The following is a 46129-nucleotide window of genomic DNA, read 5'->3' on the forward strand; positions in this document are numbered from 1 at the left end:
TTCACCGTCTGCGGGGAGAGCGCGCCTGCCTTGCGGCCATTGACTTGATCATACAACGCAGTCTTCTCCGTCAGCTTCGCCTTCTGCTTCTCCTGGCTTGGGGAGATGACCCAGGCCTTGCCCTTGTAAGTGTGAAGCTGATACCAGACGAACCCGGAGTCGTCGACATCTTCATTGATTACGTTTACGGTCTGGCGGCTGAGCACTCCAAGCCGCTCGCCGTTAACTTTATCGTAGAAAACCGTTTTGTCGGGCAGGTCGATCGTCTTGTAGGAAGCGTTCGGATCCTTGAAGTAGCCGTATCCGATCCAGGTCAATGCTCTGTGCCAGGTCCGGTTGTCTTTATCCACGACCGATTCTTCAATATTGACGATCTGGGGCCCCAGTGCCCCCATCCGCTTCCCGCCCGGAAACGTGTAGAACGGGACGGACTCATCGAGATCGACTTGCTTCGTCGGCTTCCCGACCGTCCCTTGAACCGCGTGTCCCTCAGAATCCGCGGCCCATGCCGCTGTCGCCGAGAAGGCACTTAGGGCTGAGGCCAATGCCAATATTGCCGATAATTTCTTCATCATTGAATTCTCCTCTCTCATGGTTATACAATGGTATGGTTTACAGCGATGAGATATACGGGCCGCCGTCTATCTCACACTTGCTTGTACACTATGTAACCGTGGGCAATTCGATTTGAAACAGGGCCTTCCCGCTGGTTAAATAGTAGGAGAGGGAGGAGATTGCATGAAAAAAAGATGGAAATGGCTGGGGAGAACGATTGCCTTCCTGATCTTATTCGTGATTATCGCAAGCGTTGCTGTCATATTCTATATTCGGCCGGCAGACAAGATTGGGTGGCCTGGCCACGTCGAGGTATCGATCCTCGGCAAGCTGGAGCAGATGGTGAAGAACCGTTCCTTGTCCTTGGAGCTGAATGAGGACGAGATCAATGCGCTGGCGGTTCAAGGGATGCAGAAGACAGAGCCGTACCGATCGTATATGAAATTGTGGAAGCTGGACGGCATGCGGATTCATCTGCAGCCGGGCGGCCTCGAGGCGCAGGTGCAGATGGAGCCGTTCCCGGGCATCCGGGCCGAAGCGAACATTCTCTATGATATGGAATGGAACCCGGAGCAGCAGACCGTGCGTGCGATTCCGCAGTCGGTGCGCATGAAGGGCTGGGAGATTCCGGAGTCGTGGCTGAACCTGAAGCCGATGGAATTCCCGATCGCGACAGAACTGCCGGATTGGGTGAAGGTCAAGAAGTTCGACTTCTACGCCGACGGCTGGGTAATGAAGCTGGGGCTGTCCTTGACCAGGTAGACATACCCGCGCGCCATCCAATGAAGGCGTCCTCGAATGCATCACTTGCCTGCACTGGATAACTGTTCCCGAATTGGGCAGTAATAAAAACGCAGGGGACCGGCAAACGGCTGCTCCAGCGATTTGAACCAGGACAGAGGAGTGATGTAGATGACAGTCGGATGGTGGGTAGCTCTTCACGCCATCGTTATGCTCGGCCTGGTGGCGCTGCTGTACCGCATGCAGCGCAAGCATGTCTCTTTTACGAAGCGGGTATTCGCGGGTCTTGGTCTCGGAATTGTATACGGGGCAGTGCTGCAGTCGCTTCATGGCCCGAACAGCGCCATTGTGGAGCAGGCGGCCGACTGGTTCGAGATCGTCGGTGTCGGCTATGTGCGGCTGCTGCAAATGGTCATCATGCCGCTCATTATCGTATCGATCATCTCCGCCATCATTCATGTGAAGGCCAAGGCGGGGGTAGGCAAGATGAGCGCCTCCATCATCGGCATCTTGATCGGCACGACAGCCGTGGCCGCCGTTGTCGGCATCGTCACGGCCCTCGTCTTTCAGTTGTCCTCGTTCGAGATTGAAGCGGGCAAGGAGGAGATTGAGCGCGGCAATTATTTGGACAGCAAGCTGGGGGAAGTCAGCGAGATGACGCTGCCGCAGCAAATTATTGAATTCATTCCGGCCAATCCGTTCCTTGATATGACGGGAGAGCGGCGGACCTCGACGATCGCCGTCGTCATCTTCGCGGCCTTCGTCGGCGTCGCCGCGCTTGGCGTGATGCGCAAGAAGCCGGACACAGGGGCCGCTTTCATGACCATCATCGACGCGCTGCATGCCGTCGTCATGCGGATGGTAACGTTAGTGCTGAGGCTGACCCCTTATGGCGTGCTGACGCTGATGGCCGTCGTGGTCGCCACGACGGCGCCCTCGGAAATATGGAAGCTGGGGAAATTCGTCATCGCTTCATATGTGGCGATCGTCATCATGTTCTGTCTGCATCTGCTGCTCATGGCGCTGTCCGGCATCTCGCCGATCCGGTATGTGACCGGGGCGCTGCCGGCGCTCGTCTTCGCGTTCACCTCCCGCACCAGCGCAGGCTCGATTCCGATCAACGTCGAGATGCAGGTCAATCGGCTCGGTGTGCCGGAGAGCTTCGCCAACTTCAGCGCCTCGTTCGGCGCCTCGATGGGGCAGAACGGCTGCGCCGGCATCTATCCGGCGATGCTGGCCGTCATGATCGCCCCGAGCGCCGGCATCGATCCGTACAACCTTGGATTTCTGCTGCAATTGGTTGCGGTCGTGGCCATCAGCTCATTCGGCGTCGCCGGGGTCGGGGGAGGAGCGACCTTCGCCGCGCTGATCGTGCTGTCCTCGATGAACTTGCCGGTCGCGCTGGCGGGACTCCTGATTAGCGTCGAGCCGCTGATTGACATGGGGCGGACGGCCTTGAACGTGAACGGCTCGATGACCGCGGGCGTCCTGTCCTCCCGCTGGCTCGGCCAATGGAACCGGAAGCGGTTCAATGAGGAGCGCCAGCCGCATCGCGAGGACATATAGCGGATGATCCCCATGGAAAATATGAACAAGCTTTCACACCTTTTTGCCCGCAAATGCGATACAATACAAAGGACGCCTTCTTCGTCGGAAGGCGTCCTTTGTTGCATTGCAGGGCAGATGCGGACTGCATGCTGCAAGGGCTATGGCGTTCTTCGTCCCGTGAACAGGGAGATGATGAACAGAATCAGGAACAGGAAGAACAGGATTTTGGCAATGGATGCCGCGGCCTCCACAATGCCGAAAAACCCGAATATCCCGGCTATGATCGCGATAATTAAAAAGATGACGGACCATCTTAACATCGGTTTCCACTCCTTTGGCTGGTTAATGGGTCTGATGAATGCATGGATGCTCACCGGCCGGTGGATCCAGTGTGAAGTTAAGGATGAATAACCGGTCTCCACTTGGAATGAAACAACTAAAGATAACTGTTTCAGAAGCGGGGCAGACGGGTACTAAATGGATGATTTCATGGCAACATGCACATCCGTTTTGCAAATAGATGATTGGGTTCACATTTATACAGAGAGAGAAAGGCGGAGATGTTATGCTCGTTGAAATCAGCGCGCTGATCGCGGCGCTGGCCTTTGCCGTATTGGTCGTCTTCCTGATTCAGACGCTGCGGTCGGCCAAGCAGTCGCTCGACAAGGCGTCAAGAACGCTGGAGGATGTGCAGCAGACCGTACATATGCTGAGCGGGGATCTGCAGGCGATCGCGCGGAATGCCAATCACATGACCGAGGAATTGCAGGGACAATTGAAGAAGATTGAGCCTGTGGCCGATTCGGTCCAGAATGCCGGAGAAGCCTTGAATGAATTGACGCTGGCCGCGAAGCAAATCTCGGTCGGCTTCGTCAGCGGCGTCCGCAAAGCGGCGAGCCGCTTCGAGAAGAAGCGCCAGGACGGGCCGGCACCGGGAAGCCAGCCGGCGAACACGGTCGGCTCTTATGCGGACAGCCCGGCTCCAGGCGGACAAGCCGCTTCTCCGGTGCAGGACGGAGCGACCGGAGCAAGCGCCGCTTCCGCGCTGCCGCTCGCGCCCGCAGCCGCAGAGCACCCGCAACCGGGAGCGCCGGCGAAGCAGGGCGGGGACGATTGGAAGGCCTGGGTCGATCTCGGGATTCGCGCATGGCAGCTGTGGAGACAACGAAGCTAGTTATCCAGCCGGACTAACGGTTACGTTAGCCGGCTTTTCCGATCTGAACGGGAACGCGACTGGATCCTGTACCATAAAAAGGGGTGCGAAAGCAGCATCGTTTCCGTTATATTGGAAGGTAGAGATTTGTAAGTGTTCGGGCAGTGGAATGCTGTCGATTGAGGGGAGGAGAAGGATGTTGAACGTACTTGTTGTCGACGATAATCCGACCAATGTCATGCTGATTCGGGAGATCCTTCGCAAGGCGGGCTATACGGGGGTGCAGTCTGCCGCTTCCGCGCGGGAAATGTACGAGGTGCTAGGCCTGGAAGGACCGGTAGGTCCGCTCTATGTGCCGGACATTGATCTCATTTTGCTGGATATGATGATGCCCGAGATTGACGGGCTGGAAGCGTGCCGGACCATTCAGCAGTATTCCGAGCTGCGGGATATTCCGATCATTATCGTGACGGCGATCGGAGATTCGCATATGCTGGCCGAGGCGCTGGACGCGGGAGCGGCCGACTACGTGACGAAGCCGATTAACCGCATCGAGCTGCTCGCCCGTATCCGGCTGGCCCTCCGCTTGAAGCAGGAGAAGGACTGGCATAAGGAACGCGACCGCCATATCCGGGAGGAGCTGCGGCTCGCCGCCCGGGTGCAGACCTCGGTGCTGACGGAGCCGCTCTCCGATGAGCGGATTACGATAGATGCCCTCTATCAGCCGTCCGAGGAGCTGGCTGGAGACCTGTACGCCTGGTTCAAGCTGGGAGAAGGCCGGTACGGCATCATGATTATCGACATGATGGGGCATGGCGTCTCCTCCGCGCTGCTGTGCATGTTCATCGCCTCGGTCCTGAGGGACGCGGTGGTGCAGACCGAGCAGCCGGACATGGTGCTGAAGCGGTTGAACACGAAGTTCCACCAGCTTCATATGAACGGGAATCTGATGCTGTATTATATGACGGCGCTCTATGTCGTCGTGGATACGAATGAACGCACGATCCAATATGCCAATGCGGGCCACCCGCCGGGAATCGTCATGATGGAGGACGGCCGGATGGTGACGCTGGAGTCGACAGGCTATCCTGTCGGCATGTTCCCCGATCTGGAAGTGGATACCCATGCGCTGAGATTCGACTCGCGGGCGAGAATCGCGCTGTATACCGATGGGCTGCTGGAATCGGCAGGGGCAACCGTGGAGAGCGCGATGGAGCGGATAGGAACGCTGCTGACGCAGGAGCAGTCCTTGAAGAGCCGAGCCTGGGACGAACTGCTCCACCCGCCGGGAGAAGAGAGCGAGGACGACAAATGCCTCGTATGGGTCGATATTCATTAGACAGAGGGGGAGCAGGCGTTGAAGCTGCGAACGAAGCTCATCATCGGCTATGTCATGTTCATGATCATCATACTCGCATTGGGCTGGTATTCGTTTGCCCGGATGGGCGGCCTGAAGCAAGACCTGGATCATTTCTACCGGGACAGCTTCCAGAAGGTTGAACTGGCGCTGTCGACGCGGGATGATGCCAATGCGATTGCCCGTGACCTGGTGACCGAACTGCTCAATCCGGACAAAGCGGATCAGAGCGGCAGAGAAGTGCTGGATAAGGTCGACGGCTACAAGGAGCGGATTAACCGCTCCCTGGAAGAGCTGACCCGGAAAGCGGCCAAGGCCGAGGAGAAGCAGATGGTGGAGGCGGCGCTTCACGATTGGGGCCGCTATGACCAATTCGTGACCGATGCGATTCGGTTGAGCATGGAGAACGAGTATGAGCAGGCGAACCAGATGCGCAATGAATACGGGCTTGATTATCAGAACTATTTGCTGAACAGCCTGGGCGATCTCGCCCGCTACCATGAAGCGATGATGGATGATCAGGTGACGGCCGCAACCGATACGTATGAAGCTGCCCTCACTTGGACGGCGGCCATTATGCTGCTCGGCATTCTCGTCACCGCTGCGGTCACGCTGTGGGTCATTCCGAGCGTCACGCGCAATCTGAACACGATGTCGGTCATGATGCGGAGCCTGGCCCGCGGACGGATGCGCGTCATTCAGAAGCTGGAGCCGCATACGAATGATGAGATCGGGGAAGTCATCCACGTCTTCAAGCAGATGGCCGAGGACATCGAGAGACGGAAGCGGAGCGAGGAGCAGTTCCGCTTGGTACAGGAGGAACAAGCCTGGATGGACGCCAATATCGCTCGCGTGACGGAGCTGTTGAACGGCGCGGCGACCTTGAATCAGGTCGGGGAGACGTTCGTGAGCGAATTCGTGCCGACGCTTGGCGCGCAATACGGGGCGCTGTATATCCGGGATGACCTGAAGAACCCGGACTGGCTTCATCTGTGCGGCGCCTATGCGGCCAACGGCAGTCTTCAGGCCGAGACGGGCTTCCGCGTCGGCGAAGGCTTGGTCGGGCAGTGCGCGCATGACGAGAAGCCGATCTATATTCATGATGTGAAAAACAGCTCGCTGCGCATCCAGAGCGGGATATGCGACACGGCGCCGGTAGAGCTCGTTGTCTATCCGATCATTTTCGAATCTACGGTTATCGCCGTGCTGGAGCTGGCATCTGTGTCGCCGCTGGCGAAGAAGGAGCAGCAACTGCTCGAGCAGCTGGCGGACCAACTGGGCGTCATTATCCACTCGATATCCGGACGGCTGCGGGTCGAGGAATTGCTGCGCGAGTCACAGACGCTGACGGAGGAGCTGCAGTGCCAATCCGAGGAGCTGCTGACGCAGCAAGAAGAGATGCGGCGCTCGAACGAGCATCTGGAAGCCCAGACCGAGGCGTTGAAGCGGTCGGAGGAGATGCTGCAGCGCCAGCAGGAGGAGCTGGAACACTACAATACGGAACTGATCGCGAAGACGCGCGCGCTGGAAGAGCAGATGCTGGCCACGCAGGAAAAGAACGAGGAACTGGAGGCGGCCCGCAAGGAGATGGAGCGTCAGGCGCTGCAGCTAGCGCTCGCTTCCAAGTACAAATCGGAATTCCTGGCGAACATGTCGCATGAATTGCGGACGCCGCTGAACAGTCTGCTCGTCCTGTCCCAGCTGCTCTCCGAGAACAAGGAGGGCAATCTGCAGCAGAAGCAGATCGAGTATGCGCGCACGATTCATATGTCCGGATCGGATCTGTTGAAAATGATTGACGAGATTTTGGACTTGTCCAAAGTCGATGCGGGCAAAATGCACCTGAACTATGAAAAGGTGCATTTGTCGGAGCTGACAGCCTATATCCGCGACAGCTTCTCCGAGATCGCTTCGCAAAAAGGCCTCCGGCTTGAAGTCCATATGGATGAGAATGTGCCGGACAGCCTGGTGACCGACGGGCACCGGGTGATGCAGATCATCCGCAACCTGATGTCCAATGCGGTCAAATTCACGAACCGCGGAAGCGTCGCCTTCCATATCGGAATGGCGGCGGAGGAAGAGATACCGGCCCATATCCGCAAGGAGGGAATGCCTTACTTCGCGATGCGGGTGAAGGATACCGGAATCGGAATTCCGGAGGAGAAGCAGGATCTGATCTTCGAAGCGTTCCAGCAGCTGGACGGCACGACAAGCCGGAAGTACGGCGGTGCCGGGCTGGGGTTGTCCATCAGCCGGGAACTGGCCCGTCTGCTGGGCGGAACGCTTTCGGTGGAGAGCAAGGAGGACGAGGGCAGCACCTTCACCTTCTATTTGCCGGTTCAAGCGACCAGGCAGCCGGAAGCAATGGAGGGCAGCGCCCGCCTCATCGAACAATGGAATGAGAAGGCGATGGCGTCTGCGGCGGCGGAGCCATCCGCAGCGGAGCCGGGAGAGGAGCCGCGTGACGATGAGCCGGCGGCTTCGCCCGATCGCACGTGGAAGAAGTCCCATCTGGAGTGGGACAACGCGGTGATGCATGAGGTCGCCGCAGCCGCGGAGCAGAAGCGGGAACGGGTATGCCCGCTGGAACGGAAGAAGCTGCTCATTGTGGAAGACGACGGCCCGCAGATGCAGTCGCTGATCGCGCTCATCGAGGGCGCCGATGTGGAAGTGCATGCCGTCTCGACCGGCACGGAGGCGCTGAAGTCGCTGGCAGACACGAAGTACGACGGCATGGTGCTGGATCTGCTGCTGCCTGACATGAACGGATTCGAGCTGCTGGACAGCATGGGCGCTCATGCGGAGTTGAGCAAGGTTCCAGTCATTGTATATACGGGCAAGCTGCTGGATAAGAAGGAAGAGCTGGAGCTGAAGAAGCGCGCGCGGAGCATCATCATCAAGGATGTGAAGTCGCCGGAGCGGCTGCTTCAGGAGACGATGCTGCTGCTGAACCGGTCCGGAGAAGAGGAAGCGGGGGCGCGCGCGAGCGGGCATGCCTCGAATGATCAGCTCCTTGCAGGCAAGCGCATCCTGCTCGTCGATGACGATGTGCGCAACGTGTTCGCTCTGTCCAGCGTGCTGGAGCAGTACGATATGGACATCGTCTATGCGGAGAATGGCAGAGAAGCCATCGAGGCGTTGACTGGGGATCCGGAGCATTTTGACCTGGTCCTGATGGATATGATGATGCCGGAAATGGACGGCTACGAGGCGATGCGCCTCATTCGGGAGATGCCTGCGTTCGAGAAGCTCCCGATCATTGCCCTGACCGCCAAGGCGATGAAGGAAGACCGCAACAAATGCATTGAAGCCGGGGCTTCCGACTATGTGAGCAAGCCGTTCCAGACCGAACAGCTGCTCTCGCTAATGCGGGTCTGGCTGTACAAGTAGACGGGATTACCTTCTCAAGATGACACAGACATGAAGGAGTATGGGATGGAGATGACAGGCAGACCAACCGAACGGAACCGCGAGGAACAGCGTCCGCAGGATTCGGATCGGGAGAGAGTAGAAATCGAGCTGCTCCTGGAAGGAATTTATCGGGTCTATGGTTACGATTTTCGGGACTATGCCTTTCCTTCTCTTCAACGGCGAATCTGGCATCAAGTATATGCCGAGCAGGTGGAGACGATCTCCGAATTGCAAAGCCGCGTGCTCCATAACCGGGACAGCCTGCAGCGGCTCGTGCACAGCCTGTCCATTCCGGTGACGGAAATGTTCCGCGATCCCCAGATGTTCGGCGCCTTCCGCCGCACCGTGGTCCCTTTGCTCCGAACCTATCCGTACATCCGCATCTGGCATGCCGGCTGCTCGACGGGGGAGGAGGTCTACTCGATGGCCATCCTTCTTCACGAGGAAGGGCTGTACGAGAAGACGAGACTGTATGCGACCGACATGAATTCGCGTTCGCTGGGCATTGCCAAGGAAGGCATCTGCCCCTTGGACAAAATGAAATTGTACACCAAAAACTATATGGAAGCGGGCGGCACCCGTTCCTTCTCCGAATATTACACGGCTTCCGGAGAAGGGGTCGTCATTCATCCCTACTTGCGCAAAAACATTATTTTTGCCGAGCATAATCTGGCGACGGACCGTTCCTTCAACGAGTTCAATGTCATTCTCTGCCGCAATGTCATGATCTATTTCAACGACCCGCTGCGCAACCGGGTGCATGAGCTGTTCTACGAGAGTCTCGCCCCGCTGGGCGTGCTCATTGTCGGCGCCAAGGAATCGCTGCATTTCACGGTGCATGAATCACGCTATGAGGAGATGGACCGGAACGAGAAGATTTATCGCAAAATACGGTAGGAGGTACTACGGATGACTACCTTGGAACCGATAAATATACTGATGGTCGATGACAGACCTGAAAATCTGCTGGCGCTGGAGGCGGTCCTGTCCGAAGAAAGCTACCGGCTCGTCAAGGCGACGTCGGGCGAGGAGGCCTTGCGCCATCTGATGAAGAGCGAATTCGCGGTCATCGTCCTCGACGTTCAAATGCCCGGCATGGACGGCATCGAGACCGCCAAGTGGATTAAAGCGCGGGAAAAGACGAAAAACATCCCGATCATCTTCGTATCCGCCAACTACAAAGAGACCGAGCATCTCTTCGCCGGCTATTCGGCAGGCGGGATAGATTACATGATCAAGCCGTTCGTCCCCCATATTCTCAAATCCAAAATTCACAGCTTCGTCGGCATGTTCCTGGCGCAGAAGCGGTTGCAAGCGCAGAAGATGCTCCTTCACCAGAAGACGCAGGAGCTGGAGCGGATGAACCGCGAGCTGGCTGCGGCGAAGGAAGCCGCCGAACGCGCCGCTCTCGCCCGGACGCAGTTCCTGGCGATGATGAGCCATGAGATCCGCACCCCGATGAACGGAGTGCTCGGCATGGTCGATCTGCTGATGGATACCGAACTCACTCCCGAGCAGGGGAATTATGCCGAGATGATCCGGAAGAGCGCGGATGCGCTTATTCGGACGATCAACAACATTCTCGACTTCACGAAGATGGAGTCGGGCAAGCTGGAGCTGGACGAATTCCCGTTCAACTGCAACGCGCTCGTCTCGGAAGTGTATGAGCTGTTCACGCCCGAAGCGAGCAAGCGCGATCTGAAGCTGACATACACCATTGCGCCCGATGTGCCGAATTGTCTCTACGGCGACATGTTCCGGCTGCGGCAGATTCTCGTCAACCTGGTCGGGAACGCCGTCAAGTTCACGGACAGCGGTGAGGTCGAGATCCGCATCTCCCTTCTGCCGGAACGGCAGCGAGAAGAGGACCAGGAACGGATGAAGGTCCAATTTGAAGTGAAGGATTCGGGCGTCGGCATTCCCGAAAATAAAATGGACGGGCTGTTCCAGCCGTTCTCCCAACTGGATTCCTCGATGAACCGCAAGTACGGCGGAAGCGGGCTCGGACTGGCGATCTGCAAATCGCTCGTCCACATGATGCAGGGAGATATCCGTACCGTTCCCGTAGAGGAAGGCGCATTGTTCGTCTTCCATGTATGGCTGGGGACATGCGAGGAGCCGTAGGATTCGATTCGATGTTTCGGGCCCTCGCATTTCGGTTATTTACGTTACAGTGAGGGATTAGGTCAGAACCTAGAAGTCGTGAGTTAGGAGAGGAAGCTATGAACGGCAATAAATTCAAAGTAACGACGCAGCAAGATGAACATCAAGTGACAGTGCATTTGCAAGGGGATCTGGACTTGGCGGCCGCAGGGGAGTTCCGCAGCCTGCTGGAGCCGATTGTCAATGACCCGGCACTGGATTTGACCTTGGATCTGCAGGAGCTTACCTATATCGACAGCACCGGGATCGGGATTCTCATCTCCGTGCTGAAGCTTCGGAAGGAGCAGCAAGCGCAGTTCCGCATCGTTCATGTTCCGCAGCAGATTCAGAAGCTGTTCGATATGACGGGGATTTCGAAGTTTTTGACACCGAACGCATAAATTTAAGGGATGATGAAAGGGAATGACTTATGGCAAATGACAGAGAGCGGAAGCAAATCAAATTAATTCTGCCTGCGCAAGCGGCATATGTCGATCTGGCCCGTCTGACGCTGTACGGCATTGCAAGCCGCATCGGGTTCTCTTACGAGGATATCGAGGATATGAAGGTCGCCATCTCCGAGGCCTGTAACAACGCGGTATTATACGCTTACCGAACGACGCAGGGGATGGTCGAAATTATTTTCGAGGAGGGACCTGACGAGATCGGCATCATGGTCAAGGACGAGGGCGGCAGCTTCGATGCGGACAGCAAGACGAGCGGCTTATGCGGGTGGCATGAGAAGAGCCTGGACGAGGTAGAAGCCGGGGGGCTCGGGTTCTACCTGATGCAGGCGCTGATGGATGATGTGGAAGTGATGAGCACGGAGGGGCGAGGCACTGTTGTCAAAATGCGCAAGCGACTTTTGAAAAGCGGAGAACTGATATGAGCGCAGCCTCCCGGCATGGAACAGCCGAAGATGCGATTCAGCTCATCAGTGATTATCAGAAGACGCAGGACAACGATATCGCCACGCTCCTCATCCACAAGTATGAGCCCATGGTCAAGATGGCCGCTGGCAAAATTTCGCGCAACCGTCCCGATTTGTACGAAGACCTGATGCAGGTCGGCAATATGGCATTGATTCGTCTGCTGCAGCAATTCGACAGCTCCTTGGGCGTACCCTTCGAAGCTTATGCGATGAAGAGCATGATCGGTCATATGAAAAATTTCCTTCGGGACAAGTCGTGGTATATTCAAGTGCCGCGCCGAATCAAGGAGAAGGGAGCCCTCATTCAGCAGACGATCGACGAATTGACCGTTCAGCTGGAACGTTCGCCGAACGTGGAGGAGATTGCGGAGCGGCTCGAATTATCCGTTGAGGAGACTGTCGAAGTATTGGCCGGCCGGGAATGCTATCATTATGTGTCGCTGGACACGCCATTGTCGCAGGAAGAGAGCGCGGCGACGCTGGGGGAGCTGATCAGCTCGGACAGCGACGATTACGAAGCCGTCGAGCGCCGGATGGATCTGAGCGATGCGATGGCAGCGCTCAAAGCGGAAGAGCGGCAGGTGCTTGCCCTCGTATTCGAGGAAGGGCTGTCCCAGCGCGCGGCCGCCGAACGGCTCGGGGTATCCCAGATGAGCGTCTCGCGGATTCAACGCAGAGCAACGGACAAGCTCCGGCATATTCTATCCTCCCGCTATGACGGATAGCTGTCCTGCGCCTTATGCCGCGGACAGAACGAAGCACGCCTCCAGGGCGTGCTTCGATGGTTGCTCTTCTCGATCATTCGGGTCATCCCCATAACACTCAGTCCGTCATGGCTTGAACCTGTCTCAGCTCCGCTTCGCACGGAGCGATGGCATGGAGCAGATCCGCATCGGAAGCGGGGGGCTCCACGCCGGGAACGCTGAGCTTGCGCTCGAGCTGGGCGCACAGCTTCGACAGGATCGTCCACGCTCTTGCCTGTATCGCTTCCGGCACAGGCGCGTTGCTCGAGAAGCCCGCCAAGCCGGCTTCGACCTGCAACGCTCCGTTCGCCAGCTTGACAGCCGGAACGGTGAACATATGGCTTGCCCTTGCTGTATCAAGCGCCTCGTTCACCAGCCCCAGCACGAAGACTTCCTGCTCGCTGCACTGAATGCCGGTGAAGCCGTGCCGCAAAAATAATTTGCGCACGGCTTCGGCCTGAGCAGAGACGGGAGGTATCGGCGTCATTCCCATTCCTCCCGTCAGTTCGAGTTCAGCTGACTCGCCACTTCATCCGCCACATCGGAAGAAGCTTCCTTCAACTGCGCCGTCGCTTCGGATGCGGCGTCCTTCACGGTAGCCGCCACCTGCTGGGACGCATCCTTCATGCTGTGCACGACCGCTTCGGCCTTGCTGCCGACCGACTTGACGGCATCGGCGGTCTTCGTGCCGAGATCACAGGCGATATCCTTCGTCTTCTCGCCCACCTTCTGCGCCGTGTCGCACAGATCGGAACGCAATTCGCGGCCCGACTTCGGTGCCAGCAGCAGGGCAGCCGCCGCGCCGATAATGCCGCCGACGATGGCGCCTTTCAAAAATCCGTTGGAATTGTTATTATTTTCACTCACTATCATCATCTCCTTGTACGTCATTCGTTGCTATCTACCATACGATTACACCGATTTACCGCTTTTGAAACAGGCTGTGCCGAAATTTGATCCCCCAATTACGCACGGCGCTTGCGGCGGATCCATTGCAGCGCGTAAATGCAGGTGGTAAGCCAGACGCCTCCTGCGCAGAAGCCGGCGATCACATCCGTAGCATAATGCACGCCCAGATAAATCCGGCTCAAGCCGATGGCCAGGATGAGCAGCCCGGTCAGGACGAGAATATAGGCGGCAGGCCGCCCCCGTTCCTTGCGATGCAGCCAGAGGAGATAGCCAAGCATGCCATAGAACGCGATCGAAGCCATGGAATGGCCGCTCGGGAAGCTGTATCCGGATTCGACCACCCAGTGCTCCCATGACGGTCTGGCGCGCTGAATCAGGTTTTTGATGATCAGGTTCAGCGTGTAGCTGCCGCCAAGCGCGGCCAGCAAGCCGAGCGCATCCCAGCGCCGCTTGAATCCCCAGGCGCAAATGCCTGCGCACAGCAGCGAGATGGGGATAATGCCGTGGCTGGAAGCGAGATCGGTGAACAAGGCTACGGCCTTGGTCAGCCCCGGCGATGCGGCGAGCCGCACCGTGTCCGTGACGGCGGCGTCAAATTGTTGAAAGTTGTCCGCGAGGACTCCCCGAATCAACACAAAAAGCAGTACGATCAGAATCAGAACGGCAAGGCCGCCCCATAATAGGCTTAATGTGAACATCGCCGTTTCTTTCGGGGAGGGGGCGGCCGGTTTGTTGCTGGATTGATGATTCATCGCTGTCATGATTTCTCCTTAAGCGGCACACAGGCGGGTGAACACATGCTCTCGCCTGAGGCTGTGTGAATATAAATAGACCGAATACAGGAAAGAGCCCCATTATATGAATATCACAAAGCTTCTATCGAATGCAAATAGACCGATAGGCAGCGGCTTCGGAAAGGGATATAATTTAGGAAGTGGCTACGAGGAAAGGAAGACCGATGATGAATGAACGACTGATAGAAGAAACGCGCAACGGCTGGCTGGAATGCGAGCATCGGGGCGCGATATGCGGCATGGACGAACATGGCCGCATCCGTTATGCTGTAGGGGACACGGCCCGGCCGATGTTTCTCCGTTCGGCAGCCAAGCCGCTGCAGGCGATTCCGGTCGTGCGAAGCGGAATGCTGGATCATTTCCAGCTTGAGGATCGGGACTTGGCGCTAATGACTGCCTCGCACCGGGGAGAAGCGGCCCATGTCGATACGTTGGAGCATGTGATGGAGCATTGCGAGCTTCGCGACGAGGAGCTGATCTGCAGTCCTTCTCTGCCGCTCCATGAGGAATCAAGAGAAGCGCTGCTTCGCCAGGGCGGAGACCGGCGGCGCATGTACCACAATTGCGCGGGCAAGCATTTCGGCGTGTTGGCCTGGAGCAAGATGGCCGGCATGGACATGGCATCGTATGCCGATCCCGCGCATCCGGCCCAGCGCCAGATGAGAGACATGATCAGCTACATGTCGGAAGTGCCGCAGGAGGCGATGATTCAAGGGACGGACGGATGCGGATTCCCGGTATACGGCATTCCGCTGACCGGTCTGGCGACCGCCTACCTTAAGCTGGCCTGTCCTGATCTGATCGGAGACGCGTCCACGAGGGAAGCCGCGGCGCGCGTTCGCCGCGCGATGCAGCGCTATCCGTTCCTGGTCGGGGGCACGGACCGGGTCGACTCGCTGCTGATGGAGGATGACAACATCATCGCCAAGGGCGGGTTCAAAGGGATCTTCGCCTTCGCGCTGACCAAGGAGCGGCTCGGCTTCGCCTTCAAGATAGCCGACGGATCAGATGAAGAGTGGGCGTTGGTGACTGCCTCCATTCTGGAGCAGATCGGGTACGAGCGCCGGGAGACGGTAGAGCGTCTTCGCAGCCGGATACCGGCGGTGATTCTCAATGACAACGGCCGGCAGGTCGGGGAACGACGGACCGTCTTCGTGCTGAAGCCGGGAACGTAAGCGGCTGCAACCGAAGGCGGGAACGCAACATGGAGAGAGGCAGGGTGATGGAGATGAAGCAAGTGCTGCTGGAAGTGATAGGGACGACACGGGAAGAGGTGGTGACAGCGGCCCGGAACGGGGCGGATCGAATCGAGCTGATTACCGCCATTACCGAAGGCGGGCTGACGCCGAGCCTCGGACTTGTGTATGAGGCGGTGGAGGCGGTGGACATTCCGGTCAACGTCATGATCCGGCCGCACAGCCGATCTTTTATGTATGATGCGGATGATATGCGAACGATTGTGGCCGATGTGCGGCTCATCCGTTCTACCGGAGCGAACGCGATCGTATTCGGCGCCTTGACGCCGGAAGGAACGATAGACAAGGCAGCTCTCGAGCAGGTGCTTGAGGCCGCCGACGGCCTGCCGATGACCTTCCATCGGGCCGTGGACGAGACGAGGGACATCTATGAAGCGCTCGATGTGCTGCTCGGGTATCCTCAGATTACGAGCGTACTGACCTCGGGAGGACAGCCGAGCGCCTTGCAGGCGACCGATGTAATCGCCGAGATGGTCCGGCGCGCGGAAGGCTCCTTGCTGTCGATTCTGGCCGGCAGCGGGCTTACGGTGGAGTCGGTCGGCGGATTCATTCAGGAGACGGGCGTCCGCCATGTCCATTTCGGATCGAACGTAAGGCAGGGAACGCGGTCACTGTCGCCGATCGATCCCGAGCGGTTGTCAGGTCTGGCCGCGCTGCTTCGCACAGTATAGACGTCCAATCCCGCCCTTGACCGGCTGCCGGCTCTGCCGGCCCGGTCAAGAGCAGGAACTCAGCCCTGGCGCAGGCGGCCGAGCTCGGAGACGAGCGCTTCCATTTCGCTAATGCTGTACGATGATTTGCTCATGACGATGTCGTATACATCCTTAATATCGTCATATTGCTCCACGGAGAAGGCGGAGGGCTGCATCGCGGCTGCCGTCGCCATCTTCAGGCGCCCCTTGATCGCCTCAATCATCAATTCCACGTTCTGCTGCGTTTTTTCATTGGTAATCATGCTATTCCTCCTCGAACGGTTGTGAACAACCTGCTCGTATTGTATCACGAATGCGGTGGAAACTGAACGAACTCCCGGGATGCGCTCCCGCCAGCTGGCCTGCGGGACAGGCTTGGCATGGCAGGAAATGTGAAGTACAATAAGGCATCATGAAGATGAAAAGGAGTACGCAACCGATGCAGCTCAATTTATTTCCGCCCCTGGATCCCCGGTCCGCGGAGAGGCGGCAGAAGATGGCGGGAGCGCAGCTGTCCGGTTTTTTGCAATCGGTGGCCGCGTCGCATCCGTCCGAGCCGGTCACGTTCATCTGTATCGGAACCGACCGTTCCACGGGGGACGCGCTTGGCCCGCTGGTGGGAACCAGGCTGCGTGAGAGCGGATGGACGAATGTGATCGGCTGCCTGGACGAGCCTTGCGATTCGTCCAATCTGGAGGCGAGGCTCGCCGGATTGCCGGATAATCTCCTCACCATTGCGATCGACGCCTGCCTTGGCCATCCTTCGACGGTAGGCTATTATCTGGTCGGCAATCAGCCGCTGCTTCCCGCGGAATCGGTTGGCATGGCGCTCCCTCCCGTAGGCCGTTACAGCATCGCCGCGGTCGTCAATACGATCGGGCCGAAGCCGTACTGGACCCTGCAGACAACTTCTCTCCGCTTCGTGATGAAGATGGCGCATGAAGTGGCGGATGCCATTATGCAATCTTTTCCAGGTAATCGTAAGGAATAAAAAAGGTATTTTCCCCATATGAATGATGTCGTGGGCCTGGGGAGGCATCCCGTTCGACAGGTTCGGATACAGAATAAAGAGCCGGACCCGACATCCGACTCTTTGGCACTGATCGCGTCAACCCCTATGTTGATCCGTTCCTGGCATGAACGGATCATTTTTTATCCTGCCGGTCCGTCAGCTTAATGATGAGCTGAACGAGGCCGAGCACAAACGCACTCGTGGCGAAGAACATTTCGAACCCTTCCATGATGATCACCTCCTTTCGCGGCCGGACAACAAATACTGGAGCAGATACTGCGCCATAGAAGGTGCTGATTCAGCGGTATTCATTTTGTGTAATATTATTCTATATCTATGTAGAAAAGTCGTTTCATAGAATCCATCTGTAGGAAATTTTGAATTTTTTTTGCACTTTGTGACAAGCATTCATAATATACAACCCGCGCGCATACGATGCGCGGCGCTTACAGAAAAGAGGAGATAGCTATGCCAACGATCGCGGTTCATCCACAATTCAGCATACATATGGAGGAGCAAGGCCAGGGGCCGGCCGTCGTACTGCTGCACGGGTTCTGCGGCAGCTCGCGGTACTGGGCGGATCTGGCGCCGCTGCTGGCAGGAAGCTGCCGCGTCATTACGCCGGATCTGAGAGGCCATGGCAAATCGGATGCGCCTGTCGGTCCCTACACGATCGAACAGATGGCGGACGATGTGCTCCACTTGGCCGATACGCTCGGCCTGGACCAATTCGTGCTGCTGGGCCATTCGTTGGGAGGATATATTACGCTGTCATTCGCGCAGCGGCATGCGCACCGCTTGAAGGGATTCGGGCTGATCCACTCGACCGGGAAGCCGGACACGGAGGAGGGCAAGCAGAAGCGGCTTGCTACCGTAGAAGCGCTCCAGCGGCACGGCATCGTTCCGGTCGTGGACGATCTCGTGCCGAAGCTGTTCGCCGAGGATAGCGGCCCTGGGGAGGCTATCGACAAGGCGAAGGAGATTGGCTATTCTACGCCGCCTCAAGGGGCGATCGGCGCGGTGCTCGCGATGCGCGAACGGCCCGACCGCACGGCGGTCCTGCAGGCGACCGCGCTCCCGGTGCTGCTCGTGGCCGGGGAGAAAGATCGGATTGTCCCGCCGGACAATGTATTCACTGCGGCTGGAGACCATATCGAGCGCGTTACCCTCGAAGGGGTCGGACATATGGGCATGATGGAGGCGCCGGAGAAGCTGGCGGCCGAGATTCGTTCCTTCGCGGGCAAAGTATACGCATGACAGGCGGCCGAATGATAGACGGGCCCTTGTGAGAACGGGAGTGCTGCACCCTTGTGGACAGCACTCTTTGTGCGTTATACTGGATGTAATTTTGAGTAAATTAGACAGTTGTTAAAACGAATTCTTCTGCTACCCGATCATGATTATCACCGTATTTCTATAGGTTAGGAGCTGCACCTTATCGTCTTCGGCAGGGAGGTGGATTCATGTATAGAAAGGATTATTTGCTGCGGCTGGTGCAGGAGATGACCGACCTGATCGGCAAAGCGATGAACCTGCGGCAGCAGAAAAAACGAACCGAGCTGCTGTTCGAATGGGACGAGCTAATGCGGGAACGGTTCCGCATCAATGGCGATCTGGCCGATCGGCTGACCGGAGAGGACTTGATTCACCTGTTCCGGACCAATGGGCGGCTGCATGCCGACGAGCTTCAGGCTTTCGCGATCCTGCTCAATGAGCGGGCGAAGCTTGATCGGGAGAAAGAGCTGGCCGAACGCCATGAGATGCCCGTCAATGACGCTTCCCGATCTGGACCGGATGATGTCACCTTCGAGGACCTGTATATCCGGCGTTCCATCAAAAGCTTGCATCTGCTGCTCGAGGCCATGCTGCATGGCAGCGACCGGCGGCTGCTTCCCGTCGTGGAGACGACGGATCGCCTGCTGCGGGAGCTGAAGGGCTACCGGATGCCGGACGAGCTGCTTGAGCGCCTGTGTGGTTGGCTCGAACGGGAAGGCCGCTACGCCGAGGCCGAGGATGCGCTGTTCCGCTGGGTGCGGCAGGCCGCCGGCCACCCGGAGGAAGCGGAGCGGCGCAAGCGCCAGGGCGAACGATTCTATGAACGCCTCGCGGAATGCCCGGATGAAGCGCTGGAGCAGGGCGGCCTGCCTCGCGAAGAGCTGGCCGACGGCCGCGCTGATCTGGAGGCGATTCCATGAACCCGGCCTTGGCCGGCCTGTGCTTCAGCCGATGGTTGACCCATTCAAGCCCGTCTTCAAGACCCAATATAAGACCTAAATATGACGAGAACCTTGCCGGCCCGCAGGGTTCTTTTTCGATCCGCGCGATCGGTTCCCATGCTCACAATCATAGTTCCTAGGTCCTCTGATATAAGAAGCTCTTCACATTTACGGCTGATCCGTCGATAAAGTATAGTAGGTAATTCGGACTATGCATATTTTTGAATCTCTGGATACAGGAATTGCCGGATGCCGGCGAGGCGGCCAACGGGGCTGCCTGCGACACGGCAAGCGGACCGATATAACACCCTGGCGCGAGAGACATGAGGAGGTTTTTTTACATGGGGAATCAGGCATACACGATGGACAGCCCGGGTTTATTATCGGGAGCTTTGTTGAACTGCAGAACTGTGATCGAAGGCAGTGGCTGCGTGGCAACGGGTATGTTATCTTATATGGAAGGCGATTTGATCGAGGTTGAATTGCCTCAATTCGAACACTTCGAATTAGGGGAGCAAGTCAAAGTTACGATCTATTCCGGAATGGGCATCGTCAATTTTTTCACCAAAATCATCGCCCGGAACGAGGGCTCCCTGCTGCTCATCCATCCGCCTCAGCAGCAGCAGCGGTTTACGGATAAGCGCGAGTCCCCGCGGGTCATTATCCGCAAGCATGGCTTCATCCATTCCGAAGCCGCATCACAGGAGAACCGGAGCGCCGTTCAGAGCGGAACCCCGATACACCTGGTCGATATCAGCCTGACCGGCGTGGGCTTCACGATGAGCGAAGGAGAGCCGCTGCGCGAGGGCATGCGGGTCGAAGCGGAGCTTCAATTGGGCTTCACCTTGCCCTGCCGCCTCAAGATTATGCACCGCTCCCGCCATTCCGAAGGGATGCTGTACGGAGCCAGCCTGGAAGGCCTCGACGAAGCCTCCATCCGTTCCCTGCGCGCCTTCATCCTGCGCGAACAGATCACGGCTTATGTGGATAAGAAGCAGAATATATAGATAACATGTCGGCACTATATCCCTTTTCGAAGAAAGGAGAAGCAATTTTGAAAATATCATCCTTACGGTATTTCCTAACTTGCTGCGGACTAGCTGTATTCGGCGTCATGTTATTTCTTCTTCCAGGAACTGCAGAAGCCGGAACGGTATTTCCGCAGAAGCAGATCGATTCCTACGATGTAGAATTGAAGGAGGATCCGACATATGTTCCGACTCCGCTGAGCGTCACGGAAGCAACCTACACCCAGACCGTCAACCTCGACCCGGCGGTGGCGGAAGTCACGGTGGATCCGGTTCTGGGCCAATATGCGATTACAGGCAAAACCTACGGCACGACCACCGTCGAATACAAATGGACCACCGCCCAAAATGTCGAGCTCGTACATAAGTTCACGGTTACGGTCGATTCCGGCGGGATAGCGCCGCGTGTGAACATTAACGCTCAAGACGATATTTATTTTCCCTTATCCAGGAGCACTACACATGATATAAAATTAAATAGTATTTTCTCAGGGAATATTAACTGGGTTTTAAATTCATTTGAGTATACGGATACAAATAATCTGTTTCGTCGTGGCTACAACTTTAATGATCCCAACAATTGTTCTTATACGTTAATATACGATGACCGTACAGGTGACACGAGAATAGAGCTCAAAGTGAAGGATCTGAATGGTTATTATGCTTCCTACTTCTTCGACGTCTCAACCAACTGGGATCCCGTCTTTCAGCCGCAGCCGGACCGGACCCTAGTTCAGGGCAAGGAGTACACCTTCAATCTGAACGAAATGAAGGTCTTTACGGATGCGGATGATGACAAACTGAACTACACTATAGATCCGGTTACTGGAGTGACGGCATCCATTAATGAGGATACGTTGACGGTTACGTCAAATATCGAGCAAGAGTTCGCGCTGACGATCCGGGCCGATGACGGCCGGAACGGGAAGGCTGCCGGCGTGTTACATTTCAAGGCTTGGCGCTCCGAGGAGGTTGGCATTGCAGGGACCTATCCGGAGACGCACAACACGATCCGCTTTACCCAGGTCGCCCAAGGGAAGTATGTGCTCGCTCCTCTCAAAAAAACTACGATGCCTGGAGAGACGGAGCTGCTGGGGTGGGTAGATGAAGGTGAAGCGCGGGCTGCGGATTCAGACGGGGATCTTGAATTTGCTATCGATGAAGTCAATGAGCCGAACCAAAAGCTTCCAGCCTTGCAAGCAGGCACTTACGGACTTTATTATTTATATGACTCTTCCAATATTACGCTCGACAGAGTCGTGCATCTTATCGGCATCGATGTGGTGCGGAGCCAGTTGGAGGAAATCGACCGTGACCATGAAAATAACGGGCTGGATATTATGGATGCGCATCGATGGTTAATGATGTACAATAACACGTATTTTAATGCGAAAGTCGTCCTGTCGCTGCTTCCATCTTAACGGCAGACAAGCACGTCAGAATCATACAGGCTAACCTTAGGGTTGGCCTTTTGCTATTAAGAGAACAATATTAAAGATATATAGAGTGATAGGTGGAGAAGAAGGCATGAATGAGAAAAGCGAACGAAACGGAGGATGGACCGCGGCGGCTGCCGGGGTGGCGGCAGGCATCCTGCTGCTCACGCTGTGGTTGAACGGCCTGTTCTACAACGGAGATACGGTTGTGCTCTCCGTTCTGATGTGTGCGGCGGCTATCGCGCTCCTTCTGATCAGGCGCGCAGTTCTATCCCCTGCCATTCTGCTGCCGCTCGTTCTCCTGGCCGCCTATGGCATCGTCCGCTTCCTCGATCCGGCGAGCGTGCACGGCACCCACATGCAGATAATCCGCTATGCGATGTACACCGGGTGGACGGTGGCGATATCCGCGTTTTTTTGCGGGCGCAGCTCTGACTCGGCGTGGAAAAAAGGACTGCAAGCGCTCCTCGTCGTTGGCGCCATCAACAGCCTGAGCGCGCTCCTGATGCTGGGCGGATGGCTTCCTTATGAAGCCGGTGTCATGACAAGCGAGAACGTCGAAATCTCCGCCTGGGGATTCCGCCTGGGCGGCTTCCTGCAATATCCGAACACCCTCGGAGCGGTAACGGGCGCTTTTCTGCTCCTTCAGCTTTATCTTGTCCAGACCGCTTCCGGCTTCCGGGCGCGTATGGCAGCGATGCTGCCCGTCCTTCCTCACATGGCCGTCCTGATGCTGACGGAGTCCCGGGGCTCGTGGCTGGTCGTCGCGTTTGTATGGACTGTCGGGCTGTTGTTTTTGCATAAAAAACGGCGCGCTTATATCTTGTTAACCGCCCGCTCGGCAGCCTGGGGATTCGTCGGGGCCGCGAGCGCCGCTTCCTTGTGGCCGGAGCATCGCGATATGATTCCGTTAGCCGTGGCGGCGGCCTGGGCCGGATCAATAGGGGGAGAAGCGCTGCTTCACCGTCTGCGGCATTCCCGCCGGCTCGGAATCGTATGCTCGTTCTTGATTGCGGCGGCACCTGCTGTGCTTGGTCTGCTGCTGATGCCGCAGGGGGCATCCGAGCGCCTAACGGATCATTATGCGACCGCAGGCGCGCGGACGCAGTTCTACCGCGATGCGCTGATCTTGTGGCGGGAGCATCCGTGGTTCGGCGCTGGCGGAGATGCTTGGCGGCAGCAGTTCGCGCGCATTCAGAGCGAGCCCTATGTCGGCAAAGAAGTCCACAGCAGCTTCTTCGATCTGCTCCTCGACGTCGGCGTCATCGGAACGGCGCCCGCGCTCATGCTGGCCGCGGCGGCGCTTTATACTGCTTGGCGCCGTCACCAAGGGCTGGCCATGGCCGCGGCCGTGCTCCTGCTGCATAGCGCAGTCGACTTCGACATGGCCTTCGGCTTCTTCGCGCTGCTGCTCCTTGCCTTGCTGGCGCTTGCAGCAGGCGCCGGCGAGCCGGGCCATGGAAGGCCGCTCCTGCGCATCGGCCGCACGGCGTCGCTTCTGCTGGCGCTGCCGCTGGGCGCCGCAGGCTTGCTGGCGGCTGTGCACGCCGCAGCCCAGCCGCTCGCGGACGCCGACGGCATGCTGGCGCTGAAGCTGACGCCAGCCGACACCGGGCTTCGCATCGCGGTGTCGCGGGCCTTGCCGCCGGAAGAGGCCGTCGCCCTGCTCGCGGAAGGCGGCCGCTATGAACGGAGCGGCTTCGCGCTCTACCGCGAGCTTGCCTTGGCCAGCAGCGGCCTCGGCCGGGCGGCGGAGGAGGCCGGCTATTGGCGGGAGGCCATCGCCTGCGCCCCGTTCGACCGCGACCTGCGAACGGAAGCGATTGAGCGGCTGGCCGAGCAGGCCCGCCACGCCGCAATTGCCGGCGCCCGCGACAAGGCCAAAATATTGGCGGCGGCTGCCGAAGACATGTACCATCGCTATGAAGCCGAGGTACAGCGCGTTGCATCGATGCCGAATGCCGCCAATGACAAGCATTTTGCGATGACCGAGGAGGCCAGGCGCGCGTACATGGCCATCGTGCCTCTGCTCGGCTTCAACAGCGACCGGCGATAATCCCGCCTGCAAGCGCAGGAGGGGATTATCGGCCGGTCGTTTTTTTTGGCATGGGACGAAATATGTCCGGTAAAGCCCTTTGATCCACTCTCCCGTGTACCCAGAACTTGAAAATGTTGAATGACGAACGCGCTATCCTGATTACTTAATATTTCCTTATTGATATATACGTTTTCTTAACTATTTTTAATAGAATGTTTTGTTGGTTTTTTCCAATCTATTCGTTAGGGTTATAGGGTGAGCATATATGACAGAAATGACATGGGAGGTTTTATCATGAGCTTGAAAAAAGCTATCGTCGCAACTTTGATTGGATCCGGCATACTGGCCGCATTGACAGGCCCGATTCCTGCAGGCGCGAAGGCAGCGCAGGAGAAGCGGCAAGAGCAGCAGCAAGCGGATCGCTGGACGGTTCAAGTGGATCCGAAATTTACTGAAAAGTTGAATAAAGCGGTAAAGTTATTTGCCGGGAAAGACGTTGAATTGCAGAAGGCAGGCAAGCTTGTCATTTATTCGGCTTATGTCGCAGAAGTGCGATCTGTAGATGGGAAATATTTTGCGCAATATGACATCGATACAGGGACTATCTGGACCGTAGGCGGCCAAACCGCCACGCTTGACCAGATCAGCAAGCAGGATCAAGAAGAGGTTCTGAAGGCGTTGAAAGGAATATATGCGAAGAAGGACTACGTATTTGATAATGAAGTTGAGGTGACTCACCAGTATACGGATGAGAAGGCAGAGGTGAGAGATGAGAGAACGTATCGCTTGCGAGGAAAAGATTTCTCTGCTGATCTAAACAAAGATTGGGTTATTGGGGGAGATCACCTCATCTCTATAGAGATTTATTTCGATAAGCAAGAGCTTGATCCGAAATTGTTGAAAGCGGCGACAGATGCCGCTAAAACGGCTTTTGCCCATAATTTTGAAATGGAGAGGGGTCACCTTACGGCTTATTTTAGTCCACATCAGTCGAAAAAAGGTCAAAAACCAGAATTAAAGTGGGTGCTTCGGGACGACAAGGTTACGATTTACGCGGATCCCAAGTCAGGAAAAATAAATAGCGTAATCAATGAGCTCGGAATAAAAGTACGGGATAATAAAGGAATTTCAGAAAAAGAGGCAAAAGAAGCGGTTGCTCCGTTAGCAAAGAAATTGTTCAACATCGATCTTAATGGATATAACGTAAAATGGGATAACCTGGAAAAGGACTATTACTTCACCAAAAAGAATGGCACGAGTGTGAGGGCGGCATTGGATGCCAAGAAAAAAGCGGTCTACCTGAAAGCGGGGAGCGCTGCGGCTCGCGGGGCCTAAGAAGTCAGCGGCGACTACGGCGCGAATCTTAAGTATTTAAGTCTGTTTACAGTTTGAAGTGATGAATGAGATATTTCGAAGAGGAGGATTTTATCATGAACTTGAAAAAAACTATCGTCGCAACCTTGATCGCATCCGGCATGCTGGCCGCATTGACAGGCCCGATACCTGCGGGCGCGGAGGCAGCGCAGGAGACACAGCAAGAGCAGCAATCGGACAGTAAGAAGGTTCCCATCGACAAGAAGCTGCTTCCCAAGCTGCAAAAAGCGGTAAAACAATTCGCGGGAAAAGAGATAAAGCTGCAGGATGTTGGAGAGTTTGATAATGAAGCAAGAACGGTGGTAGAAGTCAAATCTGAAGACGGAAACTATCGAGCTTACTTCGAACATAAATCAGGAAGAATATGGAGTGTAAGCGGAAATACGACAATCGATAAAATCGGCAAAAAGGATCAAGATGAAATCCTGAAAACATTGAAAGGGATGCATTCAAAGAAGACATACGCATTTGACAAAGAAGTGGTCATGTTCGCGGGCTATGATGATAAAAAAGAAAAGCTTACAGAGCATATCACATATCAGTTGAGAGGGAAAGACTTTACTGTAAGTCTGGGTAGCGATTCTGGGGGGCTGCAAAAAGAGCGTTTCGATATCAATATCAAATTTGAAAAGAAGGAACTTGATTCGAAATTATTGAAAACGGCGGCTGAAGCGGTGAAGACGGCTTTAGAGCATGAATTCGACGTGACGGAGGCAGCTCTCGTATATACCGGGGCTAGAGGGAATTCATGGGTCCTTGAGGACGACAATGCTATGGTTTATGTAGAAGCAAAGACCGGAAAGGCAACCAACTTTTTTCATCATGCCCGCAAACAAGTCACGACAAATAAAGTGATTACGGAAAAAGAGGCCAAAGAAAAGGTCGCTCCGATTGCCAAGAAATTATTCAATATCGACATTTCCAAATCTGAAGTGAAATGGGACAGCTTATATAAAGATTACTGCTTCTTCATCGAAAATAAAGGCACCGTGGTGAGAGCGGCATTGGATGCCGACAAAAACGTGGTGTATCTTAAATCCGGGGACAATGCGGCTCACGGGGGAGACGGCGTTTGATATCTATGCATGCATGGAATTGACCCTTAAAAGACAATTGGCGGCTTCCAATATATAAATACCCACCAAAAAACCGGGGGCGGCGCCTCCGGTTTTTTCGTGTCAGTATTGGCGGTCGTAATCGACGAGATTGCGGGCGGGGGAGCCCGTGTCGAGGTAGGCCGCCAGATTCTCGAGGAATAACGCCGTGACTTTTTCCTTCAGACGGTCGGTATTCCCTCCGGTATGGGGCGTGATGATCACGTTGTCCATCGCCCAGAGGGGATGATCTTCCGGAAGCGGTTCGGTCTCGAACACGTCCAGGCCTGCGCCGGCCAGATGGCCCTTCGTCAGGGCCTGGACGAGCGCATCGGTGCGAACCGACGCGCCGCGTCCGACATTCACGAAGAAGGCGCCTCGCTTCATGGCGGCAAAGCGGACTTCGTCGAACAAGCCGTCCGTCTCCGTGGTTTTCGGGAGCACGTTGACGATGACGTCGCTGGCGGCAAGCGCCTCGTCCAGCTTGTCCAGCGTATGGACGGCATCGACATGGTCCGCCGGGCGAGCAGTTCGGCGCACGCCGATGACGCGCATGCCGAAGGCTTGGGCCAGGCGGGCGATCTCGGTGCCGATGCTGCCGAGTCCGATAACGGCCATCGTGCGGCCGTTCAGCTCGGTGAAGCGGCCTGCCTTATCCCAATGGCGGCGCGTTTGATTGCGAATCGCGCGCGGGAGCTCGCGCGTGAAGGCGAGCAGCATGGCGAACACTGTCTCGGCCATCGGGACGGGATGGACCCCGCTCGCGGTGGTCAGCATAACCTCCCGCTGCTTCAGCTTCTCGAACGGCATATAATCGGCTCCGGATGACCATAATTGGATCCAACGAAGCTTGCTTCCGGGCGCCAATCCTGTCTCTTGGGCGGCATCGCACCAGCCGAGTATCACTTCGGCATCGCCGAATTCGGCCGGATCCAGATCCTTCGGACGGCCGAAGATTATATGCCAATCCGGCGCCGCTTCCCGGATACTGGCTTCCTGCTCAGGCGCCAGTCCGTGCAGACATATCATTTTACGCACAGCTTGTCCTCCTTTATCGCATGTCTTTTCTACAAAAGATTCCCCGCTTCGAGGCGGATTTCCTCTTTTACCGGAAATAAGCTACTATATATCGTATAACGGCTATGGAAACCATAGCATTTACATAGGTTATACTCCATACGAGCAAGGAGGCCCGCGATATGAACATCGGAATTCTTGATCAATCCCCCATACTGCCAGGCGAGAATGCGACAGACGCATTCCGGCACACGCTGGAGCTGGCAGCGCATGCCGAACGGCTTGGCTTCAGCCGATATTGGGTGTCGGAGCATCACGATGCAACCGGGCTGGCCGGTTCCTCGCCGGAAGTGCTGATTGCCTCGATTGCGGCCCATACGAAGCGGATTCGGGTCGGCTCCGGCGGCGTCCTGCTTCCGCATTACAGTCCGTACAAGGTGGCGGAGAATTTCCACGTGCTGGCATCGCTCTATCCCGGGCGGATTGATCTCGGCATCGGGCGCGCTCCGGGGGGAATGCCGCTCGCGACGCGGGCCCTCCGCTATGGCCGGCCTGCCGATTATGAGACCACCTTCGACAGGGCGCTCTCGGATCTTGGCGGCTTCCTGAAGCATGACCTTCCTGCAGAGCATCCGCTCCACGGTCTGAAGGCGACGCCGATCCCCGAGCAGCCGCCGGAAGTATGGCTGCTCGGATCGAGCGGTTACAGCGGAAGGAAGGCGGCGGAGACGGGGGCTTCATTCTCGTTCGCCCACTTCATTAACGGGGAAGGCGGAGAAGAGGTCGTCCGCGCTTATTATGATGCGTTCCGTCCCGGGCCGCTTGGCGACAAGCCGCGAGCGAACGCCTGCATCATCGTCATCTGCGCCGATACGGATGAGGAGGCGGAGCGGCTGGCATCCTCCGTCGATTTGCGGCTGCTGCTGCTCGACCGGGGGGATTCGAGGGCGACGTTCGTTTCTCCGGAGGAAGCGGCAGACTTTCCCTACACGGAGTGGGATCGCGAGCGCATCCGGTACAATCGCGGCCGGATGATTGTCGGCGGACCGGGTAAGGTGAAGCGGGACTTGGAGGCATTTGCGGAGCGGTACGGCATTGACGAGGTGATCGCGATGACGGTGACGTATGACTTCGCGGCGCGGCTCCGATCGTACGAGCTGATTGGGGAGATGTTCTGACGCGCATAGGGAACAAGCCGGTTCGCATCGGGCGGCCGGCTGTTCGAGCTGCCTATCCGCCGAAGGCTTGGCGGAAGCAGGCGGAGAGCTTCTTCGCATCGACCTCCCATAGGGCGGCGAGCTCCTCGCATACGGCTTCGTCCCACCAGTCTGACAGCTTCTTGCGGTTGGCGTGATTCTCGTGAATCCATATCAGATTGCCAATCACTTTGCGATAATAGAGCTCTTCGCCTTCCTTCCGTTTGTCGTCGGGAATCCAGACATTCATGCGCTTGATCGTGCGGTACAGCTCATTGCTGCAAGCCCGGCGGATGCCCCGGGCGGTAGGCAGGGCAGCGGTGTGGCGCTGTCTCGGTGTCTTCATGGCCGTTGGCCCCTTTCCTGCAGGTTGTGTTATACCATATGCAGGATGGTGGCCCGATGCCAGAAAGACCTCGCGCGGCTAATCGACGACGATGTACCCGATCATCGGACCATTGCTGGCCGCATCGGCATGCGTCGTGCAGACGATGCGGTAAATCCCTTCCTTCGCGGTGAAGCGGATGATCGTTTCCTTGTTTTTTTCGATGGTGCCGGAGATATCGAGCCCTTCAATCACGAAATCATGGCGGTGCCCGTTCACGCCCCGGATGCGCAGCTCGACGCGCTCGCCTTCGTTCGCGTTCACCGTGCCGGGGGCGAATTGATACGCTTCGATCTCGGTTCCGTCTTCAAGGGTGGACTTGAATTCGCCCGTCACCATATGCAGGATGCGGGTCTCTTGGGGGGCGGCTTGCGCGGCCTGCTCTATCCGCATCGATTCGTACCGCCAGAAGGCGGCGCCGACCATGATAGCGGCGATAGCGATCAAGCCGATGCGCCATTGCTTGGGGGTAATGACCCAGAAATTAGCCATAGATGTGAACCTCCTCGACATGTATTCGGAAAGCTTGGAGTTCAGGAGCTTTTTGTAAGGGAGCGAAAATGGCCATGCAGTCCAGCTAGTCCATATGTATGCCGGAGAGGGCGGTAACATGAGCCCTGCCGGTCGATTGCGTTAGAGTCATGTCCCATCGTAAAATAGAATAGACTGGTAGCAAAAAGAGGAGATGGGACATGGAATTTGTGCATCAAATTGTGACTACGCTCTTGCATTGGGTGCAGCAATTGGGAGAATGGGGAATCATGCTTGGCTTGATGATAGAGATAATTCCGAGCGAGATTGTCCTTGCCTACGGAGGTTTTCTCGTCTCGATTCAAGAGATTACCTTTGTGGAAGCGGTCATCTTCGGCGTCATCGGCGGGGTTATCGCCCAACTGTTCGTCTATTGGATCGGCCGATACGGGGGAAGACCTGTGCTCGAACGGTACGGCAAATACATTCTGATTCAGCCGCATCATATTGCGAAATCGGAAGAATGGTTCCAGAAATATGGGACAGGCGTTATTTTTACGGCCCGGTTCGTTCCGGTTGTACGGCATGCCATCTCCATACCGGCGGGCATTTCCAAAATGAATGTATGGCGATTCACGCTCCTGACGACGCTGGCGGTCATCCCGTGGACGATACTGTTTGTCTATCTGGGCTTTGTGCTGGGCGACAAATGGGAGCAGATTGACGACGTGGCCGGCAAATGGGTCAAGCCGTTTATTCTCGTTGCCCTGGCGCTGTTAATCGTGTATGTTGTCATTAAATATACGTATTCCAAAAAGAAAGCGGGGAAATGAAGATGGCCAAGAGCGTAGCCGACGTAATGGGAAAAGGAATTCGCCCCCAAGCCTTTGTGGACGGGATGCAAAAGAACAAGGAGACCTTCGTCTCCTGGTATGACCAATTTGCATGGGCGGATGAAGAAGATAAAGCTTTCTTCGAGTCGCTTCAATACCGCGACGACCTGCGCTGTCTTATCCTGGCGGCGGATTGGTGCGGCGATGTCGTCCGCAACGTGCCGGTCGTCTTCCGTGCGATGGAAGCGGCGCAAATCGAGACGGAAGTGCTGATTATGGAGCAATTCCCGCAGACGATGGATCAGTTCCTGACGATGGGCGGCCGTTCGGTGCCGGTTGTCATCTTCGCCGATACCGGCGGGCATGTTCTCGGCCAGTGGGGCCCGCGCCCGAGCGATGTGCAGGCGCATATGATCCGCTTCAAGCAGGAGAATCCGGACCGGGAAGCGCCGGACTATCAAGACAAATTGAAAGTGGTAAGACAGCAAATGATGGAAACGTACGGCGAAGGCACGGGATACCAGACACGCATCGTGCGCGAGCTCAAAGAGCTGCTGTCTTCCTTTTGACATCAAGCTAAGTTCAACAAGTCAACCTTTCCAAAAGGGTAAACCTATGTTTGCGGTCGACTTCGCGAACAACTTTAACAAAGGCGGTGTTCTTCTATGTTCCGCATTCAAAGCTATACACTCGGTCCGGTTCAGACCAATGCCTATGTGCTGATCAATGAAGAGACGAAGGAAGCGGTCGTCATTGATCCCGGCATGAATCCGGAGCCGCTGCTGCAGGGCCTTCAGGGGTTGAAGGTATCGGCCGTCCTGCTGACGCATGCGCATTTCGATCATATCGGCGGGGTTGACGCCGTGCGTGAAGCGCACGGATGCCCGGTCTATATTCATGAGCGGGAAGCGGACTGGCTTACGACGCCCGAGCTGAATGGTTCGACGATGTGGCCCCAAGTCTGCCCGCCGATGACGATGAAGCCTGCAGAGCATCTGCTGCAGGACGGACAGACGCTGGAGCTGATCGGCCATACGTTCCAGGTCATGCATACGCCGGGCCACTCTCCCGGCAGCGTCAGCTTCCTCCACGAGAAGCACTTGTTCTCGGGCGATGTCCTCTTCCGTACGTCGGTAGGGAGAACGGATCTCCGGGACGGGGATATGAACGTGCTGCTCCAATCGATTCATGGCAAGCTGTTCCCGCTGGGGGATGACGTTACGGTCTACCCAGGGCATGGTCCCAAGACCCAGATCGGGTACGAGAAGGAGCATAATCCTTTTGTATAATGAGGTAATGCTTGACGAGGCGGCTTGCCGGACGCAATGTTCGGGCAGGCCGTCTTCCTTATTAACGCCATCGGGCCATTGGCGCTGATTTTGGGTTCGTGGTATGATGAGCTTAATTGAGGATCGGATGCGCATTCTGCGGGGGAATGAGGCTGTCCCTTGGGCGGAAGCACGGATTGAATTCGTGTTTGCGGGGCTGCACGCACAGGAACGAGGATGGATAGAGGAGAAGGCGGGCGCGTAAACCAGGTGAGGTTTGCGCTTTTTGTGTCCCCCGCGGGAGCATTCGCGCAAGGCGGGAGCCTCCGTCTGACTGGAGGCTTCAGTAAGCAGGAAGGGAGCAAGATCAATGGAAGGCGTATTGAAGCAAGAAATCGAAGGGCGAATTGCCCGGCTGCAGGCAGCGATGCAGGAACGAACCATGGACGGCTGTCTGATTACGCAAAATGTGGGGATTTATTATTTTACCGGATCGATGCAGACAGGGTATTTGTTCGTGCCGAAGCAGGGCGAGCCTGTCTACTTCGTCAAGCGCAGTCTGGAGCGCGCGCGGCATGAAGCCGCGGTGGCGGTCGAGCCGCTCGGATCCTTCCGCTCCTTCGGGACGCTGCTGCAGGAGCGCTTCCCGGCGGTGTTCGCAGCCGAACGCCCGGTCATTGCCACGGAATACGACGTGCTTCCGGTGCAGGTGTTCGAACGGCTCCGCTCCGTGCTGCCGGATGCGGCATGGACCGACGGATCCGCGATGCTGCGCGGGCTGCGGATGGTCAAATCGCCGTGGGAAATCGACCGCATCCGCACGGCCGCGCGTGCGGCGCATCATGCGCTTGAGCAAGCGGCCGCTTACGTCCGGCCCGGCATGATGGAGCTCCAGCTCATCGCCCACATCGAGCATGTGTTCCGCATGCAGGGCCATGTCGGGTTCATCCGGATGCGCGGGTACAACCAAGAGATTATTACAGGGATGGTCGCCTCGGGCGAAGCGGGGGCGGAGCCGACTTACTTCGACGGTCCGGCCGGCGGACGCGGCTTGACCCCGGCTAGCCCGCAAGGCTCCAGCCGGAAGGTCATCGCAGAGAATGAACCGATTCTTGTCGATATCGGATGCTGTATTGACGGCTATGTTATCGACCAGACCCGGACGCTGGTCATTGGCAAGCTGGATGAGGAGCTCGAACGGGCCTACGAGTCGTCCGAGGCGATACTGCGGGCCGCCGAGGCGAGTCTGAAGCCGGGGACGGTATGCGAGACGCTGTACGCCGACGCGTTGAAGCTGGCCGAACAATACGGCTTGTCGGACCATTTCATGGGCTTCGGGAGCGATCAGGTCAGCTTCCTCGGCCATGGCATCGGCATGGAGATGGATGAATGGCCCGTGCTGGCCCGCGGCTTCACGATGCCGCTTGAACCCGGCATGGTCATCGCGATCGAGCCGAAATTCACGTTCCCTGGCCGGGGCGTCGTCGGCATCGAGAACACGTACCTGATAACAGATGACGGGTTCGAGAAGCTGACCACCCCGCCGGAAGGCGTATGGCGCATCGCGGCGCCGTAAAAGGGTTAGGATGGGACTCGCAATGCCGTGCTTCCCATCGATTTCCTGCGAATGCGGGTTGACATTTGCGCGGAAGTCACATATTTTATTTTGAAAAGGCAGCGTCTTTTTTGCGAGAACAAGCATACATTTACAGCAATCATAAATTTTAGTACGATAGAGGAAACAGCATATGGATGGGAGGCATGGACAATGCTGCATTTGGGAGAGAAAGTAGTCATTGTTGCCGACCGCTTCGAACAACATTTGCCTATCGGGGAATATGGCTATATCATTGCCTATGACCGCAATGCGGATAACGCATTCGATTACGTCATCCGGGTGCCGAGAGCAAACCGCAACTTCTTCGTGCCGGCGTCTGACGTCGAGCAGGAAGGCCTGCTCCTGCAGCAGGAAGCGGACCGCATCGAACGGGAAGCGCTTATCGACTATGCACTGGCTACTCACAATGAGTCTCTGTTCCGCCGGATCATGAATGGTGATGCGGCAGAAGACCAGGAGGAAGAGAACGAGCAGGAAGAAGCGATGTCTCAGGAAGAGTTCATCCGGCAAGTCAACCTGCGCGCATGGATATAAGGAAGAGCACCGGTTTGCGTTACGGGGTAACGTGTGACCGGTGCTTTTTTGATATGATAGACTAAATTTGTTTGGGTGCAAGCTGGTCTTCCGCTTGTTTCTGTTTTTGGTCAGGTTAGGATATGGAGAGGAACATCTTGAAACGAAACTTTTTTGGATAAAAATTTGCCGCTCAGAGCGCTTTACATCGATTTTTTCTATTGAGAGACACGGGTCCACCACATAAAAAATGAATCGCCCAAAACTCCCCAAAAAACACTATGGACTTTCTCAACGGTCTGATTTCGGGCTCCAAGAGACTGCGCCGGTATTATCGCTTTCTGCAGGCCTTGTTGGCTCTAGGAGGCATCGTAGCCTTCTGGAATCATCGTTTCCTCCTCGGGCTTGAAATTGTGGAGGGAATTGCTGCTATTTTACAGGAATTTCGGCTCAATGCGTCTACATCCCGAGGAAATGCTGCACAGCTACATCATTTTAGGCCTTTTTGCTCCAAGTCGAAGCGAAGCGGGTGAAATTGCTGCCCTTTTGCAGGATTCCCTTTCTGGTGAAGTCGTCCCTATCGAATTGCTGTATTTGCGCAGGATTTTGCTTGCCGAACAGGCTTTACCGAATAAGTGTGCCTTGAGAAATCATGCAGTTATGCGGATTTCCTTATCGAATCGGCGTGTCTGGAGAAATTATGCAGTTATGCAGAATTGGCCTACCGGATAGACGTGTTTAGGGATATTGTGCAGTTTTCAGGCCGTTGGAACCCCCATTTTTTCGAAGGGGTGGAGATTGTCCATTTACCTAATCAAACTTGGCACTCCGTGCAGAGCGTTTTAAATCCATTTTTCTATGAAGAGACGAATCCGAATAGAGTGCCGAAAAATCCCTTGGACTTTCTTGTATCGAGAAGGCGGCAAGGGGCTGCCCGCAAGCTAATACCGCTGCGGGGCGGCTCAAAAGCGCGGCGCTGCGCCGCATTAATGGAAGCCAGCGTTGAGTTGGCCACGCTTCTAGGCTATAATAGAGGGATGAATTTGGCCCAATTGGGACAAGGAGGAACAGGTTGCCGATGAGCATTCAGGTACAAGACGTCGAGCATGTGGCCAAGCTGGCACGGCTCAATTTAACCGATGAAGAAAAAGCGCGCTATACCGAGCAGCTGAACGCGATTCTGAAGTACGCAGAGAAGTTGAACGAGCTGGATACGGATGACGTGCCGCCGACAACGCATGTTCTGCCGATTCGCAATGTGATGCGTGACGATACCGTTCGTCCATCGCTGCCGATAGAGAAAGTCATGCTGAACGCGCCGCAGGAAGAGGACGGCCAATTCCAGGTTCCGGCGGTTCTGGAGTAAAGAGAGAGGGGGTAACCGCATTGACATTGTTGGATATGACGATATCACAAGCTAGACAAGCCTTGGCAGACCGCAAAGTATCCGCCGCCGAGCTGACGGAGGCGTCTTTTGCGCGCATCGCGCAGACTGACGGGCGGGTGCAGGCGTTCCTGACGCTGAATGAAGAAGGAGCCAAGGCGCAGGCGAAGCGCATCGATGAGCGCCGGGCCGCAGGCGAGGCGCTCCATCCGCTGGCCGGCATTCCGGCTGGCTTGAAAGACAATATCGTGAGCGAAGGGATGCGCACGACATGCGCCAGCCGCTTCCTCGAGAACTATGAGCCGGTCTATGACGGAACCGTTGCCCGCAAGCTGAAGGAAGCGGACGTCGTTACGGTTGGCAAGCTCAATATGGATGAGTTCGCCATGGGCGGCTCCAATGAGAATTCGGCTTACCAGCTGACCCGCAATCCGTGGGATCTGGAGCGCGTACCTGGCGGTTCGAGCGGCGGCTCGGCTGCAGCGGTGGCCGCCGGCCAAGTCAGCTTCGCTCTCGGATCCGATACGGGCGGATCGATCCGCCAGCCGGCGTCCTATTGCGGCATCGTCGGCCTGAAGCCTACCTACGGCCTCGTATCGCGCTTCGGCCTTGTCGCGTTCGCATCTTCCCTCGATCAGATCGGGCCGCTGACGAACAATGTGGAGGATGCCGCGCATGTGCTGCAGGCCATCGCCGGCTACGACCCGATGGATTCCACCTCGGCCCGGGTCGACATTCCCGATTATGCGGCGGCCTTGAGCGGAGAGGTGCGCGGCCTGCGCATCGGCGTGCCGTCCGAATATATCGGGCAGGGCGTCGATCCGAAGGTGAAGGAAGCGGTGCTCGCTGCCCTGAAGGTATACGAGCAATTGGGCGCGACCTGGGAAGAGGTGTTGATGCCGCATACGGATTATGCCGTGGCGACCTATTACCTGCTCGCTTCGTCCGAAGCGTCGTCCAACCTGGCGCGCTTCGACGGGGTACGCTATGGCGTTCGCGCGGAGCAGCCGGGCAATCTGCTCGAGCTGTATCTTCAGTCGCGCAGCCAGGGCTTCGGCCCGGAAGTGAAGCGGCGCATCATGCTCGGAACATACGCGCTCAGTTCCGGCTACTACGACGCCTATTATCTGAAGGCGCAGAAGGTTCGGACCTTGATTCAGCGCGACTTCGAACAGGCATTCCAGAAGTATGACGTTCTGCTCGGGCCGACGGCGCCGACGACGGCCTTCCGTCTGGGCGAACAGATTGACGATCCGCTTCAAATGTACTTGAATGATATTTTGACGATTCCAGTCAGCTTGGCGGGCGTGCCGGCGATCAGCATTCCATGCGGGTTGGCGGACGGCATGCCGGTAGGGCTGCAGCTGATCGGACGTGCGTTCGATGAGGCGACCGTGCTGCGCGCGGCGCATGCGTTCGAGCAGAATACCGATCATCACAAGCTGCGTCCGCAGTTGTCATAGAGGAGGCTTACGACATGCCAAGTGCTAGATATGAGACGGTAATCGGACTGGAAGTTCACGTTGAGCTTCGCACCGAATCCAAAATATTTTGCGGCTGCTCCACTGCCTTCGGCGCGCCGCCGAACACGCATACTTGCCCGATCTGTCTCGGGCATCCGGGCGTTTTGCCGGTGCTGAACCGCCAGGCGGTCGAATATGCGATGAAGGCCGCCATGGCGCTCAACTGCGAGATCGCGTCCGTGAGCAAATTCGACCGCAAAAACTATTTCTACCCCGATTCGCCGAAGGCCTATCAGATATCGCAGTATGATCAGCCGATCGGGCAGAACGGCTGGATTGATATCGAAATCGGCGGCGAGACGAAGCGCATCCGCATCAATCGTCTGCATCTCGAAGAGGATGCGGGCAAGCTGACGCACGTCGATGGCGGCTATGCTTCGCTCGTCGACTTCAACCGGGTAGGCACGCCGCTGGTCGAGATCGTGTCGGAGGCGGATCTGCGTTCGCCGGAAGAAGCCAAGGCTTATTTGGAAAAATTAAAGGCTATTATGCAATATTGCGAAGTATCCGATGTCAAGATGGAGGAAGGCTCGCTCCGCTGTGACGCGAATATCAGCCTGCGCCCGTACGGGCAGGAGGAATTCGGCACGAAGGCTGAGCTGAAGAACATGAACTCCTTCCGCGGCGTGCAGCGCGGCCTCGAGTATGAAGAGGAGCGCCAGGCCGATATTCTGGACGAGGGCGGCCAGGTGGTGCAGGAGACGCGCCGCTGGGATGAAGCGCAAGGACGGACGCTGTCGATGCGCAGCAAGGAAGAGGCGCATGACTACCGCTATTTCCCGGATCCGGACCTCGTAACCGTCGTCATCGACGACGAATGGAAGGAGCGCATCCGCGCTACGATTCCGGAGCTGCCGGATGCCCGCAAGGCCCGGTATGCCGCCGATTACGGCTTGTCCGGATACGATGCCGAGGTCATCACCTCCTCCAAAAAGCTGGCCGATCTGTTCGAAGACAGCCTTCAATATACGAAGGATGCCAAAGCAGTGGCGAATTGGATCATGGGAGATCTGCTCGCCTACTTGAATGCGGGCGGTCTTGAGATCGAAGCCGCCAAGTTGGACGGACAAGGGCTCGGGGAAATGATCGGGCTGATCGAAAAGGGCACCATCAGCACGAAAATCGCCAAAACCGTATTCAAGGAAATGCTCGAATCCGGCAAGCCGCCGCAAACGATTGTCGAGGAGCAGGGACTGGTGCAAATTAGCGACGAAGGCGCCATCCTGGCTGTCGTGCAGCAGATCATCGCGTCCAATCCGCAATCGGTCGAGGACTATAAGGCAGGCAAGCAAAAAGCGATTGGCTTCCTCGTCGGCCAGGTGATGAAGGAGACGAAGGGCAAGGCGAATCCGGGACTCGTCAATCAATTGCTGGTCCAGTGCCTGAACAGCCAATGATACCGGCTACGATATAGCAGTCCGCAAGACGGAGCATGCGCCGCAGTTTTTTCATCGATTCACATGGAGGAGCTTGGCGCATACTTCGTCTTTTTTTGCTTACAGATAAATAGAGCAATAAAAATTTACGGTCTGTGGGGGAATGATTGTGCTTCGTCAACTGGATATGAATGATACTGAGACCCTCGAACAATTATGGTATTTGCAGCAGAGCGCCTACCGCATCGAAGCGGATCTTCTCGGCTTCGACCGGATTCCTCCGTTGATGGATACGATCGACGATCTGAGGCATTGCAAGGAAATCTTCTATGGCTGGTGGGATGAAGCCGAGCTGATGGGAGCCATCTCGTATGAGGTGCCGGAACCGGATGTGATCGATATTTGCCGGCTGATGGTTCATCCGCGCTCGTTCCGCCAAGGCATCGGTTCCCGTCTGCTGGAGCATGTCCTGCAGATTCCGGGATTCCCCATTCACCGCATTGCGACGGGGGCCCGCAACACTCCCGCCTTGCGGTTGTATGAGCGTGCGGGCTTCCGATTCCGGCATGAAGAAGAAATCGCACCCGGGGTATATCTTCGCCATCTGGAACGGGTGTCGGAGGAGGGCGGTTCAGGATGGGAGAAATAATCGACGCCTCAAATCCGTGGGTCATTGACAATGTCTCGCTGATGATGCGCTTGTTCCTGGCGATGCTGTTGGGCGGCCTGGTCGGATTGGAACGGGAGCAGGCGAATCATCCTGCGGGCTTGCGCACGCATATTCTCGTATGTCTCGGCTCAGCCTTGATTATGCTGTTGTCCATTTATGGCTTCGCTCAATTCGTCTATGAAGGCAATGTCAGGGTTGACCCGGCCCGTCTCGCGACGGCGGTCATTACGGGCATCGGCTTCCTCGGAGCGGGAACGATTATCTTTACGGGCAAATCGATCGCCGGTCTGACGACGGCCGCCTCTTTATGGGTCGTTGCTTCGATCGGTCTCGCCGTCGGAGCCGGATTTTATTTCGCGGCCGTCGCGGCAACGGTGCTCGTCATCGTCAATCTGTTTGTCTTCAACAAGATTGAGCAGCGGTATTTTACAAGCAAGAAAACCTATGTCCTTACGCTGGAGACGGACGGAGCTTCCCATTTTCTTCATCAGCTCCACGAATTTTTGAACGAACAGGAGATTCAGACGAAAAAAGTTACGACGCAGCGCTTGCTCAATCGCCCCTACGAGGGTCCGGATATCAAACATACCGAAGTTCAAGTTGTCCTTATTGTACCCCGGCAGTTCGAAATTTTTGCATTTACGACCCAAGTCGAGCAGATGTCCGGCGTGCGTTCCGTTACCGTTGAATAGCCGCTTCCCCGGCGATTGGCGCAATGCAGACTAGACTAAAGTCGGTGAAACCTTCCTGGACCCGGGAAGGTTTCTTTCGTTTCCCCGTCCGCCTTACAATAAAAGCAGAAGATTGGAGAGGCGGCCCGACAGGCTGCCATCGTGGAGAAACGGAAAGGAAGTCGGCTATCGTGGAACGTGAATTGCGGAATCAATCAGATGAACAGCTCGTTCAGCTTATTTTGGGCGGCAATGAAGAGGGGATGCGCATTTTGGTGGAAAGACACCGCCCATTTGTGTTAACTTGTATTTGTCAAACGGTTCAGGACCGGCATCTGGCAGAGGATATCGCACAAGAGGTCTTCGTCAAAGTATACCGCCGGCTCCATACATTCCGCGGGGATTCGAAATGGACGACATGGTTGTACCGTCTCACCCGGAACCAGCTCATCGATTCGCTGCGGAGACAGAGACGGGGAGCCGCCGATCGGCTGGAGCCTGCTACGATAGTGGCCCTTCCGCATCAGGATGAGGAAGCGATGCCGGAGGAATGGGTCATCAAGCGCGAGCGATGCGAGCAGGTGCGCCGGACGTTGGGCAGCCTCCCGGACAAGTACCGGACCGTGATGGTGCTCTACCATATGCGCCAGCGAACCTACGCCGAGATTGCCGAACAGCTGCAAATGCCGGTGCGGACGGTTGAGACCCGATTGTACCGCGCCAAAGCGCTGTTCAAAAATGTATGGAACGAATCGGTCGGAGCCGTATGATTGCAAGGGAGGAATGAATACAATGAACGATGGAGGCCGCAGAGACAAGGAATCACCGGTGGAGCAACCGGAACGCCAGCGGATGGACCAGGTCCGCACGCCGGAATGGGACAGAGAAGAAGAGCAATTTCTCCGGCGAAGAATGGCGAATCTGGAGCATCAGCAGCGTCAGCACCAGCATCCTGGCAATTATCCGCCGTATGACGGAATGCCTCCTGTACCTCCCGTATATGGAACACCGCCCCAGCGGAAGAGCAAATTTTTATCGCTCCTGCTGTCCTTTATTTTCCCGGGAAGCGGCCATTTTTATTTGGGATTGATGCAGCGGGGACTGCTCATTATGATGCTGCTCGCTCTGGATATTGTAGCGATTGTCTATTTCAGCGCTACCGATGCCCGGATTAACGTGCCGCTTATCGTGCTGCTTGCCCTTATGCTGCCTGTTATTTATTTCTTCAATTTGTTCGACGCTTTGCAGAGTACGGAGCGCGTCAACCAGCAGGCTGTCTATGGACTGGGAGCCGGCAATGTCAAGCAAGGCCCTTGGCTTGGCCTGCTGCTCCTGTTCGGCGGGGTCGTTCTGCTGCTGTTCACGGTCGATCCGGCTTGGCTGCGCTGGTTTTTCAGCAATGCAGGATCTTACGCTGGAGCAGCGGTGCTTATCGGCGGAGGGATTTTTCTGCTAATCAAGGAATCGCGCAAAAGACGCTAGCCGATCGTAAGGAGTTGGGGCATACTTGATAAAGGTAGGCCGGATTACTGCAGCCTTGTTGATTATCGCCGTCGGCGTGATGGTGCTCGTCGATCAATTATTCGGCCTGCGCAGCATCCGGCTTCTGCTCGTGTGGTGGCCTTGCATCTTCGTGCTATGGGGATTGGAGATGGTGGTGAGCGCCAAGCGCGGGCGAAGCCCGGACGGGAAGAGAAGCTGGAAGATCGATTGGCTCGGCATGTTCGCTGCCATCTTTTTATCCGTCTCGGTGTTCATGATTGCCCAGCCTTATCTATTCAGGGACTGGGTGCGGAGCATTCAGTTCGATTTTTCCATGATGAAGGAAATGAAGCTTGCCGAAGGAATGAAATTCAAGCAGTCTGCCCTGAATTATTCCATCGAAGGCCGTTCGATTCGTGAGCTTGCCGTTCGCAATCGCTATGGCAATGTGTCGATACGGAGCGGGAATGTGACGGATGTGGAGGTGGAACCGACGGTCATCGTCAGCAGCTTGTCCAAGGAAGAGGCCGAGCGGCTGGCAGACCGATCCCGCGTAGACATCGCGGAGTCCGCCGCAGAACACCAGGTTCGCATCGAAGGGGCGCCGGCACGTTATGCAGCGAATGAACAACTCATCCGCATCGACCTTAGCATTACGGTTCCGGATAAGGTTGCATGGAATCTCGATGTCCAACTGGACGACGGGCTGATTGATATCCGTGAGCTCCGCGGCGCCATCGCCGCCGAGACGAAGAGCGGATCGATCCAGATTGCCAATATCGATAACTCCGTTCAAGCGCGCACTTGGGACGGAGATATTGTCGTGAAGGGCATTGGACAGGATCTGAATGCGGACACGGCCCGGGGAGATATCATCATTCATGACATCGAGGGGGATGTGACAGCGAACACGAAGAGCGGCGATATCGATATTAGCCGCGCGGTACGAGCCGTTCAGGCGGAGACGCTGAGCGGGGACGTGCTGGTCGAATCGGAGGTTGTCGGAGGACACTGGAAGCTACTGAGTCTGGCGGGGGACATGACGATTCACCTTCCGGATGACGCAGATGCCACTGTGTCCGGCAGGAATACATTCGGCGACATTACTTCGGATTATCCGCTGGACATTGCCGACAATCGTATCGAAGGAACGCTGGGAAGCGGGAGGCATGATATCGCTTTGCAGACGAATGGAGACCTTCATGTTCTGAGGAGATGATCGCGGAGTTGCGGGCGTCCGAGACAGAATAACATTGACAAATCGAAAAAGGTAACCGTACAATGGACATATAGATATTATTTCTTGATAATCGTTACAATGTACAGATCAGACAACCCGAAGGAATCATGAGCGTAGAAGGCGGTGGACAGGATGAAGACACGGGTTCAACATGCATTGGAACAATTGAAAATGTCCGGAGTACGCATTACGCCACAACGCCATGCGATCTTAACCTATTTGATGGATGCGATGAACCATCCGACGGCGGATGAAATATATCGGGCGCTTGAGCCCAAGTTTCCTAGCATGAGCGTAGCCACGGTCTACAACAACTTGAAGTTGTTTATTGAAGCCGGCCTGGTGCGTGAATTGACTTACGGAGACAGCTCAAGCCGATTTGATGCGAACGTCTCCGATCACTATCATGCGATATGCGAGCAATGCGGCAAGATTGTCGATTTCACGCTGCCGGCTCTGCAATCGGTAGAGGAGACCGCCGCCGAACGGACGGGCTTCTTCATACGGGGACACCGCATGGAAGTGTATGGCGTGTGCGAATCGTGTGCAGCTGAGGCTGCCAAGAAGTAACCGGATCGTTCCGGAGGACAATCGTTGAATCATACATGCGCGCAGCAGATTTTGCTTGCGCGTTTTCTTTTTGACAGGGAGAGCAAGACTTGGGAGTAGGAGGAACGACAACATGAGTTACCGGGGAGAGCGCCGGGGTGGAAGGACGGCCAATGGAAGGCATGTGAACATGCCGGGAAGCCGTGGCCAGCGCAAAAAGGGCGGCTGCGGCGGATGTCTCGTCATCATAATAGGAGTTATTGTATTGTCCGTGTGCATTTGGAAAGGATGGTCGGAGTGGTGGCCTGGCCATGAACGGGCGGAGTCCGAGATGACGCAAGTTGAGCAGCCGCTCACCTATAACGGGACATGGAGCGGTTACGGCACGACAGGACAGGGAAATGATCTGCTCATTCCGGTGCCGGCGCTGGATGGATTGCTGCCGGTCACATTTGAAGCGGAGAGCGACACTGTTATTTTGACAAGCCCGGTCTCGGTCGCTTCGATGCCATTGGACCAGCTGGGCGGGATGCTGAACGGAAGTCCGAAGGAATGGCCGGCGGCTGCCGTCCGCATCGGAGAGACGGTGCATGTTCCCGCATCTGTGCTCGAAGAGCTGTACGGGATTGAAGTGAAGCAGTATCCGGCGAACGGAGCGGTTCAGTTCGGAATGCCGGGCCAGACGCTCCAATCCGGCACGATCGTGAAGCTGCGGGAGCCGGAAGACACGGTCCCGATGAGGCAGGGTTCAGACAAAAAGTCGCCGATTATCGCTGATCTGAAGAGCGAGTCGGCAGTGACCATTTGGGAGGAGAGCGGAGACTGGCTCCGGGTAGAGGCGGATGACGGCACATTGGGGTATGTGGCGGCCGAGGATATATTGCCGGGAGACGCACATACCGTACCTAAGACGGCAGAGGCGCGGGTGCCGCAGTTCGTCGAGGAGAAGACGCCCGTGAGCCTGGCCTGGGAGGCCGTCTATTCGCGCAATCCCGACCCATCCAAGCTGCCGGATATGCCGGGAACGAATGTCATCAGCCCGACGTGGTTCAGTCTGGAGGATGAGGAAGGGAATGTCCTCAGCAAGGCGGACATGAGTCTGACCGAATGGGCGCACCGGAACGGCAAGCAGGTGTGGGCCCTGTACAGCAACAGCTTCGAACCGGAGCGGACGACGGAAGCCCTTTCGACCTTCGAACGGCGGAATCGTACGATCGGTCAATTGCTTGCATTGGCGGATCGTTATCAGGCCGACGGAATCAATCTTGATTTTGAAAATGTGAATGTCGAGGATCGGAATAAGCTGACCCAGTTCGTAAGAGAGCTTGTTCCCCGGCTTCATGCCAAAGGTCTCGTCGTATCCATCGATGTGACGGCGAAGTCGGATAGCGGCAGATGGTCGCAATTCCTCGACAGGGAAGCCCTCGGCAAGCTTGTCGACTATATGATGGTCATGGCGTATGACGAGCATTGGGCGGCAAGCCCTGTCGCCGGATCCGTCGCATCTCTGCCGTGGACCGAGCAAGCGGTGACGCGAATTATGAATGAAGACAGCGTGCCGGCGCATAAGCTGGTGCTGGGCATGCCGCTTTATACGCGTATCTGGACGGAAGAAGTGCAGGACGGGGAGACGAAGGTGAGTTCCAAAGCCTTGGGCATGCAATCGATTCAAGATATATTGACGGATAAGAAGCTGAAGCCGCAATTTGATGAATCTGCGGGACAGCACTACGTTGAGTATAAAGAAGAAGGGAACTTGCAGCGGATTTGGATTGAGGATGAGCGTTCCGTCCGGGCGCGGATTGAGCTGGCCGATCGGCTGGGCCTCGGAGGAATCGCCGTCTGGGCCCGCACGTTCGCGAGTGATGACATATGGGATGTGCTGCGTTATCCGCCCGTTCCTTAAAATAAGAAGAAAAGCCGCTTTCCCGGTAAGGGAGGCGGCTTTTCTTATGTACCGTCAAGATTTCGGCGCGGACGCAACCGGCTGACCCGATTCGGCAGGAGCTTCATCAGACAGTCCTGCATTGGCTTTGGCCGGATCAAAGGTCAGGATGGTCCGGCAGAACATGCAGCGGTCTGTCTTGCCGATCATTTTCGTCGGCTTGCCGCATTCCGGGCATTCCAGCGCGACGACACTCGTGGAGAGCATGCCGGCCCAAAAATAAATGCCCATGCTTCCCAATAGAAGAATGCCGCCAAGCACCATGAATACCGCAGCGAACGGACGGCCCTGCACGCCCCACATCAATATGCCGGAGGTGCCCAAGATCATCATACCCATGCCTGCTAAAATAAGGACGAGCCCCCACAACCGGAATTCACTAAGCTTGCTTGTCTTAAATAGCCGAGTGTTCATCATGAGCCTCCCATTACATGTCTTGAAAATGTTTTGCAACATAGAAGGAAAGAGAGAATCTATGTAGAATTATAAACATGAATCAAGACAAAAGAAAGCTGGTTGGCAAGAAAGTCGAAAAAGCGTGGGATTCATATGAAGCAAGCAATAGACAAGGTCAAGATGGAGCAATGGATGAACGCGCCGCACATTCAAGGCGTTCTTCAGTTGATCCCTGACTCGAGGAAGCTGGCAGTACAGGAATACCACAGGTGTGATCACCTGTATATCGTTATCGATGAACAGTGTCCGTCTTCTCCCTATCATACGCAGACGGAGCAGGACAGCTCCATCACGCAGTGGATATTCATCCATCCGGATCAGTGGAGAGCATGGAGCACATCAATGGAGGGTCTGCCTATGATGTCTTCCTTTGGACGAACCGAGATTATCGCCGATCGCAGCGGTATGCTGGCGGAATGGCAGCAGCTGCATCGTGCGGGCGGCAAGGAATTATTTCAATCGGAATACATGAAGATGTATGCGATGTTCCTGGACTGCTACTCCCAGGCCAAGCAATTTGCAGGTGCAGGACATATGCTGGATGCTTATCGCTTCGTAGATCAAGCGTTCTATTATTGGGCACGCATTGCCGTGATGGAACAGAAGGAAATACCGTCGCCAGCACTGTGGCAGCAGGTCAAGCTATTGAATCTCGGCGTATATAAAATGTATGAGGAATTTACGACAAGCACGGAGACCGTGGCCCAGCGAATCGAGCTGGCGCTGCTCGCTTGCGAGTTTTCTCTCTCTACCAAGAGCGCGGAATGCTGTCATCCGTTATTGGAATGGATTAAGGAACACGGCGCGCCGGTTGCTATCACGGATGTGCTGGAGCATGCCGAATTCAGGGCGCTTACGGAATATTTGCCCATGTTGTTGAAGAAGCTCGCTTATCGAGGATATTTGCGCGAGAAGCTGGTTGACCATCCATCTCCTTACGGGGAGTTGGGAAGAACGCCGGCTTATGAATGGGCAGGCTAACCATACATGAACCACTTTGCCGCATCCAATCCGGATGCGGCGTTATTTTTTTAAAAAAGGGATTGACTTCACCGGAATGGATATGATACATTAGTATTCGCCCTTCTGAAGGAGGCAAGTG

The 46129-nt window shown here is 56.2% G+C and carries 48 protein-coding genes and 1 pseudogene (1 of these 49 running past the window's edge); 39 read left to right on the top strand and 10 right to left on the bottom strand.

Annotated elements, in window-relative coordinates; translation table 11 throughout:
• Nucleotides 1-572 carry the 5' portion of a hypothetical protein gene (locus tag NNL35_RS08605; RefSeq protein WP_006677153.1) on the bottom strand. Its footprint begins 85 nt before the window's first position, so only the first 572 of its 657 coding nucleotides appear in the window; it begins with the start codon at nt 570-572; the stop codon falls past the left edge of the window.
• Between the two features lie 166 nt (nt 573-738).
• On the opposite strand from NNL35_RS08605, the gene NNL35_RS08610 reads away from it, so the two are divergent.
• The gene (locus NNL35_RS08610) at nt 739-1317 is read left to right on the top strand and encodes a hypothetical protein (protein WP_006677152.1); all 579 of its coding nucleotides are present in this window, start codon (nt 739-741) and stop codon (nt 1315-1317) included.
• 150 nt (nt 1318-1467) lie between these two features.
• On the top strand, nt 1468-2862 hold the full coding sequence (locus NNL35_RS08615; protein ID WP_006677151.1) for an L-cystine transporter: 1395 nt from the start codon (nt 1468-1470) through the stop codon (nt 2860-2862).
• A gap of 140 nt (nt 2863-3002) precedes the next feature.
• On the opposite strand, the gene NNL35_RS08620 is transcribed toward NNL35_RS08615, so the two are convergent.
• Nucleotides 3003-3164, bottom strand: coding sequence for a DUF1328 family protein (locus NNL35_RS08620; RefSeq protein ID WP_006677150.1), 162 nt, complete (start codon nt 3162-3164; stop codon nt 3003-3005).
• A gap of 245 nt (nt 3165-3409) precedes the next feature.
• On the opposite strand from NNL35_RS08620, the gene NNL35_RS08625 reads away from it, so the two are divergent.
• From NNL35_RS08625 to NNL35_RS08660, 8 genes and pseudogenes are all read left to right on the top strand, one after another.
• Nucleotides 3410-4018, top strand: a complete 609-nt coding sequence (locus tag NNL35_RS08625; protein ID WP_006677149.1) for a DUF948 domain-containing protein — start codon at nt 3410-3412, stop codon at nt 4016-4018.
• A gap of 178 nt (nt 4019-4196) precedes the next feature.
• Nucleotides 4197-5336 carry a PP2C family protein-serine/threonine phosphatase gene (locus NNL35_RS08630; RefSeq protein ID WP_040731430.1) on the top strand — a complete coding sequence of 380 codons (1140 nt, stop codon included), beginning with the start codon at nt 4197-4199 and terminating at the stop codon, nt 5334-5336.
• Between the two features lie 18 nt (nt 5337-5354).
• Complete coding sequence (locus NNL35_RS08635) at nt 5355-8744, top strand: response regulator (RefSeq protein WP_006677147.1); 3390 nt, start codon at nt 5355-5357, stop codon at nt 8742-8744.
• A 51-nt stretch (nt 8745-8795) separates the two neighbouring features.
• A complete protein-coding gene (locus NNL35_RS08640; protein ID WP_040731425.1) occupies nt 8796-9662 on the top strand; it encodes a CheR family methyltransferase in 867 nt (288 codons plus the stop codon).
• 12 nt (nt 9663-9674) lie between these two features.
• Nucleotides 9675-10883: pseudogene (locus tag NNL35_RS08645) on the top strand (response regulator); the annotation flags it as partial.
• A 104-nt stretch (nt 10884-10987) separates the two neighbouring features.
• Complete coding sequence (locus NNL35_RS08650) at nt 10988-11308, top strand: STAS domain-containing protein (protein ID WP_006677144.1); 321 nt, start codon at nt 10988-10990, stop codon at nt 11306-11308.
• Nucleotides 11309-11337: 29 nt separating this feature from the next.
• Nucleotides 11338-11796, top strand: a complete 459-nt coding sequence (gene rsbW, locus NNL35_RS08655; protein WP_006677143.1) for an anti-sigma B factor RsbW — start codon at nt 11338-11340, stop codon at nt 11794-11796.
• The gene (locus NNL35_RS08660; protein ID WP_006677142.1) at nt 11793-12563 is read left to right on the top strand and encodes a sigma-70 family RNA polymerase sigma factor; all 771 of its coding nucleotides are present in this window, start codon (nt 11793-11795) and stop codon (nt 12561-12563) included. Before rsbW ends, NNL35_RS08660 begins: the two co-directional genes overlap by 4 nt.
• Nucleotides 12564-12660: 97 nt before the next feature.
• Here NNL35_RS08660 and NNL35_RS08665 read toward each other — a convergent pair whose 3' ends face one another.
• The 3 genes from NNL35_RS08665 to NNL35_RS08675 all read right to left on the bottom strand — a co-directional run bounded on the left by NNL35_RS08665 (nt 12661) and on the right by NNL35_RS08675 (nt 14251).
• Nucleotides 12661-13068 (bottom strand): hypothetical protein, encoded by a 408-nt coding sequence (locus NNL35_RS08665; RefSeq protein WP_006677141.1) that lies wholly within the window; start codon nt 13066-13068, stop codon nt 12661-12663.
• 14 nt (nt 13069-13082) lie between these two features.
• Nucleotides 13083-13454 carry a YtxH domain-containing protein gene (locus tag NNL35_RS08670; protein ID WP_238535343.1) on the bottom strand — a complete coding sequence of 124 codons (372 nt, stop codon included), beginning with the start codon at nt 13452-13454 and terminating at the stop codon, nt 13083-13085.
• Nucleotides 13455-13546: 92 nt separating this feature from the next.
• Entirely contained in the window at nt 13547-14251 is a 705-nt protein-coding gene (locus NNL35_RS08675) for a phosphatase PAP2 family protein (RefSeq protein ID WP_100226344.1), read from the bottom strand.
• A 197-nt stretch (nt 14252-14448) separates the two neighbouring features.
• Here NNL35_RS08675 and NNL35_RS08680 point away from each other — a divergent pair, with 197 nt between their 5' ends.
• Complete coding sequence (locus tag NNL35_RS08680) at nt 14449-15459, top strand: asparaginase (protein ID WP_006677138.1); 1011 nt, start codon at nt 14449-14451, stop codon at nt 15457-15459.
• Nucleotides 15460-15488: 29 nt separating this feature from the next.
• The gene (locus tag NNL35_RS08685) at nt 15489-16211 is read left to right on the top strand and encodes a copper homeostasis protein CutC (protein ID WP_238535341.1); all 723 of its coding nucleotides are present in this window, start codon (nt 15489-15491) and stop codon (nt 16209-16211) included.
• 59 nt (nt 16212-16270) lie between these two features.
• Here the strand turns inward: NNL35_RS08685 and NNL35_RS08690 are convergent, their stop codons facing one another.
• A complete protein-coding gene (locus tag NNL35_RS08690; RefSeq protein WP_006677136.1) occupies nt 16271-16495 on the bottom strand; it encodes a DUF1128 domain-containing protein in 225 nt (74 codons plus the stop codon).
• Nucleotides 16496-16671: 176 nt separating this feature from the next.
• Here NNL35_RS08690 and yyaC point away from each other — a divergent pair, with 176 nt between their 5' ends.
• The 8 genes from yyaC (at nt 16672) to NNL35_RS08730 (ending at nt 26412) form a co-directional block, all read left to right on the top strand.
• A complete protein-coding gene (yyaC, locus tag NNL35_RS08695) occupies nt 16672-17223 on the top strand; it encodes a spore protease YyaC (RefSeq protein WP_006677135.1) in 552 nt (183 codons plus the stop codon).
• Between the two features lie 489 nt (nt 17224-17712).
• Nucleotides 17713-18501, top strand: coding sequence for an alpha/beta fold hydrolase (locus NNL35_RS08700; RefSeq protein WP_006677134.1), 789 nt, complete (start codon nt 17713-17715; stop codon nt 18499-18501).
• Between the two features lie 206 nt (nt 18502-18707).
• Nucleotides 18708-19439 (top strand): DUF6483 family protein, encoded by a 732-nt coding sequence (locus tag NNL35_RS08705; RefSeq protein WP_006677133.1) that lies wholly within the window; start codon nt 18708-18710, stop codon nt 19437-19439.
• A 362-nt stretch (nt 19440-19801) separates the two neighbouring features.
• A complete protein-coding gene (locus NNL35_RS08710; RefSeq protein ID WP_006677132.1) occupies nt 19802-20467 on the top strand; it encodes a PilZ domain-containing protein in 666 nt (221 codons plus the stop codon).
• Nucleotides 20468-20574: 107 nt separating this feature from the next.
• The gene (locus NNL35_RS08715; RefSeq protein WP_006677131.1) at nt 20575-21909 is read left to right on the top strand and encodes a hypothetical protein; all 1335 of its coding nucleotides are present in this window, start codon (nt 20575-20577) and stop codon (nt 21907-21909) included.
• Between the two features lie 106 nt (nt 21910-22015).
• Nucleotides 22016-23980, top strand: coding sequence for an O-antigen ligase family protein (locus tag NNL35_RS08720; RefSeq protein WP_006677130.1), 1965 nt, complete (start codon nt 22016-22018; stop codon nt 23978-23980).
• A 276-nt stretch (nt 23981-24256) separates the two neighbouring features.
• The gene (locus NNL35_RS08725) at nt 24257-25297 is read left to right on the top strand and encodes a hypothetical protein (protein ID WP_006677129.1); all 1041 of its coding nucleotides are present in this window, start codon (nt 24257-24259) and stop codon (nt 25295-25297) included.
• A 95-nt stretch (nt 25298-25392) separates the two neighbouring features.
• On the top strand, nt 25393-26412 hold the full coding sequence (locus NNL35_RS08730; RefSeq protein ID WP_006677128.1) for a hypothetical protein: 1020 nt from the start codon (nt 25393-25395) through the stop codon (nt 26410-26412).
• 102 nt (nt 26413-26514) lie between these two features.
• Here the strand turns inward: NNL35_RS08730 and NNL35_RS08735 are convergent, their stop codons facing one another.
• Nucleotides 26515-27459 (bottom strand): D-2-hydroxyacid dehydrogenase, encoded by a 945-nt coding sequence (locus NNL35_RS08735; RefSeq protein ID WP_006677127.1) that lies wholly within the window; start codon nt 27457-27459, stop codon nt 26515-26517.
• A 170-nt stretch (nt 27460-27629) separates the two neighbouring features.
• Between NNL35_RS08735 and NNL35_RS08740 the strand changes: the two genes are divergently transcribed.
• Nucleotides 27630-28625 (top strand): LLM class flavin-dependent oxidoreductase, encoded by a 996-nt coding sequence (locus NNL35_RS08740; protein WP_006677126.1) that lies wholly within the window; start codon nt 27630-27632, stop codon nt 28623-28625.
• 52 nt (nt 28626-28677) lie between these two features.
• Here NNL35_RS08740 and NNL35_RS08745 read toward each other — a convergent pair whose 3' ends face one another.
• Nucleotides 28678-28989 carry a hypothetical protein gene (locus NNL35_RS08745; protein WP_006677125.1) on the bottom strand — a complete coding sequence of 104 codons (312 nt, stop codon included), beginning with the start codon at nt 28987-28989 and terminating at the stop codon, nt 28678-28680.
• 78 nt (nt 28990-29067) lie between these two features.
• Entirely contained in the window at nt 29068-29520 is a 453-nt protein-coding gene (locus NNL35_RS08750) for a cupredoxin domain-containing protein (RefSeq protein ID WP_006677124.1), read from the bottom strand.
• 200 nt (nt 29521-29720) lie between these two features.
• On the opposite strand from NNL35_RS08750, the gene uptA reads away from it, so the two are divergent.
• From uptA to NNL35_RS08835, 17 genes are all read left to right on the top strand, one after another.
• Nucleotides 29721-30332: an undecaprenyl phosphate transporter UptA gene (gene uptA / locus NNL35_RS08755; RefSeq protein WP_006677123.1), complete on the top strand. Its 612-nt coding sequence runs from the start codon at nt 29721-29723 to the stop codon at nt 30330-30332.
• Nucleotides 30333-30334: 2 nt separating this feature from the next.
• Nucleotides 30335-30901 carry a thioredoxin family protein gene (locus NNL35_RS08760; RefSeq protein WP_040731415.1) on the top strand — a complete coding sequence of 189 codons (567 nt, stop codon included), beginning with the start codon at nt 30335-30337 and terminating at the stop codon, nt 30899-30901.
• A 96-nt stretch (nt 30902-30997) separates the two neighbouring features.
• Nucleotides 30998-31621 carry an MBL fold metallo-hydrolase gene (locus NNL35_RS08765; protein WP_006677121.1) on the top strand — a complete coding sequence of 208 codons (624 nt, stop codon included), beginning with the start codon at nt 30998-31000 and terminating at the stop codon, nt 31619-31621.
• A 106-nt stretch (nt 31622-31727) separates the two neighbouring features.
• Nucleotides 31728-31865 carry a hypothetical protein gene (locus tag NNL35_RS08770; RefSeq protein WP_254553313.1) on the top strand — a complete coding sequence of 46 codons (138 nt, stop codon included), beginning with the start codon at nt 31728-31730 and terminating at the stop codon, nt 31863-31865.
• Nucleotides 31866-31970: 105 nt separating this feature from the next.
• Entirely contained in the window at nt 31971-33176 is a 1206-nt protein-coding gene (locus NNL35_RS08775) for a M24 family metallopeptidase (RefSeq protein WP_006677120.1), read from the top strand.
• Nucleotides 33177-33368: 192 nt separating this feature from the next.
• Nucleotides 33369-33752 (top strand): hypothetical protein, encoded by a 384-nt coding sequence (locus tag NNL35_RS08780; protein WP_006677119.1) that lies wholly within the window; start codon nt 33369-33371, stop codon nt 33750-33752.
• A gap of 432 nt (nt 33753-34184) precedes the next feature.
• The gene (locus NNL35_RS08785) at nt 34185-34463 is read left to right on the top strand and encodes a hypothetical protein (protein ID WP_006677118.1); all 279 of its coding nucleotides are present in this window, start codon (nt 34185-34187) and stop codon (nt 34461-34463) included.
• A gap of 346 nt (nt 34464-34809) precedes the next feature.
• Nucleotides 34810-35097: an Asp-tRNA(Asn)/Glu-tRNA(Gln) amidotransferase subunit GatC gene (gene gatC / locus NNL35_RS08790; protein WP_006677117.1), complete on the top strand. Its 288-nt coding sequence runs from the start codon at nt 34810-34812 to the stop codon at nt 35095-35097.
• 35 nt (nt 35098-35132) lie between these two features.
• Entirely contained in the window at nt 35133-36578 is a 1446-nt protein-coding gene (gene gatA, locus NNL35_RS08795) for an Asp-tRNA(Asn)/Glu-tRNA(Gln) amidotransferase subunit GatA (RefSeq protein WP_420798531.1), read from the top strand.
• Nucleotides 36579-36592: 14 nt separating this feature from the next.
• Complete coding sequence (gatB, locus tag NNL35_RS08800; protein ID WP_006677115.1) at nt 36593-38035, top strand: Asp-tRNA(Asn)/Glu-tRNA(Gln) amidotransferase subunit GatB; 1443 nt, start codon at nt 36593-36595, stop codon at nt 38033-38035.
• Between the two features lie 166 nt (nt 38036-38201).
• Entirely contained in the window at nt 38202-38663 is a 462-nt protein-coding gene (locus tag NNL35_RS08805) for a GNAT family N-acetyltransferase (protein WP_254553314.1), read from the top strand.
• Complete coding sequence (locus NNL35_RS08810; protein ID WP_006677113.1) at nt 38651-39376, top strand: MgtC/SapB family protein; 726 nt, start codon at nt 38651-38653, stop codon at nt 39374-39376. Before NNL35_RS08805 ends, NNL35_RS08810 begins: the two co-directional genes overlap by 13 nt.
• A 170-nt stretch (nt 39377-39546) precedes the next feature.
• Nucleotides 39547-40125 carry an RNA polymerase sigma factor gene (locus NNL35_RS08815; protein ID WP_006677112.1) on the top strand — a complete coding sequence of 193 codons (579 nt, stop codon included), beginning with the start codon at nt 39547-39549 and terminating at the stop codon, nt 40123-40125.
• A 22-nt stretch (nt 40126-40147) separates the two neighbouring features.
• Entirely contained in the window at nt 40148-40837 is a 690-nt protein-coding gene (locus NNL35_RS08820) for a hypothetical protein (RefSeq protein WP_006677111.1), read from the top strand.
• Nucleotides 40838-40862: 25 nt separating this feature from the next.
• Nucleotides 40863-42056, top strand: coding sequence for a DUF4097 family beta strand repeat-containing protein (locus tag NNL35_RS08825; RefSeq protein ID WP_006677110.1), 1194 nt, complete (start codon nt 40863-40865; stop codon nt 42054-42056).
• 153 nt (nt 42057-42209) lie between these two features.
• Nucleotides 42210-42647, top strand: a complete 438-nt coding sequence (perR, locus tag NNL35_RS08830) for a peroxide-responsive transcriptional repressor PerR (protein WP_006677109.1) — start codon at nt 42210-42212, stop codon at nt 42645-42647.
• 112 nt (nt 42648-42759) lie between these two features.
• Entirely contained in the window at nt 42760-44532 is a 1773-nt protein-coding gene (locus NNL35_RS08835; protein WP_006677108.1) for a glycosyl hydrolase family 18 protein, read from the top strand.
• Nucleotides 44533-44586: 54 nt separating this feature from the next.
• On the opposite strand, the gene NNL35_RS08840 is transcribed toward NNL35_RS08835, so the two are convergent.
• Nucleotides 44587-44985, bottom strand: coding sequence for a DUF2614 family zinc ribbon-containing protein (locus tag NNL35_RS08840; protein WP_040731402.1), 399 nt, complete (start codon nt 44983-44985; stop codon nt 44587-44589).
• Nucleotides 44986-45120: 135 nt separating this feature from the next.
• Here NNL35_RS08840 and NNL35_RS08845 point away from each other — a divergent pair, with 135 nt between their 5' ends.
• A complete protein-coding gene (locus tag NNL35_RS08845) occupies nt 45121-46008 on the top strand; it encodes a hypothetical protein (protein WP_006677106.1) in 888 nt (295 codons plus the stop codon).
• Nucleotides 46009-46129 lie beyond the last annotated feature (121 nt).

It is taken from the genome of Paenibacillus dendritiformis, from assembly GCF_945605565.1.
Taxonomy (GTDB): domain Bacteria; phylum Bacillota; class Bacilli; order Paenibacillales; family Paenibacillaceae; genus Paenibacillus_B; species Paenibacillus_B dendritiformis_A.

Excerpts from the sequence above, each read along its gene's own strand:
- rsbW (WP_006677143.1), top strand. The coding sequence starts at position 11,338 with ATGGCAAATGACAGAGAGCGGAAGCAAATCAAATTAATTCTGCCTGCG.
- NNL35_RS08725 (WP_006677129.1), top strand. The coding sequence starts at position 24,257 with ATGAGCTTGAAAAAAGCTATCGTCGCAACTTTGATTGGATCCGGCATA.
- NNL35_RS08680 (WP_006677138.1), top strand. The coding sequence starts at position 14,449 with ATGATGAATGAACGACTGATAGAAGAAACGCGCAACGGCTGGCTGGAA.
- NNL35_RS08845 (WP_006677106.1), top strand. The coding sequence starts at position 45,121 with ATGAAGCAAGCAATAGACAAGGTCAAGATGGAGCAATGGATGAACGCG.
- NNL35_RS08705 (WP_006677133.1), top strand. The coding sequence starts at position 18,708 with ATGTATAGAAAGGATTATTTGCTGCGGCTGGTGCAGGAGATGACCGAC.
- NNL35_RS08805 (WP_254553314.1), top strand. The coding sequence starts at position 38,202 with ATGAATGATACTGAGACCCTCGAACAATTATGGTATTTGCAGCAGAGC.
- NNL35_RS08840 (WP_040731402.1), bottom strand. The coding sequence starts at position 44,985 with ATGAACACTCGGCTATTTAAGACAAGCAAGCTTAGTGAATTCCGGTTG.
- NNL35_RS08820 (WP_006677111.1), top strand. The coding sequence starts at position 40,148 with ATGAACGATGGAGGCCGCAGAGACAAGGAATCACCGGTGGAGCAACCG.
- NNL35_RS08675 (WP_100226344.1), bottom strand. The coding sequence starts at position 14,251 with ATGACAGCGATGAATCATCAATCCAGCAACAAACCGGCCGCCCCCTCC.
- NNL35_RS08760 (WP_040731415.1), top strand. The coding sequence starts at position 30,335 with ATGGCCAAGAGCGTAGCCGACGTAATGGGAAAAGGAATTCGCCCCCAA.
- NNL35_RS08640 (WP_040731425.1), top strand. The coding sequence starts at position 8,796 with ATGACAGGCAGACCAACCGAACGGAACCGCGAGGAACAGCGTCCGCAG.
- NNL35_RS08615 (WP_006677151.1), top strand. The coding sequence starts at position 1,468 with ATGACAGTCGGATGGTGGGTAGCTCTTCACGCCATCGTTATGCTCGGC.
- NNL35_RS08750 (WP_006677124.1), bottom strand. The coding sequence starts at position 29,520 with ATGGCTAATTTCTGGGTCATTACCCCCAAGCAATGGCGCATCGGCTTG.
- NNL35_RS08835 (WP_006677108.1), top strand. The coding sequence starts at position 42,760 with ATGAGTTACCGGGGAGAGCGCCGGGGTGGAAGGACGGCCAATGGAAGG.
- NNL35_RS08735 (WP_006677127.1), bottom strand. The coding sequence starts at position 27,459 with ATGATATGTCTGCACGGACTGGCGCCTGAGCAGGAAGCCAGTATCCGG.
- NNL35_RS08650 (WP_006677144.1), top strand. The coding sequence starts at position 10,988 with ATGAACGGCAATAAATTCAAAGTAACGACGCAGCAAGATGAACATCAA.
- NNL35_RS08610 (WP_006677152.1), top strand. The coding sequence starts at position 739 with ATGAAAAAAAGATGGAAATGGCTGGGGAGAACGATTGCCTTCCTGATC.
- NNL35_RS08660 (WP_006677142.1), top strand. The coding sequence starts at position 11,793 with ATGAGCGCAGCCTCCCGGCATGGAACAGCCGAAGATGCGATTCAGCTC.
- NNL35_RS08785 (WP_006677118.1), top strand. The coding sequence starts at position 34,185 with ATGCGTCTACATCCCGAGGAAATGCTGCACAGCTACATCATTTTAGGC.
- uptA (WP_006677123.1), top strand. The coding sequence starts at position 29,721 with ATGGAATTTGTGCATCAAATTGTGACTACGCTCTTGCATTGGGTGCAG.
- gatC (WP_006677117.1), top strand. The coding sequence starts at position 34,810 with ATGAGCATTCAGGTACAAGACGTCGAGCATGTGGCCAAGCTGGCACGG.
- NNL35_RS08775 (WP_006677120.1), top strand. The coding sequence starts at position 31,971 with ATGGAAGGCGTATTGAAGCAAGAAATCGAAGGGCGAATTGCCCGGCTG.
- NNL35_RS08770 (WP_254553313.1), top strand. The coding sequence starts at position 31,728 with ATGAGCTTAATTGAGGATCGGATGCGCATTCTGCGGGGGAATGAGGCT.
- NNL35_RS08690 (WP_006677136.1), bottom strand. The coding sequence starts at position 16,495 with ATGATTACCAATGAAAAAACGCAGCAGAACGTGGAATTGATGATTGAG.
- NNL35_RS08700 (WP_006677134.1), top strand. The coding sequence starts at position 17,713 with ATGCCAACGATCGCGGTTCATCCACAATTCAGCATACATATGGAGGAG.
- NNL35_RS08710 (WP_006677132.1), top strand. The coding sequence starts at position 19,802 with ATGGGGAATCAGGCATACACGATGGACAGCCCGGGTTTATTATCGGGA.
- perR (WP_006677109.1), top strand. The coding sequence starts at position 42,210 with ATGAAGACACGGGTTCAACATGCATTGGAACAATTGAAAATGTCCGGA.
- NNL35_RS08715 (WP_006677131.1), top strand. The coding sequence starts at position 20,575 with ATGTTATTTCTTCTTCCAGGAACTGCAGAAGCCGGAACGGTATTTCCG.
- NNL35_RS08765 (WP_006677121.1), top strand. The coding sequence starts at position 30,998 with ATGTTCCGCATTCAAAGCTATACACTCGGTCCGGTTCAGACCAATGCC.
- NNL35_RS08745 (WP_006677125.1), bottom strand. The coding sequence starts at position 28,989 with ATGAAGACACCGAGACAGCGCCACACCGCTGCCCTGCCTACCGCCCGG.
- NNL35_RS08740 (WP_006677126.1), top strand. The coding sequence starts at position 27,630 with ATGAACATCGGAATTCTTGATCAATCCCCCATACTGCCAGGCGAGAAT.
- NNL35_RS08625 (WP_006677149.1), top strand. The coding sequence starts at position 3,410 with ATGCTCGTTGAAATCAGCGCGCTGATCGCGGCGCTGGCCTTTGCCGTA.
- NNL35_RS08670 (WP_238535343.1), bottom strand. The coding sequence starts at position 13,454 with ATGATAGTGAGTGAAAATAATAACAATTCCAACGGATTTTTGAAAGGC.
- NNL35_RS08665 (WP_006677141.1), bottom strand. The coding sequence starts at position 13,068 with ATGACGCCGATACCTCCCGTCTCTGCTCAGGCCGAAGCCGTGCGCAAA.
- gatA (WP_420798531.1), top strand. The coding sequence starts at position 35,133 with ATGACGATATCACAAGCTAGACAAGCCTTGGCAGACCGCAAAGTATCC.
- NNL35_RS08620 (WP_006677150.1), bottom strand. The coding sequence starts at position 3,164 with ATGTTAAGATGGTCCGTCATCTTTTTAATTATCGCGATCATAGCCGGG.
- yyaC (WP_006677135.1), top strand. The coding sequence starts at position 16,672 with ATGCAGCTCAATTTATTTCCGCCCCTGGATCCCCGGTCCGCGGAGAGG.
- NNL35_RS08730 (WP_006677128.1), top strand. The coding sequence starts at position 25,393 with ATGAACTTGAAAAAAACTATCGTCGCAACCTTGATCGCATCCGGCATG.
- gatB (WP_006677115.1), top strand. The coding sequence starts at position 36,593 with ATGCCAAGTGCTAGATATGAGACGGTAATCGGACTGGAAGTTCACGTT.
- NNL35_RS08780 (WP_006677119.1), top strand. The coding sequence starts at position 33,369 with ATGCTGCATTTGGGAGAGAAAGTAGTCATTGTTGCCGACCGCTTCGAA.
- NNL35_RS08810 (WP_006677113.1), top strand. The coding sequence starts at position 38,651 with ATGGGAGAAATAATCGACGCCTCAAATCCGTGGGTCATTGACAATGTC.
- NNL35_RS08685 (WP_238535341.1), top strand. The coding sequence starts at position 15,489 with ATGGAGAGAGGCAGGGTGATGGAGATGAAGCAAGTGCTGCTGGAAGTG.
- NNL35_RS08720 (WP_006677130.1), top strand. The coding sequence starts at position 22,016 with ATGAATGAGAAAAGCGAACGAAACGGAGGATGGACCGCGGCGGCTGCC.